The 54,993-nt window shown below is 72.4% G+C and carries 53 protein-coding genes, 1 pseudogene and 2 riboswitches (2 of these 56 cut by a window edge); of the genes and pseudogenes, 20 read left to right on the top strand and 34 right to left on the bottom strand.

Annotated elements, in window-relative coordinates; translation table 11 throughout:
* Positions 1–53: the 5' portion of a CDGSH iron-sulfur domain-containing protein gene (locus ACZ6J5_RS09425; RefSeq protein ID WP_469389409.1), read on the bottom strand. Its footprint begins 682 nt before the window's first position; only the first 53 of its 735 coding nucleotides appear in the window; the start codon lies at positions 51–53; its stop codon lies off the left edge, out of view.
* Between the two features lie 573 nt (positions 54–626).
* Here ACZ6J5_RS09425 and ACZ6J5_RS09420 point away from each other — a divergent pair.
* Positions 627–971, top strand: coding sequence for an SCO0607 family lipoprotein (locus ACZ6J5_RS09420; protein ID WP_469389407.1), 345 nt, complete (start codon positions 627–629; stop codon positions 969–971).
* Between the two features lie 17 nt (positions 972–988).
* On the opposite strand, the pseudogene ACZ6J5_RS09415 reads toward ACZ6J5_RS09420, so the two are convergent.
* The 10 genes and pseudogenes from ACZ6J5_RS09415 to ACZ6J5_RS09370 all read right to left on the bottom strand — a co-directional run.
* A pseudogene (locus ACZ6J5_RS09415) lies at positions 989–1,078 on the bottom strand (GNAT family N-acetyltransferase); the annotation flags it as partial.
* 78 nt (positions 1,079–1,156) lie between these two features.
* The gene (locus ACZ6J5_RS09410; RefSeq protein WP_469389405.1) at positions 1,157–1,669 is read right to left on the bottom strand and encodes a methylated-DNA--[protein]-cysteine S-methyltransferase; all 513 of its coding nucleotides are present in this window, start codon (positions 1,667–1,669) and stop codon (positions 1,157–1,159) included.
* A gap of 37 nt (positions 1,670–1,706) precedes the next feature.
* Positions 1,707–2,321 carry a DNA-3-methyladenine glycosylase I gene (locus ACZ6J5_RS09405; protein WP_469389403.1) on the bottom strand — a complete coding sequence of 205 codons (615 nt, stop codon included), beginning with the start codon at positions 2,319–2,321 and terminating at the stop codon, positions 1,707–1,709.
* The gene (locus tag ACZ6J5_RS09400; protein WP_469389401.1) at positions 2,318–2,923 is read right to left on the bottom strand and encodes a hypothetical protein; all 606 of its coding nucleotides are present in this window, start codon (positions 2,921–2,923) and stop codon (positions 2,318–2,320) included. The genes ACZ6J5_RS09405 and ACZ6J5_RS09400 overlap by 4 nt, the downstream gene beginning before the upstream one ends.
* A gap of 48 nt (positions 2,924–2,971) precedes the next feature.
* Positions 2,972–3,712: a 2OG-Fe(II) oxygenase gene (locus tag ACZ6J5_RS09395; RefSeq protein WP_469389399.1), complete on the bottom strand. Its 741-nt coding sequence runs from the start codon at positions 3,710–3,712 to the stop codon at positions 2,972–2,974.
* Positions 3,709–4,443 carry a methylated-DNA--[protein]-cysteine S-methyltransferase gene (locus ACZ6J5_RS09390; protein WP_469389397.1) on the bottom strand — a complete coding sequence of 245 codons (735 nt, stop codon included), beginning with the start codon at positions 4,441–4,443 and terminating at the stop codon, positions 3,709–3,711. The genes ACZ6J5_RS09395 and ACZ6J5_RS09390 overlap by 4 nt, the downstream gene beginning before the upstream one ends.
* Positions 4,440–4,931: an RNA polymerase sigma factor gene (locus tag ACZ6J5_RS09385; RefSeq protein WP_469389395.1), complete on the bottom strand. Its 492-nt coding sequence runs from the start codon at positions 4,929–4,931 to the stop codon at positions 4,440–4,442. The genes ACZ6J5_RS09390 and ACZ6J5_RS09385 overlap by 4 nt, the downstream gene beginning before the upstream one ends.
* Positions 4,932–4,999: 68 nt before the next feature.
* Positions 5,000–5,512, bottom strand: a complete 513-nt coding sequence (locus ACZ6J5_RS09380) for a methylated-DNA--[protein]-cysteine S-methyltransferase (protein ID WP_469389393.1) — start codon at positions 5,510–5,512, stop codon at positions 5,000–5,002.
* A gap of 243 nt (positions 5,513–5,755) precedes the next feature.
* Entirely contained in the window at positions 5,756–6,664 is a 909-nt protein-coding gene (locus ACZ6J5_RS09375) for a dihydrodipicolinate synthase family protein (RefSeq protein WP_469389391.1), read from the bottom strand.
* Between the two features lie 3 nt (positions 6,665–6,667).
* Positions 6,668–7,546 (bottom strand): aldolase, encoded by an 879-nt coding sequence (locus tag ACZ6J5_RS09370; protein ID WP_469389388.1) that lies wholly within the window; start codon positions 7,544–7,546, stop codon positions 6,668–6,670.
* A gap of 366 nt (positions 7,547–7,912) precedes the next feature.
* On the opposite strand from ACZ6J5_RS09370, the gene ACZ6J5_RS09365 reads away from it, so the two are divergent.
* Positions 7,913–8,482 carry a helix-turn-helix domain-containing protein gene (locus ACZ6J5_RS09365; RefSeq protein WP_469389386.1) on the top strand — a complete coding sequence of 190 codons (570 nt, stop codon included), beginning with the start codon at positions 7,913–7,915 and terminating at the stop codon, positions 8,480–8,482.
* Positions 8,483–8,671: 189 nt separating this feature from the next.
* Here the strand turns inward: ACZ6J5_RS09365 and ACZ6J5_RS09360 are convergent, their stop codons facing one another.
* The 6 genes from ACZ6J5_RS09360 to ACZ6J5_RS09335 all read right to left on the bottom strand — a co-directional run bounded on the left by ACZ6J5_RS09360 (position 8,672) and on the right by ACZ6J5_RS09335 (position 14,589).
* Positions 8,672–10,063: a M20/M25/M40 family metallo-hydrolase gene (locus ACZ6J5_RS09360; protein WP_469389384.1), complete on the bottom strand. Its 1,392-nt coding sequence runs from the start codon at positions 10,061–10,063 to the stop codon at positions 8,672–8,674.
* Positions 10,064–10,206: 143 nt separating this feature from the next.
* Positions 10,207–11,556, bottom strand: a complete 1,350-nt coding sequence (locus ACZ6J5_RS09355; RefSeq protein ID WP_469389382.1) for an anaerobic C4-dicarboxylate transporter family protein — start codon at positions 11,554–11,556, stop codon at positions 10,207–10,209.
* A gap of 476 nt (positions 11,557–12,032) precedes the next feature.
* Positions 12,033–12,902 carry an alpha/beta fold hydrolase gene (locus tag ACZ6J5_RS09350; protein WP_469389380.1) on the bottom strand — a complete coding sequence of 290 codons (870 nt, stop codon included), beginning with the start codon at positions 12,900–12,902 and terminating at the stop codon, positions 12,033–12,035.
* Positions 12,903–13,014: 112 nt separating this feature from the next.
* Complete coding sequence (locus ACZ6J5_RS09345) at positions 13,015–13,422, bottom strand: hypothetical protein (protein WP_469389378.1); 408 nt, start codon at positions 13,420–13,422, stop codon at positions 13,015–13,017.
* 269 nt (positions 13,423–13,691) lie between these two features.
* Complete coding sequence (locus tag ACZ6J5_RS09340) at positions 13,692–13,949, bottom strand: DUF5958 family protein (RefSeq protein ID WP_469389376.1); 258 nt, start codon at positions 13,947–13,949, stop codon at positions 13,692–13,694.
* A 187-nt stretch (positions 13,950–14,136) separates the two neighbouring features.
* A complete protein-coding gene (locus ACZ6J5_RS09335; RefSeq protein ID WP_469389374.1) occupies positions 14,137–14,589 on the bottom strand; it encodes a MarR family winged helix-turn-helix transcriptional regulator in 453 nt (150 codons plus the stop codon).
* Between the two features lie 124 nt (positions 14,590–14,713).
* Here ACZ6J5_RS09335 and ACZ6J5_RS09330 point away from each other — a divergent pair, with 124 nt between their 5' ends.
* The 4 genes from ACZ6J5_RS09330 (at position 14,714) to ACZ6J5_RS09315 (ending at position 19,152) form a co-directional block, all read left to right on the top strand.
* On the top strand, positions 14,714–15,841 hold the full coding sequence (locus tag ACZ6J5_RS09330) for an NADH:flavin oxidoreductase (protein WP_469389373.1): 1,128 nt from the start codon (positions 14,714–14,716) through the stop codon (positions 15,839–15,841).
* 284 nt (positions 15,842–16,125) lie between these two features.
* Entirely contained in the window at positions 16,126–16,734 is a 609-nt protein-coding gene (locus tag ACZ6J5_RS09325; RefSeq protein ID WP_469389371.1) for a hypothetical protein, read from the top strand.
* Positions 16,735–17,028: 294 nt separating this feature from the next.
* Positions 17,029–18,255: a Cmx/CmrA family chloramphenicol efflux MFS transporter gene (locus ACZ6J5_RS09320; RefSeq protein WP_469389369.1), complete on the top strand. Its 1,227-nt coding sequence runs from the start codon at positions 17,029–17,031 to the stop codon at positions 18,253–18,255.
* 501 nt (positions 18,256–18,756) lie between these two features.
* Entirely contained in the window at positions 18,757–19,152 is a 396-nt protein-coding gene (locus ACZ6J5_RS09315) for a hypothetical protein (RefSeq protein WP_469389367.1), read from the top strand.
* A gap of 113 nt (positions 19,153–19,265) precedes the next feature.
* On the opposite strand, the gene ACZ6J5_RS09310 is transcribed toward ACZ6J5_RS09315, so the two are convergent.
* From ACZ6J5_RS09310 to ACZ6J5_RS09300, 3 genes are read right to left on the bottom strand one after another with little or no spacing between them, the layout of a single operon-like run.
* The gene (locus ACZ6J5_RS09310; protein WP_469389365.1) at positions 19,266–20,465 is read right to left on the bottom strand and encodes a hypothetical protein; all 1,200 of its coding nucleotides are present in this window, start codon (positions 20,463–20,465) and stop codon (positions 19,266–19,268) included.
* Positions 20,466–20,497: 32 nt separating this feature from the next.
* Complete coding sequence (locus ACZ6J5_RS09305; RefSeq protein ID WP_469389363.1) at positions 20,498–21,100, bottom strand: anaerobic ribonucleoside-triphosphate reductase activating protein; 603 nt, start codon at positions 21,098–21,100, stop codon at positions 20,498–20,500.
* Complete coding sequence (locus ACZ6J5_RS09300) at positions 21,097–22,887, bottom strand: ribonucleoside triphosphate reductase (protein ID WP_469389361.1); 1,791 nt, start codon at positions 22,885–22,887, stop codon at positions 21,097–21,099. The genes ACZ6J5_RS09305 and ACZ6J5_RS09300 overlap by 4 nt, the downstream gene beginning before the upstream one ends.
* A 45-nt stretch (positions 22,888–22,932) precedes the next feature.
* Positions 22,933–23,062, bottom strand: a riboswitch (cobalamin riboswitch).
* Between the two features lie 517 nt (positions 23,063–23,579).
* On the opposite strand from ACZ6J5_RS09300, the gene ACZ6J5_RS09295 reads away from it, so the two are divergent.
* Positions 23,580–23,834: a hypothetical protein gene (locus tag ACZ6J5_RS09295; protein WP_469389359.1), complete on the top strand. Its 255-nt coding sequence runs from the start codon at positions 23,580–23,582 to the stop codon at positions 23,832–23,834.
* Here the strand turns inward: ACZ6J5_RS09295 and ACZ6J5_RS09290 are convergent.
* Entirely contained in the window at positions 23,806–24,864 is a 1,059-nt protein-coding gene (locus ACZ6J5_RS09290) for a metallophosphoesterase family protein (RefSeq protein WP_469389357.1), read from the bottom strand. The genes ACZ6J5_RS09295 and ACZ6J5_RS09290 overlap by 29 nt on opposite strands.
* 377 nt (positions 24,865–25,241) lie before the next feature.
* The gene (locus tag ACZ6J5_RS09285) at positions 25,242–26,144 is read right to left on the bottom strand and encodes an arginase family protein (protein ID WP_469389355.1); all 903 of its coding nucleotides are present in this window, start codon (positions 26,142–26,144) and stop codon (positions 25,242–25,244) included.
* 161 nt (positions 26,145–26,305) lie between these two features.
* Here ACZ6J5_RS09285 and ACZ6J5_RS09280 point away from each other — a divergent pair, with 161 nt between their 5' ends.
* The 3 genes from ACZ6J5_RS09280 to ACZ6J5_RS09270 all read left to right on the top strand — a co-directional run bounded on the left by ACZ6J5_RS09280 (position 26,306) and on the right by ACZ6J5_RS09270 (position 28,624).
* Positions 26,306–27,202 (top strand): ATP-grasp domain-containing protein, encoded by an 897-nt coding sequence (locus ACZ6J5_RS09280; RefSeq protein ID WP_469389353.1) that lies wholly within the window; start codon positions 26,306–26,308, stop codon positions 27,200–27,202.
* Positions 27,203–27,342: 140 nt separating this feature from the next.
* On the top strand, positions 27,343–28,050 hold the full coding sequence (locus ACZ6J5_RS09275) for an AAA family ATPase (protein WP_469389351.1): 708 nt from the start codon (positions 27,343–27,345) through the stop codon (positions 28,048–28,050).
* A 43-nt stretch (positions 28,051–28,093) separates the two neighbouring features.
* Positions 28,094–28,624, top strand: coding sequence for a P-loop nucleotide/nucleoside kinase family protein (locus tag ACZ6J5_RS09270; protein ID WP_469389349.1), 531 nt, complete (start codon positions 28,094–28,096; stop codon positions 28,622–28,624).
* 187 nt (positions 28,625–28,811) lie between these two features.
* Here ACZ6J5_RS09270 and ACZ6J5_RS09265 read toward each other — a convergent pair whose 3' ends face one another.
* From ACZ6J5_RS09265 to ACZ6J5_RS09245, 5 genes are all read right to left on the bottom strand, one after another.
* A complete protein-coding gene (locus ACZ6J5_RS09265; protein WP_469389347.1) occupies positions 28,812–30,737 on the bottom strand; it encodes a S53 family peptidase in 1,926 nt (641 codons plus the stop codon).
* Positions 30,738–31,001: 264 nt separating this feature from the next.
* Entirely contained in the window at positions 31,002–32,243 is a 1,242-nt protein-coding gene (locus tag ACZ6J5_RS09260) for an ABC transporter permease (RefSeq protein WP_469389345.1), read from the bottom strand.
* Positions 32,240–32,947, bottom strand: coding sequence for an ABC transporter ATP-binding protein (locus ACZ6J5_RS09255; protein WP_469389343.1), 708 nt, complete (start codon positions 32,945–32,947; stop codon positions 32,240–32,242). Before ACZ6J5_RS09255 ends, ACZ6J5_RS09260 begins: the two co-directional genes overlap by 4 nt.
* Positions 32,948–33,063: 116 nt before the next feature.
* Positions 33,064–34,311 (bottom strand): peptidoglycan-binding protein, encoded by a 1,248-nt coding sequence (locus tag ACZ6J5_RS09250; protein ID WP_469389341.1) that lies wholly within the window; start codon positions 34,309–34,311, stop codon positions 33,064–33,066.
* On the bottom strand, positions 34,308–34,799 hold the full coding sequence (locus tag ACZ6J5_RS09245; protein ID WP_469389339.1) for a hypothetical protein: 492 nt from the start codon (positions 34,797–34,799) through the stop codon (positions 34,308–34,310). The genes ACZ6J5_RS09250 and ACZ6J5_RS09245 overlap by 4 nt, the downstream gene beginning before the upstream one ends.
* A gap of 158 nt (positions 34,800–34,957) precedes the next feature.
* Between ACZ6J5_RS09245 and ACZ6J5_RS09240 the strand changes: the two genes are divergently transcribed.
* From ACZ6J5_RS09240 to ACZ6J5_RS09220, 5 genes are all read left to right on the top strand, one after another.
* On the top strand, positions 34,958–35,617 hold the full coding sequence (locus tag ACZ6J5_RS09240; protein ID WP_469389337.1) for a response regulator transcription factor: 660 nt from the start codon (positions 34,958–34,960) through the stop codon (positions 35,615–35,617).
* Complete coding sequence (locus ACZ6J5_RS09235; protein ID WP_469389336.1) at positions 35,614–36,852, top strand: ATP-binding protein; 1,239 nt, start codon at positions 35,614–35,616, stop codon at positions 36,850–36,852. Before ACZ6J5_RS09240 ends, ACZ6J5_RS09235 begins: the two co-directional genes overlap by 4 nt.
* Before the next feature lie 108 nt (positions 36,853–36,960).
* Positions 36,961–37,497 (top strand): hypothetical protein, encoded by a 537-nt coding sequence (locus ACZ6J5_RS09230; protein WP_469389334.1) that lies wholly within the window; start codon positions 36,961–36,963, stop codon positions 37,495–37,497.
* A gap of 20 nt (positions 37,498–37,517) precedes the next feature.
* Positions 37,518–38,693: a sensor histidine kinase gene (locus ACZ6J5_RS09225; RefSeq protein ID WP_469389332.1), complete on the top strand. Its 1,176-nt coding sequence runs from the start codon at positions 37,518–37,520 to the stop codon at positions 38,691–38,693.
* On the top strand, positions 38,690–39,442 hold the full coding sequence (locus ACZ6J5_RS09220; RefSeq protein ID WP_469389330.1) for a response regulator: 753 nt from the start codon (positions 38,690–38,692) through the stop codon (positions 39,440–39,442). The genes ACZ6J5_RS09225 and ACZ6J5_RS09220 overlap by 4 nt, the downstream gene beginning before the upstream one ends.
* Positions 39,443–39,498: 56 nt before the next feature.
* On the opposite strand, the gene ACZ6J5_RS09215 is transcribed toward ACZ6J5_RS09220, so the two are convergent.
* Positions 39,499–40,026 (bottom strand): GNAT family N-acetyltransferase, encoded by a 528-nt coding sequence (locus tag ACZ6J5_RS09215; protein WP_469389328.1) that lies wholly within the window; start codon positions 40,024–40,026, stop codon positions 39,499–39,501.
* A gap of 128 nt (positions 40,027–40,154) precedes the next feature.
* Positions 40,155–40,335: riboswitch (cobalamin riboswitch) on the top strand.
* Between the two features lie 68 nt (positions 40,336–40,403).
* Here ACZ6J5_RS09215 and ACZ6J5_RS09210 point away from each other — a divergent pair.
* From ACZ6J5_RS09210 to ACZ6J5_RS09200, 3 genes are read left to right on the top strand one after another with little or no spacing between them, the layout of a single operon-like run.
* Positions 40,404–41,483, top strand: coding sequence for an ABC transporter substrate-binding protein (locus ACZ6J5_RS09210; RefSeq protein WP_469389326.1), 1,080 nt, complete (start codon positions 40,404–40,406; stop codon positions 41,481–41,483).
* A complete protein-coding gene (locus tag ACZ6J5_RS09205) occupies positions 41,480–42,511 on the top strand; it encodes a FecCD family ABC transporter permease (RefSeq protein ID WP_469389324.1) in 1,032 nt (343 codons plus the stop codon). The genes ACZ6J5_RS09210 and ACZ6J5_RS09205 overlap by 4 nt, the downstream gene beginning before the upstream one ends.
* Positions 42,508–43,311 carry an ABC transporter ATP-binding protein gene (locus ACZ6J5_RS09200; protein WP_469389322.1) on the top strand — a complete coding sequence of 268 codons (804 nt, stop codon included), beginning with the start codon at positions 42,508–42,510 and terminating at the stop codon, positions 43,309–43,311. The genes ACZ6J5_RS09205 and ACZ6J5_RS09200 overlap by 4 nt, the downstream gene beginning before the upstream one ends.
* 148 nt (positions 43,312–43,459) lie before the next feature.
* Here the strand turns inward: ACZ6J5_RS09200 and ACZ6J5_RS09195 are convergent, their stop codons facing one another.
* The 5 genes from ACZ6J5_RS09195 to ACZ6J5_RS09175 all read right to left on the bottom strand — a co-directional run bounded on the left by ACZ6J5_RS09195 (position 43,460) and on the right by ACZ6J5_RS09175 (position 51,143).
* Positions 43,460–46,504 carry an alpha-mannosidase gene (locus ACZ6J5_RS09195; protein WP_469389320.1) on the bottom strand — a complete coding sequence of 1,015 codons (3,045 nt, stop codon included), beginning with the start codon at positions 46,502–46,504 and terminating at the stop codon, positions 43,460–43,462.
* A 103-nt stretch (positions 46,505–46,607) separates the two neighbouring features.
* On the bottom strand, positions 46,608–47,861 hold the full coding sequence (locus tag ACZ6J5_RS09190; protein ID WP_469389318.1) for a glycoside hydrolase 5 family protein: 1,254 nt from the start codon (positions 47,859–47,861) through the stop codon (positions 46,608–46,610).
* A 51-nt stretch (positions 47,862–47,912) separates the two neighbouring features.
* Positions 47,913–48,854, bottom strand: a complete 942-nt coding sequence (locus ACZ6J5_RS09185) for a carbohydrate ABC transporter permease (protein WP_469389316.1) — start codon at positions 48,852–48,854, stop codon at positions 47,913–47,915.
* Positions 48,854–49,825 (bottom strand): carbohydrate ABC transporter permease, encoded by a 972-nt coding sequence (locus ACZ6J5_RS09180; protein WP_469389314.1) that lies wholly within the window; start codon positions 49,823–49,825, stop codon positions 48,854–48,856. Before ACZ6J5_RS09180 ends, ACZ6J5_RS09185 begins: the two co-directional genes overlap by 1 nt.
* A gap of 16 nt (positions 49,826–49,841) precedes the next feature.
* Entirely contained in the window at positions 49,842–51,143 is a 1,302-nt protein-coding gene (locus tag ACZ6J5_RS09175; RefSeq protein WP_469389312.1) for an ABC transporter substrate-binding protein, read from the bottom strand.
* Between the two features lie 305 nt (positions 51,144–51,448).
* Here ACZ6J5_RS09175 and ACZ6J5_RS09170 point away from each other — a divergent pair, with 305 nt between their 5' ends.
* Together ACZ6J5_RS09170 and ACZ6J5_RS09165 are read left to right on the top strand one after the other, a co-directional pair.
* On the top strand, positions 51,449–52,606 hold the full coding sequence (locus tag ACZ6J5_RS09170) for a LacI family DNA-binding transcriptional regulator (RefSeq protein ID WP_469389310.1): 1,158 nt from the start codon (positions 51,449–51,451) through the stop codon (positions 52,604–52,606).
* Positions 52,607–52,764: 158 nt separating this feature from the next.
* Positions 52,765–53,754 carry an ROK family protein gene (locus tag ACZ6J5_RS09165; protein ID WP_469389308.1) on the top strand — a complete coding sequence of 330 codons (990 nt, stop codon included), beginning with the start codon at positions 52,765–52,767 and terminating at the stop codon, positions 53,752–53,754.
* Positions 53,755–53,926: 172 nt separating this feature from the next.
* Here ACZ6J5_RS09165 and ACZ6J5_RS09160 read toward each other — a convergent pair whose 3' ends face one another.
* Positions 53,927–54,993: the 3' portion of an ABC transporter ATP-binding protein gene (locus ACZ6J5_RS09160; RefSeq protein WP_469389306.1), read on the bottom strand. Its footprint extends 25 nt past the window's final position; only the last 1,067 of its 1,092 coding nucleotides appear in the window; its start codon lies beyond the right edge, outside the window — the gene reads right to left on this strand; the stop codon is at positions 53,927–53,929.

Below are 54,993 nucleotides of genomic sequence, written 5' to 3'. Positions count from 1 at the left end.
GGGCCGTCCTTCATCACCGTGATGGTGACCTGCGGCTCCGTCTCTCCCGCCATGCCTCAGCTCCTCTCTCCGGGGCCGCCTCACGGCCGTGCCCAGCGCGAGGCTAGGCGGGGCCGAGCCGCGACGGCCGTGAGGCGGTGGCGGAGTGCCGCGTACGGCATTCGGATGGGCTAAGACGTCGTCTCAATTGGCGAGGTGTCGCTCTCGCCCTCGCCTTCGCCCTCCGCACGGCAGCTGGCGCGGCACGTCCGGGCGGTGGGAGAGGCTGTGCCACAAGGCCGGCCACAAGTGGGGAGTGCCGTCAGGCGCCGCATTCGCGCGCACCCAAGCCGGGTCCAACCGCCGGCTCAGGCCGAGGTCACACGCCCGCTCCTCCAGACCGAGCGACGAGGCCGAATCGACGGCTTTCAGCTCGCGAGGCAGCGGTTGATCGAAGTCCCTCGCCCCATGCTGCCGGACGGCGCCCCACGACGAGAAGCCGACCCCAAAGTGTCATTCCATGAGGAGTTCTCAGCGCGGTGCACCGCTGTTGAGCATCCTGTCGCGCGCTTCTGAGTACGGGCACTCACGCCCCGGCGGGCGTCCCGCAGCGAGTGTGGGGGCACACCGAACGACAGGAGATCCTCATGCGCACGTCCTCCGGCACGAGCCGCCGGTCCGCCCGCCTCACCGCCCGCGTGGGGCGCGCCTTCGGCGTCGCCCTCGCCGGCACCGCCGCGACCGTCGTACTCGCGGGGTGCGCCGGGTTCTCGTACACCGAGAGGATCTGCAACGACGGCGAGTATCCCGTGCTGTCCGTCGGGGGTACGGGCTCCGCATGCGTCCGGGACGGCGACCAGCCTCCGGCCGGGTTCGCGCGGTATCCGGAGGGCAAGATGCCGCAGGAGGTCGACGACACCTGGGACGTGTACTGGCGCACGCACACCGTCGACAAGGACGGCAAGGTCATCGACGCGCCCGACGCGGGGTGAGGCGGGGCGGCGGCGACGAGGCGGAAGGCGATGCCCTGTCCGCGGTGCGCCGGGTCCGTCCACAACCGCTCGACCTCGGACCGCCCTTCGGCGGGGGCGGTCAGCACCAGGCAGCGGTCACCTCACGCTGATCGGTCATGGCGGGAGCATCACACGGGACGCCCCCGGCCGCCGGGGCGATGGCCCTAGAAGAGGCGGCCTTCCCGCACCTCGGCCGGCTCCTCCAGGTCCAGGAGGAGCTGCTTGCGTACGAGGCCGCCGCCGAATCCGGTGAGCTTGCCGCCCGCGCCCACCACCCGGTGGCAGGGGATGACGATGCTCACCGGGTTGCGCCCGACGGCCTGGCCCACGGACTGCGCCAGGCCCTTGCCGCCCAGGCCGGCCGCGATGTCGCCGTACGTGATCCGCTCCCCGTACGGGATCTCCCTCAGCCGAGCCCAGACCTGCTCCTGGAACACGTCGCCGTGCGTCACGGCCGGGACGTCGAAGGTCTGCCGCCGCCCGGCGAAGTACTCGCCGAGCTCGTCCCGCGTCCTCGCGAGGAGCGCGTCCGCCGACGGGTCGGCGCGGCGGCCCCAGGCCGAGGGTGGGGGTGTGTGGCGGTAGCCCTGGAAGTACAGGCCCACCAGCGCGTCGTCACCCGCGACGACAAGAAGGGGACCCACCGGGCTGTCGACGTGAGCGTGTCGGATGTCCATAGGGTCCCATCGTCCAGCACCGCACCGCCGTCGCGGGTCACGACGGCCAGATGCCCGAGCTGCCGCGTCGGTGCGAGTCGAGCAGGTGGGTGTCGACGATGCCGATCGCCTCCATCAGCGCGTACATCGTGGTCGGGCCGACGAAGGCGAAGCCCCGGCGGCGCAACTCCTGCGCCAGCGCCTCGGATTCGGCGGACCGTGTCGGAATCTCCGCGAAGGCCCTGGGACGAGGAGTCGTCTCGGGCCGGAAAGACCATACGAGCCGCGCCAGCCCCATGCCCTGGCGCAGCCGCACGGTCGCGCGGGCGTTGGTGACGGCGGCCTCGATCTTGCGCCGGTTCCGGACGATGCCGTCGTTCCCCATCAGGCGTTCGACGTCGCTCTCGGTGTACGCGGCGACCACGTCCGGATCGAAGCCGTCGAACGCCGCCCGGAACGCGGGCCGTTTACGCAGGATCGTCGCCCAGGAGAGGCCCGCCTGGAACGCCTCCAGGCTGACGCGCTCGTAGACGCCCTGCTCGTCGGTGACCGGCATGCCCCATTCCTCGTCGTAGTACGCCCGAAGCAGGGGGTCGACGGCTGCCCACGCGGGACGGGCGAGTCCGTCCTCTCCGACGACCACACCCGGGGCGGGGGCCTGTGTCGGCGTCATCGAGCCGTCCCCGTGGCGGCGGCATGCCGGAGGGTGTCGTTCTCGACGTGCCAGGAGGCGCCGTCCGGGGTCGCGCCGGTCAGGCCGTTCAGGTTGGCCAGGCCGACCAGCGCGAGGGTGCCCGGCTCTCCGATCTCGGCCGTCGCCAGGGTGCGTTCGGAGCTCCACGGGGTGGACCACAGCAGCCTTCGGGTCATCTGCGCCCAGCCGAGCGCCGGACCCGTCATCACCCAGAGGTCGGGAGCGGCATCGGCGAACCGTGTCGCGAAGCGCAGCCAGGAGGCCCCTGTCTCGGGCCAGTCAAGGGTTGTCAGGGTCGTGCCTCCCGCCTGGTCCCAGGCCGCTTCCAGCCGGCGTGCGGTCTCCAGGGCGTGTGGAGCGCGGCCGGAGCCGATCGCGAGGGTACGGGCGCGGCGCTCACGGGCCAGGCGGACGAGGGCCGCGACCTCGGCGGCCGTGGCAACCGCCGCGGCAACCTCCGTGTCGACGGTCGCGGTCGCGGTCGCGGTCGCGGATTCCGAACGACTCGGATTCGGATTCGGATTCGGATTCGGATTCGGATTCGGATTCGGATTCAGCAAAGGGCTGTTCAGGGGTTCCACGGTTACTCGTTCTCTCGGATGCTCTTCCAGCGCCGGTAGCGCGGGCGCTCACGCGGCGTCGTGGAAGACGAGGGCCAGGGTGTGCCGTTCACCGGAGCGGATGGCGGACACGCCGTGGCGGACCGGGGCCGCCGACCAGCCGCGGGTGGACCTGACGGGCCGGTCGCGGGTGGTGAACACGTAGCCGTGTCCCCGCGGCAGCAGCGTGGACGTGCCCCGGGACTGGGCGCGCGGGCGCTGTTCCAGGAGCAGGAACTCGCCGCCCGTGTGATCGACCCCGGGGGCGTTGAGGTTGATCACGACCTGGAGCGGGAAGACCAGGTCGCCGTACAGGTCGCGGTGGAGGGCGTTCCAGTCCTTCTCCCGGTAGCGGAGCAGGATCGCCGTCGAGCGGGTCTGCCCGGCGTCGTGGCACATGCGCAGCCACTCGTCGAACGAATCCGGCCACGGGGCGGGCCTGCGGAGCCTGGCCCACCAGTCGCGGGCGATGGGCAGGAGCCTCGGGTAGAGGGCTCGCTTGAGGCGTTCGACCGGTTCCGGGTACGGGGTGTCGAAGTACCGGTACTGGCCTTCGCCGAAGCGGTGGCGGCCCATGTCGACGGTGCTGCGGAACAGGTCGTCCCGCGCGTACAGCTCCCTGAGCTCCACCGTCTCCTCGTCGCTCAGGAGCCTCGGCAGCAGCGCGCCGCCGTACTCGTCGAGCTCCGCGCCGATCGCGTCCCAGTCGCCGGACTCGACGCGGCGGTGCCAGGGGTCGGTCCTGCTCCCGGTCGCTGTCGTGGTGTTCACTCCCCGGCCTCCAGGTCCAGCAGCGCGGTCTTGGCCGCGAGCCCGCCGACGTATCCGCCGAGGGTGCCGTCCGTGCGCACCACGCGGTGGCAGGGGACGACGATCGGCAGCGGGTTGGTCGCGCAGGCGGTGCCCACCGCCCGTACGGCCTTGGGGTTGCCGACGAGCTCGGCCATGTCACGGTAGCTGCGGGTCTCGCCGTATCCGATCTCGGGCAGGTGCGTCTGTACCAGGCGCCGGAACCCGTGCGACAGGGACAGGTCCAGCGTCACGTCGAAGGCCCTGCGGCGCCCGGAGAAGTACTCCTCGATCTCGCGGGCGGTCTCCTCCAGCCGCTTGGGGGCGCGCAGGATCCGGGGGCTGAGCCTGTGGCCGAGGGTGTCCAGGACCCCGTCGTGGCCCTCGTCGGCGTACGCGACGCGGACCAGGCCCCGGGGGGTGGCGGCGAGCAGCAGTTCGCCGACGGGCGAGTCTACGGTGGTGTACGCGACGTCGATCAGGTCTGCGCCTTCCGCGGCCCGCTCCAGGCGGCGGTGCAGGCGGCTCAGCGTGTCGGCGTCCACGCCCGCCGAGGCCGAGGCGGACAGGAGGGCGGCCACGCCATCGTTGTCGGTCATCTCTTCACCGCTCGTCGTGTCGTCGCCGTTCGTCGACTCGGCGCCGTTCGTCGTGTCGTCGGCGCTGGGCAGGTCGACGGCGTCGGGCCGGTCCCTGTCGGGCAGGTCTCTCACGTCGATGCTCCTTTCGTGGTCGCGCCCGGATAGTGCTTTCTGAGGTTCTTGAGCCCGTCCGCGGCGGCTCTGCGGGCCGCCTCGACGGTCCCGCCGAGGATCTGGGCGATCTCGGCGTACGCCAGCCCGGCCACGTACCGATAGGCGATCGCCTGGCGCTGCTTGGCGGGCAGTTCCCTCACCACGGCCCAGAGCCCGACGGCCTCGATGTCCACGACGTCCTGGCCCGCGGGCGCCTCCGGTACCTCGTCGACCGGCAGAGGATTCCGCTTGGCGGCGCGCAGCACGTCGATCGCCTTGCGGTGCGCGATCGTCACCAGCCATGCCTCCACGTTCGCCGTCTCCGGCAGCTCGGGGTAGGCGCGCAGGGCGGAGAGGAAGGTCTCCGACCATGCGTCGTCCGCGTCGTGCGGGCCGAGGACGACCCGGCACACGCGGAGCACGGTCGCGCCGTGCCGCGCGACCACGCTCTCGAAGGGTTGTTTCATGTTCATCCCATGGAAGACGTACGTGCGGTGGCAAACGTGAGATACCCGATCGGCGGAACCCGCCGGGCTCAGAAGAGCCTTCCCGTGTCGGCCGCCGGCGGCTCCTCCAGCTCCAGCAGGGCCTGCTTCCGTTTCAGCCCGCCGGCGTACCCGGTCAGAGCCCCGGTGGAGCCGACGACGCGGTGGCAGGGGACGAAGACGCACAGCGGGTTCGCGCCGACGGCCTGTCCGACCTTCTGGGCGAGCGCGCGGTCTCCGAGCTGCTCGGCGATGCGGCCGTACGTCGTCGTCTCCCCGCACTGGATCCGTTTCACGAGGTCCCACACGGTGTGCTGGAACGCGTCCCCCTCGGCCGCGAGCGGCAGCTCGAACCGGCGGCGGCGTCCCGCCAGGTAGTCGCACAGCTGGCGGACCGCCTCATCCAGCAACGGGTCCGCCCGGGCGCCGGCCTCGGGGCCGAAGCTCTCCTGCGGCGGACGGCGGACGTGGTGCCTGAAGTAGAGGCCGGTGATCGCCTCGCCCTTGGCGACGATCGTGACCGGGCCCAGGTGGGTGTCGACAACGGCGTGCCGGGTGTTCATCCCCGTCTCCCCTCTCATGTCTTCGCGTCTCTCGTTGCTCTCATCCGGTAGACGGTGGCCGGGCGCGGAACGTGAGATCGCGGAGGCGGACGAGATACGAGTACCCAACGGCCTGCCCCTCGCCGGGCCCTCCTCCGGACGGCCGCGTCCGGCCATGTCCCCGGACGTCGGACGGCCCGCCGGGAGGGGAGACCCGGCGGGCTGTGCGACGACGTGCGGCGCCTTGTTCGTTCGTCGCCGTGATCAGGCGTAGGGCGCGAGCTCCTTGAGGAGCGTCGCGAGGTGGTCGGCGTCCTCGCGGGTGAGGGGCGCGAGCGGGGGCCTGGGGGCGCCCGCCGGGAGTCCGCGCAGTTCGAGACCGGTCTTGACGGCGCGCGGCAGGCCACGGTCCACGATGAACCGCAGCAGGGGCAGCAGCTCGGCGAGGACCGCGTCGGCCCGCGCGGTGGCGCCCGCGATGTGGGCCTCGTAGAGGGCGCGCGGTCCGCCGGGGACGATGCCGGGGGCGGCTGTGCACCAGCCCGCGGCCCCGGCGCGGAGGGCGTCGAGGGCGATGGGGTTGCTGCCGTTGTAGACGGACAGCTCGCCGTCGGAGAGGTCGAGGATCTCGCGGAAGCGTTCGACGCGGCCGGAACTCTCCTTGACCATGGTCAGGTTCTCGATCCGGGCGCCGAGCGCGACGATCTCGGCGGGAGTGAGGTCCGTACCGGACGTCCCCGGGTTGTTGTAGAGCATGACGGGTACGCCGGCGGCGTCGGCGACGGTCGCGAAGTGGCGCTCGGTCTCCTGGCGGGTCAGCTTCCAGTAGGCGGCCGGCAGCACCATGACGGCCGTGGCGCCGTGCCGGGCCGCGACGCGGGCGCGGCGGGCGGTCTCGGCGGTGGTGACGTGGCCGACGCCGACGAGGGTGGGGACCCGGCCGTCGACCGCGTCCAGCGCGGTCTCGCAGACGGAGTCCCATTCGGCGTCGGTGAGGTAGGCGGCCTCACCGGTGCTGCCGAGAGGGGCGACGGCCTGCGCCCCGGAGTCGACGAGACCGTCGACGACGCGCCGCAGGGCCGGCAGGTCGGGGGCGCCGGTCTGGGGGCCGGAGGGGTCGTGGAAGGGGGTGACGGGGTAGGCGATGATCCCGTGCAGCGGGGTCTCGGTCATGGTTCAGGCTCCCTGCTGTGTTGCTTCGACGGTGGTGGCGGTTCCGGCGGCGGTGGTCGCGGTGGCCGTGCCGGTGGCGCTCGTCGTCGGGGACGGGTGCGCGGTCAGGCAGTCGGGGTGCCGGACCAGTGCGCGGCGGGCGTGGTACGCGAAGTTGGCGCGGTTGCGGGCGTCGGAGGAGGTCCAGTCGTGGGCCTCGGCGGCGAGGGCCGGCGGCAGCGGCTTGATGGTGCCCGCCGACATGGCGAGGAGCTGGAGGCGGGCGGCCCGTTCGATGAGGACCGCGAGGTGACACGCCTCCTCGACGGTGCCGCCCGCGACGAGCTGGCCGTGGTGGGCGAGGAGGATGGCCCGCTTGTCGCCGAGCGCGGCGGAGATGATCTCGCCCTCCTCGTTGCCGACGGGGACGCCCGGCCATTCGGCGAGGAAGGCGCAGTCGTCGTAGAGCGGGGTCAGGTCCATCTGGCTGACTTCCAGGGGGACTTCCAGCATCGAGAGCGCGGCGACGTGCAAGGGGTGCGTGTGCACGATGCAGTTGACGTCGGGGCGGGCCCGGTAGATCCAGGAGTGGAAGCGGTTGGCGGGGTTGGGCATGCCGGAGCCGCTGAGGACGTTCAGGTCCTCGTCGACAAGGAGCAGGTTGTCCTCGGTGATCTCGTCGAAGCCCAGACCCAGGCGCTGGGTCCAGTAGGTGCCGGGCTCCTCGCCACGGGCCGTGATCTGACCGGCGAGGCCGGAGTCGTGACCCGCGTCGGAGAGAATCCGGCAGGTCAGGGCGGTCTTCTGACGAACGGTCAGGGTCGAGGCCGTGAACTCGCCGGCCATGCGGCGGTGGGCCCGGTCTATCAGGACGTCTTTGGCGTCGTTCAGCGTGGTGGCCATAGGACACATCTCCTTGGCTTGAGCGGGGCCGGGACAGGGGCGGGGTGGGGTGGGACGGGCGGGGCAGGCGCGCGGGCAGGGACCGGACACGCCGGGTCGGGCCGGCCAGGGCCGGGCAGGCTGGAACCACGGCGGTGGCATGCCCCCATCCGACTGGATACGATGTTCACCATAGGACACCTTGTGTCATGACGGAAGACCCGCAAGCTCGGGCGCGGCGCGCGGGGTACGCGGGGTACGCGGGGTACGCGGGGTACGCGGGGCGAACGACGAAGCCGGAAACCGCGAGGGCTACCCTGGTCGCCGACCCGGCGGAACGATCCATCGCCGCACGCCGAACCGGCACGGGAGCAGGAGGAACGACCAGTGATCAACCGGGTACGACAGCTGCGCAAGGAGCGCCTGATGAGCCTGGAGACGCTCGCGGCGCGCGCGGGCGTCACCAAGAGCTACCTCTCCAAGGTGGAGCGCGGCCAGAGCACTCCCTCGATCGCGGTCACGGCCGCGCTCGCCCGCGCGCTGGGCGTACCCCTCGACACCGTGTTCGTCGACGCCGAAGGGCTGGGAACGGGCGTCACCGTGACCCGGGCCGCCGAGCGGCGCGCGCTCACGCCGGGCGACGAGGCGGGCAGCCGGTACGAGGGGATCGCGCTGGAGGCGGCCGGCAAACGGATGACGCCGTTCATGCTGCACCCCGCACATGACGCGGACCGCAGCCCCTTCCGTGATCATCCCGGCGAGGAGTTCCTCTTCGTCCACGAGGGCAGGGCCGAGCTGCTCCTGCCGTCCGGGGCGGTGGAGCTGGGGCCAGGCGACTCGGTCTACTTCGACGCGACGACACCGCACAAGATGCGCACCTTGTCGCCGGGCCCCCGGGCCTCGGTCCTCCTCCTCATCAGCGCCCCCGGCCCGCACCCCCATCCGCACCTTCCCTGAACGGAAGGAAAGGGGAGGGGAAGGAGGGGAAGGAGGGGAAGGGGGAATCAAGAAGAACGCGATGTGGTCCCCGCCCCCCTTCTAGGAGAGGCGGGGACCACATCATGATGCTGACACTGGGCTGAGAACCGGCCGAGAACAAGGCCGAGAACCAGACCTAGAACTGGGACTCTGCCCGTGCACGGGACATCAGTCCGACGAAGCCCCCTCGCCCGTCTCCCCCAGCAGTCCCAGGAACAGAGTCTGCGCCTTCACGATCCGGGCCAGCTCGGCCAGGTCCACGCTCTCGTCGCCCGCGTGGATGCGTGCGCCCGCCATGTCCTCCGCGCCCCAGAGCACGACGCCCGCCTCCGGGGCGATCGACTGGAGCGTGGCGACGAGACCGATCGCGCCACCGCCGCCGATCGTCCCGGCGGGTCGTCCGAAAGCGGCCGTCATCGCCTCGCGCGCGGCGGCGAACGCGGGGTGCGCGGTGTCGGCCTGGAACGGATGGCCGACCTTCACCGGCTCGACCTCCACCCGGACACCCCAGGGGGCCTGGGCCCGCAGGTGGTCCATCAGGAGTTCGAGCTCGCGCGCCGGGTCGGCGCCCGGCGGGACCCGCATCGAGACGCGGGCGGCGGCGGAGGCGTGCAGCACGTTGGGGGCGCCGTCACGGGGCGGTACGTCGACGCCGAGGACGCTCACGGACGGCCGCGCCCACAGGTGCGAGGCCACCGACCCCGAGCCGATCACCTCGACTCCCTCGGCCAGTCCGGCCGCGGCCCGCAGCTCGTCGGTCGCCATCTCCGCGCCGGGCCACTCCGCCTGGGTGAGCCCCGGTACGACGACGTCACCGGCATCGTTGTGGAGGGAGGCGACGATGCGGCTCAGCGCCAGGAACGCGTCGGGGACGGGGCCGCCGAACACCCCCGAGTGCACGGGCGCGGCGAGCGTGGTCACGGTCAGGTCGCAGACCGCGGTGCCGCGCAGCGCGGTGGTGAGGGCGGGCTCCCCGGTGCGTACGTTGCCGAGGTCGGCGATGACGAAGGCGTCGCACGCGAACCGCTCCGGGTTCGCGGTGACGTACGGCCCCAGGTGGCTCACCGTCTCCTCCTCGCCCTCGACGAGGATCTTGAGGTTGACGGGCGGCCGGCCCTCGAAGGCGCGCAGGGTGGCCGCGTGGGCGACGACGCCGCTCTTGTCGTCCGCCGCGCCGCGCCCGTACAGCCGTCCGTCGGCTCCGGTCGTCGCCGTCCAGGGATCGGTGCTCCACTTCTGGTCGTCCGGGGCCGGCTGCACGTCGTAGTGGGCGTAGAGCAGCACCGTCGGCGCCCCCGGAGGGCCCGGCACCTCGGCGTACACGGCGGGGTAGCCGCCCGGGATGTCCAGCAGCCGGGCGTCCGCCGCGCCGCTGCGCTGGAGCAGGTCGACGGTGGCAGTCGCGGCGCGGAGCACCGGCTCCTGGGGGAAACCGGGGAAGGCGACCGAGGGGAGGGCCACCAGCGCGGCGAGGTCCTCGGCGAGCTCCGGGAGCATCGGCTCCAGGCGCTCGACGGCCGCGCGGGTCGCGGCGGAGAGGGGGAGGTCGACGTAGTTCACGAGACGCACCTTTGCGGGATCGGGAGCGAAGGGGGAACGAAGGGGAAGGAGGGACAAGGGGGGCGCCGCCCACAGGCACGAACTCAGGCACGCGCACGCTGATGCGCACAGGCAGCGGTACGGGGACGCCCCACACCCGCCGGTCAGGACACGAGCGTCGCGATCAGCAGACCGACTCCGACCGAGACCACCCACGACACGAGCATCGGCAAGGTGAAGGAGTGGTACAGCGGGAACTTGGAGAGCCGGGTGGTGCCGGTCTTGTCGAGCTCGACGGCGGCGATCTGGGAGCCGTTCGCGGGGAACAGCCACACGCCGGTCAGCGAGGTCCACATCGCGGTGACGACGGCGGGGCTGAGCGCGCTGAGGCCGATCGGGGCGATGGTGCGGGTGGCGGTCGACTGGCTGGTGGTGAGACCCACGACGAGGAAGAAGCCGACGGCCACCATGTACGGGTGATCCTTGATCATCTCGGTCAGCGGGTCGATGATCGTCGTCTGGTTGCCGGAGATGAAGGTGTCGGCCATCCACGCGATGCCGAACAGCGCGATCGCCGCGACGAGACCCGCCGTCATCAGGGGCTGCTTGATGACGTCGGCCGGGTCGAGCTTGTTGAGCACGATGATGAGCAGCGCGACGGTGAACATCACGAGCTGGATGACCGTGGACATGTCCAGCGGCCCGGTCTTCTCGCCGACGGTGACGACCGGCCGCAGCGCGTCGAAGAGGCCCAGGAGTACGACGACGGCGACACCGGCGAGGAAGAGCCACGCGCTGCGCGCGGCACCGGCCGGGAGCGGCTGGCCCTGGCCGTCACGCTGCTGGGCGTCGGCGTCCGCGCGGACGGGGATCGGCTCGACGATGCCCGCCTCGACGCGGCGGAGGAACTCGGGGTCGTCCTTGAGGTCCTTGCCGACGCGCGACTGGATGAGCGAGACGGCGAGGATGGAGACGATCGCGGCCGGCACGGTGATCGCGAGGATCTTGGCGAGGGTGAAGTCGGCCGGGAGCAGCGTGAGGTAGGCCGCCATGGCGGCGGAGACGGGAGACGCCGTGATGCCGAGGCCGGAGGCGACGGTGGAGGCGGTCAGCGGACGCTCGGGGCGTACACCGCTGCGGTGGGACGTCTCGTAGATGACGGGCATCAGCGCGAAGAAGATGTTCGAGGTGCCCGAGCCCATCGTGAACACGAAGGTGACGAAGGGGGCGACATAGGTGATGCGTTCGGGATTCCGCCGGATGATTCTCGACGCGATGCCGACCAGATAGTCGATGCCGCGCGCCGATTGCATGGCCGCCGACGCGGAGATCACCGCGATGATGATGAAGAAGGCCGACACCGGCGGTGACCCGGGAGCGAGACCGAATCCGAATACCAGCAGCCCGGTGCCGAATACGCCCCAGAGCCCGAGGCCCATGCCCCCTGTTCGGACGCCCAGACCGATCGCCACAAGGACGATCGCGGCTTCGAGGATGATCTTCCACAACTCCATGCGGGAATCCGTTCACAGTCGTACGCCCTCATCCGCACCGGACAAGCCGGGCCGGACGCACAAGAAATGTTGAACAGATTTTACGATTCGGCCGGAAAGGGAGGGATCCGACAAAGGTCTGGTGGCCCTGTGACTAAAGCCCCGAAAGCTGTCGGCGGACCGGGTGCGGGGGGCGAAACGAACCGGGCGGCGAACGGAAACGGGCCGCCGCCCCGTCCCGCTCGAAGGCGGGACGAGACGACGACCGAGAGAAGGGGCGGGCACGAGGCGAGCGGCGAGGGGACCCGAGGGCCGGACCACCGGACGGCCGGACAGTCCGACGGCCGGACGGGCGACTGGACGGACGGGCGGACGGACGGGCGGACGGACGGGCGGACGGACGGGCGGACGGACGGACGACCACTCGACCGGCCCGCCCGAACTCCCCCTCCGTCGCGCCGAGATGCCCATCCGCCCCTCCGCCCCTTCCCTCCGGCTCACTCCGCCCCGTCGAGGACCTCCCGCAGCCGCGCCGCGAACTCGTCCGGCTTCCCCGGATACCCGGTCTCCACCCCGCAGAAGCCGCCGTGATGGCTGGGGAACACCGTCACCGGCAGCCCGAGGAGTTCGGCGACCGCGACGGACGTGCGCCCGGTCAGCACACCGTCGGACTCCTCCCCCACGCCGATCACGACCCGGGTCGGCGCGGCGACGATCGCCTCGGCATCGGGCGCGTAACCGCTCACCGCCCACGACCGGTCCGAGAGCAGCGGGTCCTCACGCGATCCGTCGTCCCCCACGGGGAACCCGAACATCGCCGGGTCGGCGGCCGGCTGGGCGAAGTACGCGTCGGTGAAGTCACCCTGCCACGACGTCATGGCCACGAACGCCGCCATCCCGGCGCCCCACCCGCGCGCCTCGTACGCCTCCCGGACACCCGCCCGGGCCCGTACCGCCGCCTCGCCGTCCGGCGTCAGCGTCACCAGCGGCGGCTCGTGCGCCACCAGGGTCGTCACGTCTTCCGGGTACGCCGTCACGAGCGCCAGCGCGACGACCGCGCCCCCGCTGCTCGCGAACACCTCCACCGGCCCGGCCCCCAGGGCCGCGACCACCGCGTGCACGTCGTCGGCCAGGACCTCCGGGGCGTACTCCACGCGCCCGTCCGTACGCTTGCTGCGGCCCAGCCCGCGCGGGTCGTACGTGACGACCGTACGCTCGGGGAACCGCTCCGCCAGCGCGGCGAAGCCGGAGGCGTCCATCGGCATCCCGATCATGAACAGCGCCGGCCGCCCGTCGGCCGACGGCAGGGGCCCGCGCACGTCGTAGACGATTTCAGCGCCGGCAACTTCAAGAGTGAGAGTCTTCATACCCCTATAGACCGGCGCCGTTGCGAAAACTCATCGGCACCGCCGACATCTCGTGACTCCGTCATCGAAGCCGCGGCAACAGCCTCTGCCACGACGCCGTCGACAGCTCGACTCAGCTCGTCCCGCCTACGACGGCGAGGTCTCCGATGACGGCGCCCCTCACACGTCCCGCCGAGGACGGCCCCCACGGGCCCGGGCCGCCTCCGCGCGGAACTCGCCCGGCGTCATGCCGTACGTGGCGCGGAACGACCGGCTGAACCCCGCGGGCAGCAGCAGCCCCCACCGCGCCGCCAGCGCGGCGATCGGCAGGGTCTCCGAGGTGGAGGCCGATGAAGGCGACGATCCGGGCGCGCGGTTCGGCCGTACGCGACTCGGGCGGCGCGAGCCCGCTCCTGTCGAGGACGTCGGCGGCGAAGCAGGTGACGAGGTCGGCCGTGACGTTGCCCAGCCGGTGGGCCTCGGCGGGGCCGAGCCGGGACGCCAGCGCCACCACGGTGTCCAGATGCCGCCGGAGCAGCACCCCGCTCACCCGGTCGTGCGGCAGCCGCCTGGCGAGGAGCCGGTCGGTCCGCGCGGGCGGGGAGGGCGAGGGATCTCCTCGGGATGCGGAGCACCGTGACCTCCGCCGCGGCGGCCGTCTGCCCCCGGATGTCGGCCTCCAGGGGGTGGGAGGTGTCGAAGAGGACCATGTCGCCCGTGGAGAGGAACCCTTCGTCGCGGACCTGGGTGCAGCCCAGGGCTCCGCGCCGGACCCGGCCCAGTTGGTACGTCTCCGGGTCGGGCGCCACCTCACCCGGCTCCAGCCGACAGGTTGTGCCACGCGTGCCCGCAGGCGCCGTTGCAGTCCCTCTCGCGGCGCCTGGTGTCAGCGGCGGCGAAGGTGGAGACGAGGACGCGAAACGCCGTCACGTGCTCCGCCGCGGCGAGACCCGAGAACCAGACCGCACCATCCTCCACAGTCCGAAGCCCCTGCGCGACCTCGTTGACCACCCGCTCGGCCTCCCCCTGAACGTCTCGGCCGTCGTCTCCACAGTTCTGTTCGATCACCGCCCGATGATTCCACGGTCCCACGACGGCGTCTCTGGGGCACGTGATGACCTGATCTCCGATCTCTCCCCCTCACCTCCCCTCCACTCTCCTCCCCTCCCCCACCGATGGAATCCTCGGAGTGAAGAGAGTGTCCGCGCCTTCTCCGTTGGCGCGGGCGGGTCGGGTCGTCGCCGGGGCCGTCCGGTCAGGGGGTGGTGCGGCAGCCGAAGACGCGCTCCAGGAGGAGGGAGAGCGCGGCGCGGTCCTCGGCGCTCAGGCCGTCCAGGCCGCTCTGGGTGGTGTGCATCCTGGCGCGGATGGCGTCCGCGACGCGCTCGCCCTCGGCGGTGAGGATGACGTTCTTGACCCGCCGGTCGGACGGGTCGGCCTCGCGGCGCACCAGTTCGCGCTTCTCCAGCCGGTCGATGATGCCGGTGATGTTGGAGGCGTCGCAGGTCATGGTCTCGGCGAGGGCGCGCATCGCGGCGGGGCCGCGGCGGAGCGCGTTGAGCGCCTTGGCCTGACTCGCGGTGAGGTTCTCGCTCGCCGCCGCGAGGGTGAAGTCGCCGAGGTAGACGCCCCACGACATCGAGAGCTGCTCCATGAGCCGGTCCGCGTCGACGTCGACCGGCGGTGTCGTACGAGGAGCTTCTGTCATGGGAGCCACCCTATCTCCTCCCCCGAGAAACTTGACTATCTCAAGTATGCCGCTCTACCGTCATCCCATTACATGAAGTCCTCAAGCTTCAAGGTTGTCAAGTAAAGCCCCAAGGAGCGCCCCTGTGACCGCCACCGCGTCCCCCGCCTCCCGCGCGGCCGAGATCCTCTCCCGGCCCGTGGCCCTGAACGGCCTTACCGTCCCGAACCGCATCGCCATGGCGCCGATGACCCGCATGTTCTCCCCGGGCGGCGTGCCCGGCGAGGACGTCCGCTCGTACTACGCCCGCCGTGCCGCCGCCGGCGTCGGCCTGATCGTCACCGAGGGCACGTACGTCGGCCACGACTCGGCCGGGCAGAGCGACCGCGTACCGCGCTTCCACGGCGAGGAGCAGCTCGCGGGGTGGGCGAAGGTCGCCGAGGACGTGCACGCGGCCGGCGGCACGATCGTGCCGCAGCTGTGGCACATCGGCATGGTGCGCCAGCAGGGGCAGGAGCCGTACCCCGAGGCCCCGGCGATGGGCCCCTCCGGCATCCGCACGGACGGCACCGAGGGCACGGGCAAGGCGATGAGCCAGAGCGACCTCGACGACGTCATCGGCGCCTTCGCCGAGGCTGCCGCCGCCGCCGAGCGCATCGGCTTCGACGGGGTCGAGCTGCACGGCGCCCACGGATACCTGATCGACCAGTTCCTGTGGGCCGGCACGAACCGGCGCACCGACGCGTACGGCGGCGACGCCGTGGCTCGTACGAAGTTCGCGGCCGAGATCGTGGCGGCGGTCCGCGCCGCCGTATCGCCCGGGTTCCCCGTGATCTTCCGCTACTCCCAGTGGAAGCAGGACGCGTACGACGCGCGGCTCGCCGAGACCCCGGAGGAGCTGGAGGCGATCCTCACGCCGCTGGCCGTCGCCGGTGTCGACGCGTTCCACGCCTCCACGCGCCGCCACTGGGTGCCCGAGTTCGAGGGCTCGGACCTCAACCTCGCGGGCTGGACCAAGAAGCTCACCGGCCGCCCCGCCATCACCGTCGGCTCGGTCGGGCTGGACGGCGACTTCATCAACGCGTTCGCGGGCGAGGGCTCGCCCGTCCAGGGCATCGACGAGCTGCTCGACCGCCTGGAGCGCGACGAGTTCGACATGGTCGCCGTCGGCCGCGCGCTGCTCCAGGACCCGGAGTGGGCCGCCAAGGTCCTCGCCGGACGCACCTCCGAGCTCCGGCCGTACGACGCGGCGGCCGTCCGCACCCTCAGCTGACGCGGACGCGGAGCGCGCCGTCGCGGTGAGCGGGAGTCGATGTTCCCGGACACCGCGACGGCGCGTTCCGCGCTTTCTCCTGCCCAGGTCCCACTGGCCGGGCACGGGGCCTCCGACCCACCAGCACCAGCACCACCGCTCCAGCGATTACGCTCACTCTGCCGGGCGACGGCGAAACGGCGGCCTGCGCCGACCGACGCCAGGCGGCAGACGTCAAGGCGACAGGGCGACAGGGCGACAGGGCGACAGGGCGACAGGCGCCACCCAGGGGGAGACCGGACACCGTGGACCGACCGCTGCTGTTCCTCGACGTGGACGGGCCGCTCAATCCGTACGCCGCCCAGCCCGAGCGGCGCCCCGTCGGCTACACCACGCTCAGGGTGCCCCGGAGCGACACCCACCCCGACGGCACCGGCTTCTCCCCTCGGCGCCGCCCGCTGCGGGTCTGGCTCAATCCGGCGCACGGTCCCGCCCTGCTGCGGCTCGGCTTCGAGCTGTGCTGGGCCACGACGTGGATGGACGAGGCCAACCGCTGGATCGGTCCCGTACTCTGCCTGCCCGAACTCCCCTACGTCGACTTCGGTGACGCCCTTCTCAAGGAGCGGCCAGACGGTCTCCACTGGAAGACCGAGCCCCTCATGGCCTACGCCCAGGGCCGACCGTTCGCCTGGGTGGACGACGAGCCGGGCGAGCTGGACCGGGCACACGTGACGGCGCACCATCGAGCTCCCGGGCTCGTGCACCACGTCAACCCGCGCCTGGGGATGCGGGAGGACGACTTCCGCGCCCTCGCGGGCTTCGCCGGGTCCCTGACGGCACCGCCAGCCCCGCCGGTCCCACCAGCCCCGCCGGTTCCTGAAAATCGCGTGCCGGCCCGACCGCCGGTCGGATAGCGTGCGGGCCATGCCGAGTCCTGAGTCAGACAGGGTGGGGGCTTCCGGTCACGCCGTCAGCCCCCTTCTCCCCTGATTTCCCCTCCCCCGCAGCGCCTGAGCTTCCCTCAGCGCTGACCTCCTCCCGGTCCCCTCTCTTCCCCCTCTCCTCCCCTCCTTTGCTCACACGGGGCTGGTGGGAAGGACATAGGGAGCGTACGGGCGTGCCCGAGGGTGCTTGAGGGAGCATGAGCTCGCTGACCGCGGTGACGAGACGACCTCCTCTCGTGCTTCTCCTCACCTCGGAGCCACTCCATGCCATTTCCGCTGTACGTGCTCGCCTTGGCCGTCTTCGCCATGGGCACCTCGGAGTTCATGCTCGCCGGACTCCTCCCCGACATCGCCTCCGACCTCGGCGTCGGCGTCGGCCTCGCGGGGACGCTCACGTCCGCCTACGCGATCGGGATGGTCGCCGGCGCCCCGCTGATGGCCGCGCTCGCCCGGCGTTGGCCCGCGCGTTCGAGCCTGCTCGGCTGTGTCCTCGTCTTCTCGGCTGCCCACGCGGTGGGCGCCGTCACCGAGAGCTTCCCGGTCCTGTGCGCGACCCGGGTGGTCGCGGCCTTCGCGAACGCCGGGTTCCTCGCGGTCGCCCTCGCCACGGCCACCACACTGGTCCCCGCCGACAGGAAGGGCCGCGCGCTCGCCGTCCTGCTGTCGGGCACCACGGTGGCCACGATCGCCGGAGTCCCCGGGGGATCGGCGCTGGGCGCGCTGCTCGGGTGGCGGGCGACGTTCTGGGCGGTCGCCGTGCTGTGCCTGCCCGCCGCCCTCGGCATCCTCACCGGAATCCCGGCGCGGCGCCCGATCCGGAACCCGCACCCGCACCCGCACCCCGTCACCGGACACCCCACCAACGGACACACCGTCACCAGGCGACCGATCATCGGGCACCCTCCCCTGCGCGCCGAGCTCGCGCCGCTCAAGCGGCCACGGCTGCTGCTGGTCATGCTGCTCGGCGCGCTGGTGAACGCCGCCACCTTCGCGAGCCTCACCTTCCTCGCCCCCGTCGTCACCGGTACGGCGGGGCTCGACGCGCTGTGGGTGCCCGTCGCCCTCGTGCTCTTCGGGGTCGGCTCCTTCGCGGGCGTCACCGTCGCGGGGCGCCTCGCCGACCGGCGGCCGGGCCTCGTCGTCGCGGTCGGCGGCCCGTTGCTGCTCGCGGGCTGGCCGGCGCTGGCGCTGCTCGCCGACCGGCCGGTCGTACTCCTCACCCTTGTATGCGTCCAGGCCACGCTGTCGTTCGCGCTGGGCGGCACCCTGATCACCCGCGTCCTGTACGAGGCGGCCGACGCACCCGCCATGTCCGGCTCGTACGCGACCGCCGCCCTGAACCTCGGCGCCGCAGCGGGCCCCCTCCTGGCCGCGACCGCCCTCGACACCCCGGCCGCGGAACTCGGCCCCCTGTGGGCGAGCGCCCTCCTCGTGGCCTCCGCGCTCCTGATCGCGCTCCCCGCTCGGGGCGTGCTGGCGGGGCGCGCCTGAGGAACCGGGGCCACCGCTGCGAACGATCCGCATTGTCACGTCACCCAATCCTCGCGGGACCTGATAATTGTTCAGCGACGAATCAATGGAAATCTGCATCGGCATCGGCATCGGCATCGGCATCGTGACTGTTCCGTTGTCCTGATGGCGCTTCGGCCGAGCCGGGAGAAATTCCGGCTCGGCTACACTGGACATCGAGTTGAGGTCGGTCGCGCGGTATGGGCATGAACCTCCGGAGAGCACGCACGAATTCACCGCTTTCCGGCACGTCGCGCTTCGCCCGTCGCCGCTCAAACGGCGCCGAATGCGTTTTCTCACCGGGTTTCACATCCGCTGCGACCTCGGTGTCTCATGCGCGGCCCCCTCCCCCAACCCCCCAAGGAACAGCTCACTATGGACAACCTTCCCCGCCAGGACGCCCCCGCTTCCGGCCTTTTCCCCTCGCACCCGAACCAGTACCCTCACCCTCACCCGCTCCTCGAAATGCCGATGCCAGGCATCGTGAAAGCAGCTCGGGTGCTGCTGTTCGTCATCGCTGGCCTGCAAATAGTCGCCGCCCTGGCCCTGTTCGCCGCCGGACTCGCCGTGCAGTCAGGAAGCGTCGACGCCGCCGAGATCGAAGACCTGTCCGCTTCCGTGCTGTTCCTCGTCGCCGTCTCCGGTCTCGTCCTCGCGGCGGCGGCGATCGTCATCGCGGCACGGTTCCGCAGCGGCCGTGGCGGCGTCCGCGCGGGTGCCATCGCGATCGGCGCGCTCGTCGCCGTCAACGGCCTGGTCAACCTCTTCACCGGGGGCGGCTTCGCGGGCCCCACCATCGCTCTCGGCGGCATCGTCTTCATCAACTGCCTCCGCAAGCCCGCCGACACCTACTTCAACCGCCCCCGCACGACCCCCTGACCACCGTCCGGCCGGACCGACGAAGACCTCGGCGGCCCGGCCGGGACCCCGGTCCCGTCGTCCGGCGTCCCGGGCCCTCAAGCACGCCGAGTGCCCCGAGCCGCCCCGAGCGCTCAGAGCGCCCCGACCAGTCGCTCCAGTTCGGGAAGCTTCCCGGCGAAGAGCAGCGTCCGCGCCCCCGCCCGGCACTCCGCGATGTGGTACTGGCGGAAAGACCGACCGGCACTGAGGGCGGGACCGGGGTCCGTACGGAGCTGTCGGCGCACCCGGACCAGACGGAGGCCGTCCGGAAGGGGCCGCTGGGCGACCCGCCCCGTCGGGTCGGGGCTCAGCGCGAGGCGCCCGGGGCGGACCACCAGGTAGGTGAAACCCGCGTACTCCGGCTCGTAGGGGAGGCACACCGAGAGCACGTCCCCCTCCGCGACGGATAGCGGCGTGAAGGGGATCTCGACGCCCTGGCGACGTTCCCGGCGGGCCAGGAACGGCCAGCAGAGCAGCGCGGTCACGGCGGCCATCGCGTACCCCACGCCGGCGACCCGCAGGGCCTCCCCGACCGACCCCGTGCCCGTCGAGGCCCATACGCCGAGGAAGGGAGCGGGGAGCAGGCCGGCCATCCCGATCAGACTGGTCTGCCAGGGGGCGACCGCCGGGTGCGCGGCGCCACGGGCCAGCCACCAGACGCCGCCGCACAGCACCGCGAGGCCGATGGGGAAGGTGCCGACGGCCCAGCCGAGCGCGGTGCCCCAACTCCCCACCACCGTAGCCGTGGTGACGTAGGAGTGGCCGCGGACGACCACCGTGCGGGCCTCGCCCCGCCAGGAGTACACGGCGATCGCGTCGCCCTCGCGCGCCCTGTGCCCGAAGCCGTACTCCTGCTTGAGCTCGATCCAGTCGGTCGCCCCGCCAGGGCCCTTGACGCCGACGACGTAGTCCCGGCTCCTCCCGCCCTCGGCTCTGATCCCGTCGATCACGCTGTCACGGCGGCCGACGCACTCCGGACCGGGCTCGCCAGGACCGGCCTCGCAGACGGGTGCCCGCCTGAACGCCGCTTCCTCGCGCACGCCGGCCGACACCGGGGCCGCCACGAGCCACCCGGCGACCAGCATGGCCACGGCCCCCGCCAGGCAGGCCGCTAGCGCGCCGACGCGCTCGCGCTTCGGCAGTCCCCGGCGGCCCGCGATCGCTGCCGGGGCGGCCGTCGCAAGAACCTGCGACTCAGCTGAATCATTCAACTCGTCCGACTCAGCCGACTCGTCCGACTCGTCCGACTCAGCCGACTCGTCCGACTCAGCCGACTCGTCCGACTCACTCATCCTTTCCCCGCTCTCCCCTCTTCCCTCTCGCCTCAGCTGTCACCGCTCCGCGCCTCCTGCCATACATGCCCCCGCAGTCCCCGCGCTGTCAGCCACTCCTTCAGCTCGTCGACGTCGGAATCGCCCATCAGGGCCGGGTCGACGGTGGTGCGGAGCTGGCGCGGGATGCCCGAGGCGAGGAGGAGGTCGAGGCTGCGGGTGGCGGGGGTGGCGCTGTTGCGGATGCCCGTGATCCGCTCGTACGCGTCCGGTGCGGCCTTGATGTCGAAGCCCACCCAGTCGAGCAGGCCCGCCGAGAGCAGTTCCGCGAGGCGGCGCGGGTAGGCGCCGCCCGTGTGGAGGCCGACGGCGAAGCCGAGGGCGCGGGCCTCGCGGGCGGCGGCGGCGAGGCCGGGCTGGAGGAGCGGTTCGCCGCCGGAGAAGACGATGCCGTCGAGCAGACCCCGGCGGCGGGCGAGGTGTCCGACGACATCCGGCCAGGTCGTGGGCGTCGGCGGGGTGGCGCGCGGATCGAGGAGGGAAGGGTTGTGGCAGTAGCCGCAGCGCCAGGGGCAGCCCTGGCAGAAGACGGTGGTGACGAGGCGGCCCGGCCAGTCGCAGGTGGACAGCCGGGACCAGCCTCCGATACGGATCACGCGGTGGTGCCCGCGGCCCGCTCGGTGAAGTGCGTGCGCTCCGCGTGTTCGCCCTTCTTGCCGATGTTGAACGAGCTCACGGGCCGGTGGTAGCCCATGACCCGGGTCCACACCTCGCAGACGCTCGCGCAGGTCGGGCAGGTGGCCCGCTCCCCGGCGAGGTAGCCGTGCTGCGGGCAGATGGAGAAGGTCGGCGTGACCGTCAGGTAGGGCAGGGAGAAGCGTTCGAGGGAGCGGCGGACGAGGTTGCGGCAGGCGTCGGCGGAGGAGACGCGTTCGGACATGTACAGGTGGAGAACCGTTCCGCCGGTGTACTTCGTCTGGAGCTCGTCCTGCCGCTCCAGCGCCTCGAAGGGGTCGTCGGTCCAGCCTGCCGGCAGTTGGCTGGAATTCGTGTAGTACGGGTTGGTCTCCGTGCCTGCCTGGAGGATGTCCGGGAAGCGCCGCAGGTCCTCCTTCGCGAAGCGGTACGTGGCGCCTTCGGCCGGGGTCGCCTCCAGGTTGTAGAGGTGACCGGTCCGCTCCTGGAACTCGACCATCCGCGTCCGTACGTGGTCGAGCAGGCGCACGGCGAGGGCGTGACCCGCCGGGGTGGTGATGTCGTCGGCGTCGTGGGTGAAGTTGCGGATCATCTCGTTGATCCCGTTCACGCCGATGGTGGAGAAGTGGTTGCGCAGGGTGCCGAGGTAGCGCCTGGTGTACGGGTAGAGGCCGTTGTCGATGAGGTCCTGGACGGTGACGCGCTTGATCTCCAGGCTCTCCTTCGCCAGGTCGAGCAGCCGGTCCAGTGCCTCGAACAAGCCCGCCTCGTCCCGCGCGTGGAGGTGCCCGAGCCGGGCGCAGTTGAGCGTCACGACACCGAGCGAGCCCGTCTGCTCCGCGCTGCCGAACAGTCCGTTGCCACGCTTGAGGAGCTCGGTCAGGTCGAGCTGGAGACGGCAGCACATCGAGCGGATCATGCCGGGGTTCATCGTGGAGTTGATGAAGTTCTGGAAGTACGGCAGCCCGTAGGTCGCCGTCATGGCGAAGAGCGCCGTGGCGTTCTCGCTCTCCCAGGGGAAGTCCTCGGTGATGTTGTAGGTGGGGATCGGGAAGGTGAACACCCGGCCCGTCGAGTCCCCGGCCGCCATGACGTCGATGTACGCGCGGTTGATCAGGTCCATCTCGGGCTGGAGCTCGCCGTACGTGAACGGCATCTCCTCGCCGCCGATCACGGGCACCTGCTCGCGCAGGTCGTCGGGGCAGGTCCAGTCGAAGGTGAGGTTGGTGAACGGCGTCTGCGTGCCCCACCGGGACGGCACGTTGAGGTTGTGCACCATCTCCTGCACGCACTGGTGCACCTCGGCGTACGTCATCGCGTCCTTGCGGACGAACGGCGCCAGGTACGTGTCGAAGGAGCTGAACGCCTGCGCGCCGGCCCACTCGTTCTGGAGCGTGCCCAGGAAGTTGACGATCTGGCCGACCGCCGAGGACAGGTGCCGGGGCGGCGCCGAGTCGATCTGGCCCGGCACCCCGTTGAAGCCCTCCGTGAGCAGCGTGCGCAGGGACCAGCCCGCGCAGTAGCCGGAAAGCATGTCGAGGTCGTGGATGTGCAGGTCGCCGTCGCGGTGGGCGCGCCCGATCGCCTCGGGGTAGACCTGGTCGAGCCAGTAGTTGGCGACCACCTTGCCGGCGGTGTTGAGGATGAGGCCGCCGAGCGAGTAGCCCTGGTTCGCGTTGGCGTTGACCCGCCAGTCGCTTCGGTCCAGGTATTCGGTCACGGAATCCACGGCGTTGATGTGCGTCACGTCAGCCCTCCCACGAGGCATCCTGAGGTGTTGCCCGGCCACGCGGACGCGCGGGCGGGGCCGGCAGGTATCGGACTGGGGCCCCGAGGGGCCCATACCGTTGCGGGGCAGCTCCGGACTCTCACCGGATTCCCTGTTCTCTCGGCGTGCGCGCTCCGTCTCCGCCTCCGCGTACGGCTCAGGTATGCGGGGGCACGGACGTCCGCTCCCTCCCGTATCCACGGAGCGAAGCGAGGCACTCAGACGCCGAACCGACAGCCAGAACACTACATCCGGGATTCACTCGACACGCCCACACTAGATGTAGGGGTGCCGAAGGTCCCGGCGAGAGGGACCTCCGGCCTTCGGAGCCCCCCGGCGCGATGCTCCTACGCGCCGCCGCGCCTCTCAGGACCTTCGGCTCCCCCGCTCGGGCCCTTCGCCGGGGAACCGGCGGCGCGCTCGGGCACAGGATGGGTCCGCGCATTCTCGAACTTCCGGTCGCGCGGCATCGCCCTGGCGTGGCTGAGCCGCTGGGGGCAAGGGAAGAGGATCACCGGCGACGGTGCTGGCGAGCCTCTGGTTCGTCACGCCGCTCCTGGCCGACCCGCCGGAGGAGCGCGCCGGCGCCGCTGACCGTCTGGGGAGAATCGGACTTCGACCGCGTTCTCCATCCCCCTCAACCCCTCCAACCCCTCCAAGGGCGTGAGGAGGTGAGCTGGACAGAGTTCCCGGAGGCGCTCGACGCGATGGTGAACTGGGCGGCGATACGGGGCCCGTCCGGCTGGCCCGACCCGGCGCGCGCCCGTCAGGGGCTGCGGGCGCAGGCGGACGCGTCGAGCATCGTGGCGGCACCGGCCCGCGCCCTCGTGGGGTCGTCGCCGGTGCCGGGTGGTCGCGGCTACGGACACGAGGGCGGGCGGGCAGCCCGGGCGGTGATCAGGCGTTCGTCGACAGCGGCACCGTGATCTGCTTCAGCCAGCTTCCGGCCGCGAAGTCGCGGGCCTTGATGACGACCCGGTCGCGGAAGACCTCGACCTGGAGCCCCTGGTTGAAGGTGCCGGGTACGGACACCTCACCCCCCTGGCCGTCGTCCGTGTAGCCCGTCTGCACGGCGCCCGTGTTGATGACGGAGAAGCCGTCCAGGTTGGCCGTGCCCGGGACGACTCGGCGGACGTACCAGTCGGAGAGGCCGAGGTCCCAGTGCGTGTGCCCGCAGAACAGGAACACGTCGCGGTGGCGGCCCAGGATCCCGAGGAGCCGGTCCGCCTGGAGGTAGTCGCGGGAGTAGAGGCGGTTGTGGCTGCCGGAGACGGTGTTGGGCAGCGGGTGGTGGGTGACGACCATGACGGGCCTGCGGCGGCGGGCCCAGTACGCGAGGCGCTCTTCAAGCCACGTGAACTGGGCCTCGCTGAGCCAGACTTCGTCCCAGAGCTTCGGGTCGTGGAAGTGCATGTACTTCTCGGTGCCGAGGCTCAGGACGGGGATGCCGCCGAACGAGTGCTCCGCGTACACCGTGTTCCGGCCCGCGAAGCGGAAGAAGCTGCGGAACAGCGAGTCCTCGGTCGTGCCGTTGGGCCAGGTGTCCTGCGCGATGGTCGCCGGGTCGCGCCACTTGGGGACGTAGAACTCGTGGTTGCCGATGGCCCACGCGGTCGTCCTCGTGCGGGTGTGGCGGGCGAGTTCGGCGGTGACGGCCGCGTACTCGGCGTCGTATCCGCGCGGCGTGATGTCCCCGGCGACGGCGAGGCCCGAGCTGTTCGGGTTGGTGCGGCGCATGTCCTCCAAGGCCACGCCGAGGTCGCGGAGGTCGCCCTGGATGTCGCTGATGACGTTGAACGTGGTGAAGGGCCGACGACCGGAGCCGATGTGCGCGCCGGCGAGCGCGTCGGGTCCCTGGCCGGGCTGCTGGAGGGGCGCGGCGCCCGCCGATATCTGGGAGGCGGCGACGGCGCCGACCGCTCCGGTGGCGACGGTGAGCAGAGATCTGCGGTCCATGGGGGGATTCCTTTCGGGGCCGCGGTGACCGGGAGGGCGAGCTCGCCCTCCCGGTCACCGCGCTTCGAACCAGACCCGTTATGAGTACGTGATCATGGCGGCTCGCTCCCGAGGAGTAGGTGTATGCGACATGAATGGCTCTCGACGGGAAGGAGGTCGGCGGGCGAGGGGGCCAGCGCCCGGGCGGGTGCGCGGGCGGGTGGTGGCCCGGCTGTCAGTGCGGCGGTGCCGTCCGTTCCGCCGCTTCTGTCCAGGCAGGCGACCAGCGGGGGGCTCGCTCCGCTCTTCACGTCCACGTCGACGTCCACGTACACGTACACGCCCTCCGGCCTTTCGAGCGGCCCCGATCCGGCCCCGCCCGTCCGCCCTTCCGTCCGTCAGCGCGCGAACGCCCCCACCACCAGGTCCGTCAGCAGCGCGCCCGCCGTGCCGTCCGGGTCCAGGTCGGGGTCGTAGATCGTGACGTTCAGTCCGACGCAGCGCGGTGAGCGGACGAGGGGGCGGAGGAGGGCGGTGAGTTCGGCCGGGAGGAGGCCGTCCGGGTCCGGGCTGTCGACGGCCGGCATCACGGTGGGGTCGAGCACGTCGGCGTCCAAGTGGACCCAGAAGCCGTCCAGGGCGTCGTTCTCCAGACTGACGGCGGTCGCGGCGCCGAGCTCGGCCGGGCCCCAGGCGCGGAGCTCGGAGACGGTCACGACGGGGATCTTCAGGTCGCGGAGCTGGACGATCTCGGGGTCGTCCGCGTACGCGTCCCTGGTGCCGAGGGCGCGTACGTCCTCGTCGCGGAGGTACGGCCGCAACCCCTCCAGGTCGGTCAGGTCGCGCTGGCCGCGCCCGGTCGCGAGCGCCAGTTCCTCGCCGCCCGCCGCGCCGATCCGGTCCGAGTTGCCGGTGTTGCGGAAGTCGGGCGAGGCGTCGACGGCGGCGAGCCCGTAGCGGCCGAGCCGGCGCAGGGCGAGCGCGGCGCCCAGCTGGATGGAGCAGTCGCCGCCGAGGACGAGCGCGAAGTCTCCCCCGGACACGTGGCGTTCGATCCGGTCGGCGAGGCGGACGGTGTACGTGGCGAGGGCGGCCGCGTTGAAGACCCCGTCGCCCTCCTGCCAGTCTCCCCGGTCGTACCGGGGCGGCACGACGACCCCGCCTTCGAGGGCGCCGAGCCGTCGCATGATGCCGTTCTCGCGCAGCGCTCCGGCCAGCTTGGAGCAGCCGGGGACGGTGCCGGGGGCCGGCGGGCGAAGGCCGAGGTTCGAGGGGGCGTCGATGATCACGGTGTTCCGCATAGGAGCCATCCTCATCGCGTCACCGCGCCGCCGCAATGGAGTTCTGGCGGCGACAGGGTCGCTGCGCCCGTCCAGGACGATCATGTCTACGCTGCGGAGGTTGACCGCCTACCGATCTGCCGATGAACGGATGAACCGATGAGAAGACAGGGAGAAGCGACGTGAGCGCTGCCAGGATCGCGATCGTGACCAGCGGGGCCGGCTTGGAGTGGGACACCGATCTCCCCTTGATCCTGGAGTCCCTGCGCGCGGAAGGCGTGACGGCTACCGCTGTGGCCTGGGACGCGCGGGACGTGGACTGGGGCGGCTTCGACCTGGCGGTCATCCGCTCGACCTGGGACTACGCCGACCGCGTCGGCGAGTTCGTGGCCTGGGCGGAGCGGGTGGGCGGGCTCACCCGCCTGTGGAATCCGGCCCCGGTGGTGCGGTGGAGCAGCGACAAGCGGTATCTGCGGGATCTCGCCGGGCGCGGAGTGCCCGTCGTGCCGACCCGGTTCGTCGAGCCGGGTGCGGCGTACGACGAGGAGGGGATGGCCGCCCTCCTCGGCACCGGCGCCGTCGTGGTCAAGCCCGCCGTCTCCGCCGGTGCGTTCGACACGGCCCGTTACGAGCCCGCGCAGCACGCCGACGCCGCCCGCCACGTCCGCTCGCTGCTGGACCGGGGCCGCGTGGTGATGATCCAGCCGTACCTGCGGCTGGTGGAGGAGGGTGAGCGGGCTCTGGTGTTCGTGGCGGGCGCGTACAGTCACGCGATCCGGAAGGGGCCCGTCCTGACGGAGTCGGGCGTGATCGACAACGCCCGGGTGCCGCACCCCGGCGTCGCCCCCTACCAGCCGTCCGAGGAGGAGCTGGCGGCGGCGCTGGCCGCGCTGGCGGCCATACCGGCGGCGGAGGCCCCGCTGTTCGCCCGCGTGGACCTCGTCATGGACGAGTCGAGGCGGCCCACGGTCATGGAGCTGGAGCTGATCGAGCCGAACCTCTTCCTCGGCGACCGTCCGGAGGGCCTGAAGCGGCTCGTCGACGCGATCCTCGCCAAGACCGACGCGACCGGGCACTGACGCCCGCCCCGAAAGGGGTCACAGGTCGAGGAGGGGGTTGGCGGCGTGGGGCGGGGGGAGTGGGGTGGCGCGGCGGGAGTGGGGGGAGTGGGGTGGCGCGGCGCAGGGGCGCCAGATCCCCCTATGAGAGACTTGTCGACATGATTATCGAACGTGCGTACGCACACGTAGGTACGCACGACCCTGACGAGTGGCCGTGGTCCGTCCCCGGCGTCCGGGACCTCATGGCCCACGGGGTGCGCTTCACGGCCCCCGTGACCTTCCTCGTCGGGGAGAACGGTTCGGGCAAGTCGACCCTGGTCGAGGCCCTGGCCGAGGGCTTCGGCCTGGATTCCTGGGGCGGCTCGCACGACTGGCGGTACGCGAGCCACCGCTCCAAGTCGGTGCTCGGCGAGCGGGTCCGCTTCGACGCCGCGCCGCGCGGCCGGGCCATGCTGGGCAGCTGGGCCGCCCGGAAGGGGTTCTTCCTGCGGGCCGAGACGGCCCTGGACGCGCTGGACAGGGAGGGCTTCACACCGGACGCGGTCAGCCACGGCGAAGGATTCCTCGCGGCCTTCCGCGGCAAGTTCCTCCAGGCCGGGCTGTACGTGATGGACGAGCCGGAAGCGGCCCTGTCGTTCACCTCCTGCCTGGAGCTGCTCGGGCACATCGACCAGCTCGTGAAGAACGGCGGCCAGGTCATCTGCGCCACCCACTCCCCCCTGCTGACCGCGCTCCCCGGCGCGGACATCATCGAGGTCGGCGAGCACGGGCTCCGCCGGACCACCTGGGCGGAGCTCGAACTGGTCGACCACTGGCGCCGCTACCTGGCCGACCCCCGGGCCTATCTCCGGCACATCCTGGACTGAGCTCACCCCACCGGAGCCCGGGCCGGGCGACTAGCGTGAGCCCATGATCGTATGGCTGAACGGCACCCACGGCGCCGGCAAGACCACGACGAGCGCACTCGTGCAGCGGCTCATCCCCGACTCCCGGGTGCTCGACGCCGAGAAGGTCGGCGAGACGCTCATGGACATCAGGCCGGGGCTGCCGACGACGAACAACTTCCAGCACTGGGCGCCCTGGCGGCCCCTCGTCGTCGAGACCGCCCGTCGCGTCCTCGACTACACCGGCGGCACGCTCGTGATGCCCATGACCGTCCTGGTCGAGGAGTACTGGCGGGAGATCAGCTCCGGTCTCGCCGAACACGGCATCCCTGTACGGCACTTCGTCCTCCACGCCGACCAGGCGACACTCCGCGCCCGCATCGCGGGCGACACCGCCACCGGCCCCGACTCGCCCTTCCGCCTCCGGCACCTGGAGCCGTACGCCGAGGCGGCCCGCACCTGGCTGCACGCGGAGGCGGAGGTCGTCGACACGACCCGCCTCACCCCTCCCCAGACCGCCGCGCGGATCGCGGAGGCGGTCCGGCCGACGGGCTGACCCTCGTACCACCGCCAAGAAGCCGCCGACGAAGGGCCCACGAAAGGGCCCCAAAGGACCCCAAAGGACCCAAGGACAGTGCGACGATCGGGCGGCGGACGCGCTTCACCGGCGCCCGCCGCCCGTCTTCCCCCTCCGTCCCCCGTCCTCCCCCGTCCCCCGTCCCCTCTGTCTCCCCGGCCTCCCGTCAGCGCCGGAACGGCAGTCGGTACGAGTCCACGTAGCCGGGGGCCGGGGTGCCGACGCCCGTGACGGGGTCGTAGCCGGGCACCGCGGCCAGGGAGCTGTCCTTGCCGAGGCTGCGGACCGAGGTGACCAGGCCCTCGGACGCGTCCGTGCCGTTCGCGAAGTCGTTGCGGGCGACGGCCAGGTCGCGGCCCGCGCCCAGCGGGTGGTCCGTCACGTCGTGCAGCAGCGGGGAGCCGTAACGGGCGTAGATGCTCGGGTTCGCGAAGCCGATCGGGAGGTGGCGGGCCTGCTGGGCCAGGGCCTGGAGGCCCGCGACGACCGGGGCGGCCAGCGAGGTGCCGCCGATGCGGTACTCGTCGTACCCGACCGACCCGTCCGGCCAGGTCTGCGTCTGCCCGACGAGGAAGCCGGTGTTCGGGTCGCCGACGGCCGCGATGTCCGGGACCGTGCGCATGGGGGCCGGGCCGGTCGCCTTGGCGAGCGCGTCGGGCACGACGCCACGCTGGTACGCGGGCTGCCGGACGGTGGCGCTGGTGCCGCCGCCCGCTCCGCTGGTGTACGCGCCGGGGAAGCCCGTCCAGCCGGTGCCGTCCGCCGCGAGCGGCGCCTTGAGGGTGCCCCAGCCGGTCTCGAAGCCGTAGCGGTCGCCCTTGCCGACGGCGAGCGAGGTGCCGCCGACGGCGGTCACCCAGGCCGAGTTGGCGGGGGTGTCGACCTGCTTCGTGCCGGTGTTGGCGACCTCGTCGCCGTTGTCGCCGGAGGAGAAGTAGAAGCCGATGCCCTCGACCGCACCGAGCTTGAACGTGTGGTCGTACGCGGCGGCGATCTCCGGGGTCTCGTTGGCCTCGATGTCGCCCCAGGAGTTGGAGACGATGTCGGCCAGCCGCTTGTCGACGATCTTGTTGAGGGCGTCGAGGAGATCGGGGTCGTTGCAGGAGGCGCCCGCGACGTAGACGACGTTCGCGTCCGGGGCGACCGCGTGCACCGCCTCGACGTCGAGGGTCTCCTCCCCGTACCAGCCGGAGGCGTCGCAGTCCTCGGTGTGGGTGTACTCGGCCGGGGTGACCTGCCGGAGCTGGCCAGGGCGGTAGCCCTTGTCGCCGTTGCGGCCGGCGTACGTCCGGGCGTCGGCGGCGATGGTGGGGCTCGCGTACGCGTCGGTGATGGCGACGGTGACACCGCGGCCGGTGTAGCCGCCGGCGCCGTACGCGGCACGCAGCTGGCGGCCGGTGTAACCCTTGATCGCGTACGGGACCTTCCCGCCGTACGCGTCCGGGAGGGCGCTCGCGGTGTTCGAGCCGTAGTACGTGGAGAAGGGGCCCGCGTTGCGGAAGCCGGCGCCCGGGCCGGGCAGGGTGTCCTGGTGGGTGGCCCGGTGCGGGGCGGTGTCCAGGCCGGTCACGGTCAGCACCGCGTCCGCGAGGGCGCCCGGCGCGGAGGGGGCGGTGGCGGGGGCACGGTACGTCGCGGCGCCCTTGCGGTAGTCGTGCAGCTGGGTCGCGAACGCCCGCTGGGCGGCGGCCACATCGCCCGAGACCGCGAGGTAGTGGTCGTCGGCGTGGGTGACGGTGAGCCCGGCGTCCGTGAGCCAGCGGGTGACGGCCCGGACCTGCGCCGGGGTGGCACCGAAGCGCTCGCGCACCTGAGCGGGCGTCAGATAAGCCCCGTAGCGAGGCGACTTCGGGTCGGAGACCGCGGCGGCGTACGCGGTGAGGCCCTGCGGATCGCGGCCGGCCAGGTAGACGCGGGCGTCGACCCGGGCGGTCTGGGCGGTGCCGCCCTTGTCGGCGGAGGGCGTGGCCCAGGCGGGCTTGGCGCCCGCCAGGGCGACCCGGCCGCCGGGTACCGGAGCCGCGGCGTCCGCGGCCGGTATCCCGAGGGCGAGCGCCCCGGCGAGCAGCGGCAGGACCGCGGCGATGCCCATCGATGTGCGCCGTACCGTACGGCTGCTTCCCATGTCGTCCCCTGTGGTGAGGCGTTCGCGGGCCGCGGGCGGAGCGCGCGGCGGGTACGGCGCCACTCTTGTCAGGATCAGTTCACGTGGGGGGAAGGGAGTGATCAAAAGAGACCAAAGAGCTTTCAATGAAACGGAATTGCTCGGCCACTCACCCGTCTGCCCACTCTTCTGCCCACCCGGCTGCCCACCCTTCTGCCCACCCGGCCGCTCTCGCCTACCCCCGCCCGCCCCCTACCCCGCCGCCAGCGCCAGCGTCGGGGACAGGCGGGACGCCCGGACCGCCGGGTAGAGGCCCGCGACCGTGCCGATCGCGAGCGTCGCCGCGAAACCGCCCGCGGCGGACCAGGGCGGGACGACCCAGGGCAGTCCGCCCGCGGTGGCGTACGCGGCGACGGCGGCGGCGCCGAGGGCGACCCCGGCCAGTCCGCCGAGGCCCGAGAGCATCAGGGACTCGGTGACGAACTGGATCCGGATCTGGCCCCGGGTCGCGCCCAAGGAGCGTCGCAGCCCGATCTCGTGGCGGCGTTCGAGCACCGAGATGATCATGGTGTTGGCGACGCCGACGCCGCCCACGAGCAGCGCGATGCCGCCCAGACCGAGCAGCAGCGTGGAGAAGGCGCCCTCCGTGGCGGCCTTCGCCTTGAGCGCCGAGGACGGATCGCTCACCGACACGTTCTGCGGGTTGCCCGGGTCGATCGTCGGCGCGAGCAGCCGCTGGACCTCCCGCACCGAGGCGTCCGTGGACCGCTCGTACACCGTCGTCGGATGCCCGTCGAAGCCGAGCAGCCGCTGGGCGGCGTCCCAGCCGACCAGGGCCGAGCGCTCGATCTCCGGGGCGAGCGGCAGCGGGTCGAGGATGCCGACGACGGTGAAGTACCGGTCGTCGATCCAGACCTGCCGGCCGGGCCGGTCGATGCCGAGGCGCTCGGCGGCGACATGGCCGAGGACGACGGCCGGGTAGCGCCCGTTCGCGGCGTTGAGCCAGGTCCCGGAGCCCGTCGTGCCCCGCAGCACGTCGAGCAGGCCTTCGGTGGCGGCCTTGACCGCGATGCCGCCGGTCTCCGCCGCCGGGATCTTCTCGGAGCGGCGCACCGAGCGCGTGAGGTCGCCGGTCGCGCCCGCCTTCTCCACGCCCTCGATGCGGGACACGGTGCCGACCGCGTCCTTGGGCAGTTTGACCTCCTGTCCGCTGAACATCCCCTCGCCCGCCTTGGCGACCAGCATGTTCGTGCCCAGCGCGTCGAGCTGACGCAGGAGCTGCGCCTGGCTGGAGGCCGAGATGCCCACGACGGCGATCATGGTCGCGATGCCGATGGCGATGCCGAGCGCGGACAGCACCACGCGTACGGGGCGGCTGCGCAGCCCGGCCGAGCCGACGTGCAGGACGTCGCGCGGGCCGAGCCGGGCCGCCTTCAGAGCGGTGCGGCGGGCCGAACGGGGGCCGGCCGGGGGCGGGGGCGGCGTGCGGCTCATCGGGCCATGACCTTTCCGCGCGCGGTGTCCGCGACGACACGGCCGTCGCGGATCCGTACCTGACGCGGCAGCCGGGCCGCGATCTCTGTGTCGTGCGTGATGACGGCGATGGTGGCGCCCTCCGCGTTCAGGGTGTGCAGCAGGTCCATCACCGCTTCGCCGGAGGCGGAGTCGAGCGCCCCGGTCGGCTCGTCGGCCAGCAGCAGGGCCGGTTCGCCTACGACGGCGCGGGCGATGGCCACGCGCTGCTTCTGCCCGCCGGACAGCTCGTGCGGGCGGTGCCTGAGCCGGTCGGCGAGGCCCACGCGGGCCAACGCGTCCGCGGCCATCCGGCGGCGGCGGGCGCGGGGCAGCCCGGAGTAGAGCAGCCCTTCGGCCACGTTCTCCAGCGCGGCGACGCCGGGTACCAGGTGGAACGCCTGGAAGACGAAGCCTATGTGCCGGGCCCGGAGCGCCGACAGCCTCCGGTCGGTCAGCGCGGCGACCTCGTGCCCGGCGATCGCCACGGTCCCGGCGGTCGGCCGGTCGAGGGTCCCGACGATGTGCAGGAGCGTCGACTTGCCGGAGCCCGAGGGGCCGACGATGCCGAGGAGTTCCCCCTCGTCCACCCCGAGGTCGATCCCGTCGAGGGCCCGCACCCCGCCCGCGTACTCCTTCACCACGTCCTTGAGCTCGACGACGCGACGGGGGCGGGGACCACTCATGCCTTCCGGGTCCATGCCATCCGGATCTATGCCTTGCGGGCTCATGCCTTGCGGGCTCATGCCTTGCGGACTCATGCCCTCTGGGCTCATGCCTTGCGGGCTCATGCCTTCCTCGCTCATCCCTTGGGCACCCCGACCTTCATCCCTTCCCGCAGCCCCTCGCCCGTGACCTCCACCCGGCCCTGGCCGAACATGCCGAGCTCGACCCGGACGTCGCGGCTGCGGTCGCCTTCCACGACCTGGACGCCGAAGCCGCCGTCGGGCAGGGCGAGCAGCGCGTTGACGGGGACGGAGAGGACGTTCTGGCGGGTGCGGCCGGTGAGCTCGACCGTGACGGGCGACTGGTCGACGCCCTTGACCGCGGCCGGTTCGTCGAAGGAGACGGTGATCTCGATCTTCGGGGTCTTGTCCTGCGGGTCCTGCCCGGGGGACGCGGTCCTGCCCACCGCCGAGACCTTGCCCGGCTGTTCGGTGCCGTCCGGGAGGCGCACCGTGACGCGGGTGCCGGTCTTGGCCGAGTCGGCCTCGGCGACGGGGATCTCGAAGCGGACGACCCGCTCCGAGCCGGTGACCGTGAGCACCGGGGCGCCAGGGGTGATCCGGTCCCCGGGAGCGAGCCCGCCGTCCCCGGAGCCGCCGCCTCCGCCGCTGCCACCGGAACCGCCCGAGCCGCCGCCCGCGCCCTTGACCCGTACCGCGCTGCCCGCGAAGGCGATCCGGTCCGGTCCGACGGTGCCGGTCTCCTTCAGGCCGTGGGACTTCTGCCAGCGTTTGACGGCGGCGGCGGTCTTGGCGGTGAACTCCTCGTCGACGTCGAAGCCGGTGTAGCCGAGCGCGGCCAGGTTCTCCTCCAGCTGCCGTACGTCCTTGCCCTTGTCGCCGGTCTTGAGGGTCCGGTACATGGGCTCGGCCCCGTACATCAGGCGGACCGCCTCGCCGTCCACCTCGTAGAGGCGCCCGTCGCGCTCGACGACGGAACCGGTCGGCGCGAGCCAGGTGAGGGTGCCGCCCGCGCCGCCCGCGCCACCCGCACCGCCCGCGTTGATCCGCCGCTCGCCGAGGTGGCCGAGGGTGCCGTCCTTCTGGGAGCTGTCGCTGAGGTCGCCCCGGGTGACGGGGGCGGTGCCGGGCGGCAGGCCCCTGGAGTCGGCGGCGCCGGCCCGTGGATCGGCGTCGCCGCGGTCCGCGGTCAGCGCGGTGGCGGCGGCTCCCGCTCCGGCGACGGCCACGATCGTCGCGAGGGCGACGAGCAGCCGGCGCCGGCCGAGCGGGCGCTCGCCCTCGCGGCTCGGGGTCCGGTCCCCGCCCTGCTCGCCGGGATCGCCGTGCCCGCCTTGCCCAGTGCGCTCGCCGTGCTCGCTCATCGGGCCGCGCCCTCGCAGGCCTTGGCGGCCTTCTCGAACTTCTGCTTCTCCGCGCCCTGCGGCACCGGCATGGCCGCCTGGGCGCCGCCGTCGAACTTCGGGTCCGGCATGTTGAAGCCGTTCTCCCGCATACAGCGCGCGTAGGCGAGGGCCTTGTCCTTGTCGGCCTGGGTCGGCTCCTTGCCGAATCCGGCGCCGCCCGCCTTGTCCTTGCAGGCCTTGAATGCCTTCTCCATCTTCTCCTTCGACATGCCGTCGCCGCCGATGGTGAGGCCGACCCCGTTCTCGCCAGGCTTGGGCTCGGGCACGTCGAGGCCCTGTTCACGGAGGCACTTGCGGTGCTCGAAGGCCTGGTCCGCCTTCTTGCCCTCGTCGCTGACCGCGCCGCCGCCGGTGTCGTTCTTTCCGCTCGGAGCGGAACCCGAGCAAGCCGCCGTGAGCAGGGCGAAGGCGGCGGCCAGGGAACCGGCCGCGGCCACTCGGGTCATCCGTCGCGTCGTGCTCGTCGCACGCTTCGTGCTCGCCGAACGCGTCGTGATCTTCGTCATCGTCGTCATGCCGGTGAGACTGCCGCGTGGGGGTGTTTCGCTTCTCTCAGCGGTTTCGTTTACACCGGCGAAAGGTCGCCTTCGGATACACAGGGGACATGCGTGTACTGCTGGTGGAGGACGAGGCCTTCCTCGCCGAGATGATCGCCGAGGGGCTGCGCCGCGACGCGCTCGCCGTGGACGTCGCGGCCGACGGCCTCGAAGCGCTGCGGAAGCTCCAGCTCGGGGAGTACGACGTCCTGGTCCTGGACCGGGACCTGCCGGGGCTGCACGGGGACGACGTGTGCCGCCGCGTGGTCGAGCAGCGCCTGATGACCCGGGTGCTGATGCTCACCGCGTCCGGCACGGTACGGGACCGGGTCGAGGGCCTGGGGCTCGGCGCCGACGACTACCTGACCAAGCCGTTCGCGTACGACGAGCTGCTGGCCCGGGTGCTGGCCCTGGGCCGGCGCGCCCGGCCCGCGCTGCCGCCGGTCCTCGAACGGAGCGGGATCGTCCTCGACACCGCCCGCCGGCAGGCCAGCCGGGACGGCCGGCACCTGCACCTGTCGCGCAAGGAGTTCGGCGTCCTGGAGTCGCTGCTGCGGGCGGAGGGCGCGGTGGTGAGCGGCGAGGACCTGATCGAGCAGGTCTGGGAGGAGCACACCAGCTACCGGACCAACGCCGTACGGGTGACCCTGAGCAAGCTGCGGGCCAAGCTCGGCGAGCCGCCGGTGGTGGAGACGGTGCCCGGCGCCGGCTACCGGATCGCCTCATGAGGCGCCCGCTGTCGAGGCGTATTCCGCTCGGAGGGGAACGAACCCGGCTCACCGCCCTGTACGCGGGGCTGCTCGTCCTCGCGGGCGCGGTGCTGACCGGAGTCGTGTACGTGCTCGTGCAGGAGGGCCTGTACTCCTCGATCAGCATGGCCGTCACCACCGCCGTACCGGCCCAGCGGCTGGAGCACCTGCCGGACTCCTGGCAGAGCGCGCTGCCCGTCACCCCGCTGCCGAGCGCGGCCCTGGCGAGCCCGCTGCCGAGCTCGGGCCCGGTCCCGGGGCAGAGCCTGGCGATCACCCGGACGGTGAGCGACGCGGCCGAGTCCGCGGCCCTGGACCGGCTGCTCACGGTCTCGGTGTCGGTCCTCGCCTGCTACGCGGTCCTGTCGGTCGCGGTGGCCTGGTGGGCGGCCGGACGGGTGCTGCGGCCGATCGCCGTCATCACCGACACGGCCCGCCGCCTGTCGGGCGCCAACCTCCACGAGCGGATCGCGCTCGACGCGCCGCCCGGGGAGCTGAAGCGGCTGGCCGACACCTTCGACGGGATGCTGGGGCGGATGGAGCAGCTCGTGTCGGCGCAGCAGCGGTTCGCCGCGAACGCGGCCCACGAGCTGCGCACCCCGCTCGCCGTGCAGCGTGCGGCGGCGGAGATCGGTCTGGCCGGGGATCCCTCGCCGGAGCGGGTGGCGCGGATCCGCGGCAAGCTCGTCGAGGTCGCCGACGACAGCGAGCGGATCATCGAGGGGCTGCTGCTGCTCGCCGCCTCGGAGGAGGGGCTGCGCGAGCGGCGGCGGGTCGCGGTGGACGAGGTCGCGCGGGAGACGGCCGCGGCCCTCGCGGGCGAGGCGGCCGAGCGGGGCGTGGAGCTCGTCGTACGGCCCGGTCCGCTGGCCGTGGAGGGCGATCCGGTGCTGCTGGAGCGCCTGGTGCACAACCTGGTCGCGAACGGCGTCCGGCACAACGTCCCCGAGGACGGCCGGGTGGAGGTCCGTACCGGTCCGGACGGTGTCACGGTCACGAACACGGGCCCCGTCGTACCTCCCGAGACCGTCCCCCTCCTGTTCGAGCCCTTCCGCCGCTCGACGGCCCGCACCCACGCCCCGGGCGAGGGCGCCGGCCTGGGCCTGTCGATCGTCGACGCGATCGCCCGCGCCCACGGGGCGAGGACGACGGCGACGGCGAACCCCCGAGGCGGCGGCCTGACGGTCCGCGTACGGTTCCCCGGCCGAGGGTGACGGGTCCGGGCCGCGGAGGGGGTGGAGGACCCCCCGCGCCCCCTTCTCCACCCGGACCTCCACCCGTGGGTGCAGGTGTCCTGAGGGCGTTTTCCCGATGCTGAAGCCATGACTCTCACCGACTGGCTCGTGGACATCGCACTCATCCTCGTCGTCTTCCGGCAGCTGCGGGAAGGACGGCTGGGGCCCAAGTCCTATCTGATCCCGCTCGGGATCGTGTCGTTCTTCGCCCTCCAGTACCTGGACGGCATCCCCACCAGCGGGAACGACCTGGTGCTCATCGGCACCACCGTCGCCATCGGCACCACCCTCGGTGTCGCCGGTGGCGTGTACACGCGGATCCGGGTGCTCGACGGCGAGCTGCTGATCAAGGCCGGGGCCGTCTCGGCGGTGCTGTGGGTGCTCGGCATGGGCGCGCGGCTGGCGTTCCAGCTGTGGGTCGACCACGGCGGCGCGGCGGATGTCGGCCGGTTCAGCGTCGAGCACCAGATCACCGGCGCCCAGGTGTGGGTGACCGCGCTGCTGCTGATGGCCGTCGCCGAGGTCGTCTCGCGGCTCGGCACGATCTACCTGCGGAGCCGTACGGTGACCCGGGCGACGCGGCCCGTGGCGGCGAGCCCGTCCCTCACCGGCCGGCTGCGCTGATCATGACGTATCGTCGCCGCATGCCACCGAGCGACGCGAGCTCTCCCGGCCTCGGCCCGGAGCCCGGAACCGGGCTCCTGGACCGGGGCCGGTTCTCCGCGTGGGGCTGGGCGGCGGTGCTGTTCGCCGCCCAGGCCCTCACCCTGCGGCCGATGGGCCTCAGCGGGCGCGGGCTGGCGGTCACGCTGCTCTTCGGCGTCAACTTCGGCTTCTTCGCCCTGCGGCTCGTACCCGGCCGGCCGCTCCCCGAGCGCGTGCTGCTGCCCGCGATGACGGCGGCGGTCCTCGCGGCGGCGGCGCTGGCGGCCGTCGCGGACACCGGGACTTCGGTGATCTTCGCGTACTTCCTCGCCGCCTATCTGGGCCACCGGCTGAGCACCCGGCCCGCCACGGTCCTCGCCGTGCTGCTGAGTCTGCTGTGCGGCGCGGCGCTGGCGTTCCGGGCCGACCCCGGCGACCGGGTGCTGCTGATGATGACGGGGCTGTCGACCGGCGCGCTGGTCCTGGCCGGGATGTCGGCGCGGAGCCGGGCGCGGGCCGTGGAGGCCGCGATCGAGGCGTCCGCCTCGGCCGAGCGGGCGGCCCGCGCGGAGGCCAGGACCCTGGTGCTGACCGAGCGCGCCAAGGTCGCCCGGGACGTCCACGACGTCCTGGCGCACTCGCTGGCCGGGATCAACATGCAGCTGGAGCTCGCGGACGCGCTGCTGGAGGTCGGCGAGGCGGAGAAGGCCCGGGAGGCGACCGGTCGGGCGCAGAGCCTGGTCCGGGAGAGTCTGAAGCAGGCCCAGTGGACGGTTCGCGCGCTGCGCGAGGAGGCTCTTCCGCTTCTGGAGAGCCTCGCCGCCATGCTCGAATCGTCCGGTCACCACGACGCCCTCACGGTGACCGGTACCGTGCGCGAGCTGCCGACGCGGACCGCGCAGGACCTCCTGCGGATCGCGCAGGAGGCGTTGACCAACGCCACGCGTCACGCGCCCGGGGGCGCGGTGCGGGTGACCATGGGGTACGAGGAGAAGGCGGCCGTCTTGAGCATCGTGAACGGGCCGGGGACCCTGCCCGTCTCCCCGGGGACGGGGAGCGGGATGGGGCTGATCGGGATCCGCGAGCGCGTGGCCCTGCTGAACGGGACGGTCACCGCCGGTCCCGTGACGGACGGGCGTGGCGGCTGGAAGGTCGACGTGGTGATTCCGGCATGAGCGAGCCCACGAACGACGCCCCGGCCTCCCCGCCCTCGCCATCCGGCCCGTCCGCCCCTGCCTCCCCGGCCTCCCCTTCCGGTCACATCAGGGTCGTCATCGCCGACGACCAGGCCGCCGTGCGCGAGCCGCTCGCGATGGTGCTCGCGCTCGCCGGGGACATCGGCGTGGTCGCGACCGCCGCCAACGGTCGCGAGGTCCTGGACGTCGTCGCCGCCGAGCCCGTCGACGTGGTGCTGATGGACCTGCGGATGCCCGTGATGGACGGCACGGAGGCGACCCGCCTGCTGAGCGAGGCCCATCCAGAGGTGGCCGTGGTGGTGCTGACGACCTTCGCCGACGACGACTCGATCATGGCGGCGCTGTCGGCGGGCGCCCGCGGCTATCTGACGAAGAACGCGGGCCGCGAGGACATCGCCCGCGCGATCCGCGCCGCCGCGGCCGGGCAGTCCGTCATGGACCAGGAGGTACGGGACCGGCTGCTGGCCGCCGTGATGGGGGCGCCCCGCGCGGAGGCACGGCCGGCGGCGGGCTCCGCCCCCGGTGAGGAGCTGCCCGAGGACCTGACGCCTCGGGAGCGCGAGGTGCTGGGGCTGATCGGGCAGGGGCTTCCGAACCGGGCGATCGCCGAACGGCTGTTCATCAGCGAGGCCACGGTCAAGACGCACATCAACAACCTCTTCGCCAAGGCCCGGATCCGGGACCGGGCCGATGCCGTACGGCGGGCCATCGCCGCAGGTCTGGCCTGAGCTGGGGGCCTGAACGGAGGCCAGAGCGGGGCCTGAGCGGGGGCCTGAGCCGCGCCTCAGCTCGTCCGGGCGGCGCGGCGCAGCAGGGCGCGCGCCGGGTCCTGGGCGGGGCGGTGCGGCGGGGCCGGCTGGTCCTGCGGGGCGCGGCGGACGAAGAGGGTGACGGAGACGCCCTCGGTGAAGCCCTTGCGGCGCATCATCGCGGCGGAGGCCTGGTTGCCGCTTTCCACGTCGGTGATGATCCGCGAGGCACCCGCCGCGAAGAGCGCGTCGCAGCAGTGGTCGACGAGCGCGCCGGCGACGCCGCGGCCCCGGGCCCGCTCCTCCAGGGCGATCCATTCGAGGTAGCCCCAGTCCTCGCGTTCGTCGTACGAGAGGGAGCCGAGGACGAAGCCGACCAGGCCCTCCTCGTCCAGGGCGACCCAGCAGGCGTCGGGCTGGGCGTCCCAGTGCGCGGCCACGGAGGACAGCGACCAGGAGGTGTACGGCATCGACTTGACGTCGAAGGCCCGGTGGCCGAGGTCGAGCACGGCGTGCAGGTGGACGAGCTCCAGCGGGACGATCTCGACTGTGCTTTCGTTCATGCGGGCGATCATGCCAGTGATCGTACCGATGGTCGTGACATAGCGTTATTCCGCCCCTTCCAGGCGAATTGTCCGGCCCTCTTCCTCAAGATCGCCCTGTGGTAATTTGCCCGAGCCAGTCGCACCTCTGTACGCATCCAGCAGCCAGCCGATCCGTACGGGGTCAGGGAATCCGGTGGGAGTCCGGAACTGACGCGCAGCGGTGAGGGTGGCGGGCGGAGCATCGGCCACTGGGTCCCGAGGGGCCCGGGAAGGCGTTCCGTCCGGGTGACCCCGAGTCCGAAGACCTGCTGGCGGCCCCGGCGGCGTACGGCCGTGTCCGGGGAGCTCCGTACGACAGGCTCCGCGTTCGAGCCGTGACGCCAGAGGACCCCCACGTGCCCCTCCCCCGCATTCTCCGCGCTTCCCGATCCGTCGCGCTGCTCGCCGCCGGCGCCCTCACCGGCGCCGCGCTCCTCACCGGCTGCGGTCCCGGCGGTGCGAGTGGTCCCGGCGGTCCCGGCGCCGCGTCCGGGGCGAAGGCCGCCGACGCCGGGCGTGCCGTCGTGCCCGACAACTGCGGCCTGCGCGTCGAGGTCGAGCGCCCGCCCCGCCGTGCCGTCGCCCTCGACCAGGGCTCGGCAGAGATCCTGCTCTCGCTCGGTCTCGCCGACCGCATGGTAGGCACCGCCACCTGGACGGACCCGGTCCTGAAGGGCCTGGAGCGGGAGAACGCGAAGGTGCCCCGACTGGCGGACCGCTACCCGTCGTTCGAGAAGGTCCTGGCCGCCGAGCCCGACTTCGTCAGCGCCTCCTTCCTCTACACCCTCGGCAAGGGCGGGGTGGCGCCCCGGGAGCGCTTCGCCGCGCTCGGCGTGCCGACGTACCTCTCCCCCACCGACTGCGTGGACAAGGACAACAGCGGCGACGGCGACGGGATACGGACCCGGCCGCTGACCATGGACACGGTCTACGGCGAGATCCGCGACCTGGCCCGGGTGTTCGGGGTCCCGGAGCGCGGCGAGAAGCTGGTGGGCGAGCTCCGCGCCCGGGTCGCGAAGGCCACCGCGGGGCCGGGCTTCGGCGACGCCTCGGTGCTCTACTGGTTCTCCGACGCGCAGGGGCCGTACATGGCCGGGTGCTGCGGCGCGCCGGGCATCGTCAGCGGGACCCTCGGCGTCCGGAACGTCTTCGACGACACCAAGGAGGAGTGGCCGCAGATCAACTGGGAGACCGTCGCCGAACGCGACCCCGACGTCCTGGTGATCGCCGATCTGACCCGCCGGGCGCAGTCGGCCGAGAGCGCCGCGAAGAAGATCGAGTTCCTGGAGTCCCATCCGGTCACGCGGAACATGACGGCGGTGCGGAAGAAGCGGTACGTGGTCCTCAGCGGGCAGGCGATGAACCCGACGATCCGCACCGTCGAGGGCATCGAGAAGCTCGCCGCCGCCTTGCGCGCGTACGGGCTCGCCCAGTGAACCGGCCCGGCCGGCCGGCCCTCACGGTGCCCGCGGTCACGGCCGCCGGCGGCGTGCTGCTGCTCGTGTCCCTCGCGCTCGCCGTGACGATCGGTCCGGCCGACATACGGGTCTCGGACACCTGGTCCGTGCTCGTCTCGCACCTCGGGGGCGGCGCCGGCGGCGTGAGCGCGATCCGGGACGGCATCGTCTGGGACCTGCGGCTGCCCCGTACGCTCCTGGCCGCCGTGTGCGGGGCGGGGCTCGCGGTCTGCGGCGCGGTGCTGCAGTCGCTGCTGCGCAATCCGCTGGCCGACCCGTTCGTGCTCGGCGTCTCCTCCGGCGCGTCGGCGGGCGCGGTCGCGGTCGTCGTCCTCGGGGTGGGCAGCGGGCTGCTGTCCGTGGCCGGGGGCGCGTTCCTGGGCGCGCTCTGCTCGTTCGCTCTGGTCCTGGTGCTGAGCCACACGCTGGGCGGCTCGACGGACCGGGTGGTCCTGTCGGGGGTCGCGGCGATGCAGCTGTTCTCGGCGCTGACCTCGTTCGTCGTGATGACCGCCGCCGACGCGGAGACGACCCGGGGCGTGCTGTTCTGGCTGCTGGGCTCGCTCTCCGGCGCCGGCTGGGCGGACGTGGGGGTGTGCGCGGCGGTCCTGGCCGTGGTGCTCACGGTGTGCGGCGGGTACGCCCGGACGCTGGACGCCTTCGCGTTCGGCGAGGAGGCGGCGGCGACGCTCGGCGTCTCTGTGGCGCGGACGCGGCTGGTGCTGCTGTCGGCCACGGCGCTGCTGACGGCCGTCCTGGTCTCGTCGGCGGGCGCGATCGGCTTCGTCGGCCTGGTCCTGCCGCACGCCGTGCGGGCCCTCGCCGGCCCCGGGCACGCGCGGCTGCTGCCGCTGAGCGCGCTGGCCGGGGCGGTGTTCCTGGTGTGGGCCGACACCCTGGCGCGCACGGTCCTCGACCCGCAGGAGGTGCCGGTCGGGGTGGTCACCTCGCTCATCGGCGTCCCCGCGTTCGTCCTCGTCCTCTACCGCTCCAGGAGCGCGCGATGAACGGCGTCCCCGCCCGGGGCACGGGCCTGCGGGCCGAGGGGGTGTCGCGCACGGCGGGCGGCGCCCTGGTGCTCGACGGCGTGACGCTCGCGCCGCGTCCGGGCGTCCTCACGGGGCTGATCGGGCCGAACGGCTCGGGGAAGTCGACCCTGCTGCGGGTCCTGGCCGGGGTGCTGGGTCCGGAGGCCGGGGTGGTGACCCTGGATGGCGAGCCGCTGGGCGCGGTGCCGCGCCGGGCGCTGGCCCGCCGGGTCGCCGTGGTCGAGCAGCACGCCGCCACGCAGGTGGACCTGACGGTGGCCGACGCCGTGCGCCTGGGGCGCCTCCCGCACCGCCGGGCCTGGGCCCCGTCGACGGCCGAGGACGAGGCGGCCGTCCGCTCCGCGCTCGCCCGCACCGGGCTGGCCGACCGCGCCCACCGGACCTGGCGGACGCTGTCCGGCGGTGAGCGGCAGCGCGTCCAGATCGCCCGCGCGCTGGCGCAGGAGCCGCGCGAACTGCTGCTGGACGAGCCGACGAACCACCTCGACATCCAGCACCAGCTCGACCTCCTGGCGCTCGTCGCGGACCTGCGGCTCACCTGTGTGATGGCCCTGCACGACCTGAACCTCGCGGCGATGTACTGCGACCACCTGGTGGTGCTGCGCGAGGGGCGGGTGGTGGTCGCGGGACCGGCGGCGGAGGTCCTGACCGAGGGCCTGATCGCGGAGGTCTACGGCGTCCGCGCCGCCGTCACCCGCCCGAGCCCGGAGGGCCGCCCGTACATCCGCTTCCTCGGCAGGAGGGGCGGACACGGCTGACGGCTGACGTCAGAGGGCCGACGTCCGACGGCGCATCCGGCACCTGCGGCGCGTGTGGCACATGCGGCGTGTGCCGGCGCCGCCGAAAGGGGGCCGCCCCGACGCGTACGGCGTCGGGGCGGCCCCTCGTTCCTGTCCCGCTCCCCCGTCAGGGGCGCCGGAACCGCAGCGTGCGCAGCTCGAAGGGGCGCAGCGTCACGGGCAGTTCGCCGGCCGCCGGGCGCGGGACCGCGCCCTCCAGCGGGCGTTCGAGGAGGTCGGTCTCGACGACGTCCGCCGCCTCGAAGCCGGCCGTCAGCGTCGTGGCCGCCCGGCCGCCGCGGGCCTCGTGGAAGCGCACCACGACGTCGCCGCTGCCGTCGTCGGCCAGCTTGACCGCCGTCACGACGACCGCGTCGTCGGCCACGGTCACCAGCGGGGCCACCTCGCCGGCGCCGGTGAGGCCGCGCGCCGGGAGGTTGATGCGGTAGCCCTCGCGCACCGCGTCCTCGATCGTCGCGCCCGGCACCAGCGCGTGCCGGAAGCGGTGGACGCCCTGGTCGGTCTCCGGGTCGGGGAAGCGGGGCGCCCGCAGCAGCGAGGCGCGCAGGGTGGTCGTCGTGCCGCCGTCGCCGCCGTCCGCCGCCGCGCGGACCTGGCGGGTCACGTCGTGGCCGTACGTGGAGTCGGTGACGAGGGCGACGCCCCAGCCGGGCTCCTCCATGTGCACGAAGCGGTGGTTGCAGGCCTCGAACTTGGCGGCCTCCCACGAGGTGTTGGTGTGGGTGGCGCGGTAGAAGTGCCCGAACTGGGTCTCCGAGGCGTACCGCTCGGCGTGCACGTCCAGCGGGAAGGCCAGCTTGAGGAACTTCTCCGTCTCGTGCCAGTCCACCTCGGTGAAGATGTCGAGCCGCTGGGCGCCGGGGCGCAGCGAGAGCACCTGCACGACGGTCGAGTCGCCGAAGGAGCGGGAGATCCGCAGCGCGGCCGTGCCGTCCTTGCCGGCCTCGGCGTCCGGGCCGACCTCGTCGGCGTCGGTCAGGTCGGTGACGGTGTTGCGGTAGAAGGCGTCGACGTCCCAGGCGTCCCACATGTTGGGGAAGTCGGGGTGGATCTGGAGGAGGTTGGCGGCGGCGCCGGACGGCACGGTCTCCCGGCCGGCCGTGAGGTCGTACGCCGAGACGACGAGGCCCCGGGCGTCGACGGTGATCCGCAGCAGCCCGTTGTCGAGGACGTACGTGCCGTCGCCGGACTCGGTGAGGCGGGCTTCGTCGGCGGGGGCGGCGGGGACCGCCGCGCCGCCGGCGGGGACGCCGTCCCAGGCGTGCGGGTTCGCGTTGAAGAGCAGCGGTGTGCCGCCTTCCCCGGCGAGGGCTCGCTGGGCCGTCTCGATGAGGGCGGTGAGCTCGCCGGCGATCCGCCGGTAGGTGGCCTCGGCCTCGCGGTGCACCCAGGCGATGGAGGAGCCGGGCAGGATGTCGTGGAACTGGTGCAGCAGCACCGTCTTCCAGATCCGGTCCAGCTCCTCGTACGGGTACGGGGCCCCGGCCCGGACCGAGGCCGTGGCGGCCCACAGCTCGGCCTCCCGCAGCAGGTGCTCGCTGCGCCGGTTGCCCTGCTTGGTGCCGGCCTGGCTGGTGAGGGTCGCGCGGTGCAGCTCCAGGTAGAGCTCGCCGACCCACACCGGCGGGTCCGGGTACTCGGCCTCGGCCTTCTCGAAGAACTCGGTGGGGGTCTCCCAGGCGACCCGGGGCGAGCCCTCCAGGTCGCGCAGGCGGGCGGCCTTGGCGACCATCTCGCGGGTGGTGCCGCCACCGCCGTCGCCCCAGCCGGTCGGGGCGAGGGAGTGCCGGGCGACGCCCTTGTCCTTGAAGTTCTTGGCCGCGTGCGCGATCTCGCTGCCCTTCATCGCGCAGTTGTACGTGTCGACGGGCGGGAAGTGGGTGAAGATCCGGGTGCCGTCGATGCCCTCCCACTGGAAGGTGTGGTGCGGGAACTTGTTCACCTGCGACCACGAGATCTTCTGCGTCAGCAGCCACTTGGCGCCGGCGGCCTTGATGATCTGCGGGAGGCCGGCGGCGAAGCCGAAGGTGTCCGGCAGCCAGGCCTCGTCGTTCTCCACGCCGAACTCGTCCATGAAGAAGCGCTTGCCGTGGACGAACTGCCGGGCCATCGCCTCGGAGCCGGGCATGTTGGTGTCGGCCTCGACCCACATGCCGCCGGTGGGCACGAAGCGGCCCTCCTCGACCGCGGCGACGACCTTGGCCCAGACCTCGGGCCGGTGCTCCTTGATCCACGCCCACTGCTGCGCCTGCGACATGGCGAAGACGAAGTCCGGCTGCTCCTCCAGGAGCGCCGTCATGTTGGAGGTGGTGCGGGCGACCTTGCGGACGGTCTCGCGCAACGGCCACAGCCACGCCGAGTCGATGTGCGCGTGGCCGACGGCCGAGACGCGGTGGGCGGACGGCTCCGCCGGGGAGGCCAGCACCTCTTCGAGGCGCTCGCGGGCCGCGCCCGCCGTGCCGCCGACGTCCTGGAGGTCGACGGCGTCCAGGGCCCGGTCGACCGCCCGGACGATCTCGTAGCGGCGGGTGGAGTCCACGGGGAGCTCGGCCATGAGCTCGCCGAGCACCTCCAGGTCCATGACGAGCTGCCAGACGGTCTCGTCGAAGACGGCGAGGTCCATGCGGGCGATCCGGTACAGGGGATCGGTGTGGGAGGTCTCGATGTCGCCGAGCTGCGTGGGCAGGAAGGGGTGGTAGTCGAGCAGGACGGGGTTGGAGGCGGCCTCGACGCGGTACTCGACGCGCTCGCCGCCGGCGGCGGGGGCGGCGACGCGGACCCACTGGTTGCGGGGGTTGAGGCCCTTCACGGGGGTGCCGTCGGGGTTGTAGACGAGGCCCTCGCACTGGAAGCCGGTCATGTTCTCGTCGAAGCCGATGTCCATGATCGCCTCGACGGTCCGGCCGGCCCACTCGGCCGGGACGGTGCCGGTGACGGTGAACCAGCTGGTCCCCCACGGCTTGCCCCACGGGTCGCCCGCCGCGATGGGCCGAGGCTCGGCGGCCAGGCCCTCGGCGACGGGGACGGGCTCGCCGGGGGCCTCCCAGACGCCTATCTCCATGGGCACCGATACGGGGTGGACGGCGGGCCGGATGCGCTCGTCCAGGACGCGCTTGAGGCGGGCCTCGACGAGTCCGCGGTCGTCGTGCATGAGGGTCTCCTTCAAAACGGGTGGTGCGGGAGGGGCGGTGGGTGCGAGGGAGGTACGGGTGCGGGGCCGGTGGGCCGCCGGGCGGTGCCCGGGGGCCCGCCCGTCATTGGACCTGCTCGACGCCGACCACCTCCGTGATGCCCCGGGCGGCCAGGTGGGCGGCGTCGTCCGCGAGCGGGGCGAGGACGGCCGTGGGGCGGACTCCGTCGGCGACGAGCCGGAAGTACGCCTCGTAGAAGGCGCCGCCGGGGGCGCACACGGAACGGGCCGGCATGCTGGGCCCCTCCCCCGCGTCCACGACGAGGGCGGTGGTGCGCGGCGCGGGGGCGGGCAGGCCCTCGCCCGCCGCGTACCGGCGTGCCCAGCGTTCCAGGACGCGCGCGGTGTCCTTGGGCTCCCGGTCGTTGGTGAGCAGCCCCAGCCCGTACTCCAGCTCGGGGAAGTCGGCGAGCTCGCGGGAGACGTCGTGGGAGCACCACCAGGTGACGCCCCACAGGTCGGGGCAGTCGAGGGCGTTGCGCAGGGTGGCCTCGGTGAAGGCGGCGGCGTGCTCGGCGGGCACGAGGGGGGCGGGGGCGCCCACCTCCTGGAGCCAGACCGGGCGGCGCGGGTCGCGGGCCCATGCCTTGGAGAGTTCGACCAGGTAGGCGGCGTGGTGCTCGGTGGGGGCCGAGACACGGCCGTGGAGCTGGGCGGTGCCGTTGAAGACCCAGGAGTGGACGGCGGTCATGGCCCCGTGCCGGGCGGCGTGCTCGGGGGTGAACGGCATGTCGTCCTGGTACCAGGTGGCGTCGTACTCGGCGTGCAGGTGGGTGCGGCCGGGGGCGCCCTCCTCGCAGGCGGCGAGCATCCGGGTGAGCCAGCCGTCGATCTGCTCGGGGGTGGCGCGGTCCGGGTCGGGGTGGGGGTCGGCGGAGAACTGGTTGATCTCGTTGCCGACGGTCATCCCGAGGAAGTTCGGCCGGCCGGCCAGCTCCCTGGCGAGGGTGCGCAGGTAGGCGGCCTGGCCGTCGACGACGTCCGGGTCGGTGAAGAGGTTGCGGCGGTGCCAGGTCCGGGTCCAGGCGGGGAGGAAGTCGAAGCTGGACAGGTGGCCCTGGAGGCCGTCCACGTTGACGTCGAGGCCGAGTGCGCCGGCCGTGTCGACCAGGTCGAGGAGCTGGTCGACGGCGCGGGGGCGGATCAGGGAGCGGTTCGGCTGGAAGTACGGCCAGAGGGGGAAGACCCGGATGTGGTCGAGGCCGAGGGCGGCGATGGACTCGAGGTCGGCGCGGACGGCGCCGGGGTCGTAGTCGAGCCAGTGGTGGAACCAGCCCTGGCTGGGGGTGTAGTTGACGCCGAAGCGGGGGGTGGTCATGGGAGGGTCTCCAGGTGGGGGGATGCGGAGGCCTGCGGGCGCGGTGGCGGGTCAGCCCTTGACGGCGCCTTCGCCGACGCCCTTGAAGAAGAAGCGCTGGAGGCAGGCGAACATCACGATCAGCGGGGCCACGGCGATGATGGTGCCGGCGGCGATCACCCTCTGGTTGTTGGCGAAGGTGCCGTGGAGGAAGTTGAGTCCGACGGTGAGCGTGAAGTTGTCGGAGTCGGAGAGCACGATCAGCGGCCAGAGGAAGTCGTCCCAGGCGCCCATGAAGGCGAAGATCGCGACGACGGCGAGGGTGCCCTTGACGGCGGGGAGGGCGACCTTGACGAAGCGCTGCCAGACGTTGGCGCCGTCGACGATCGCGGCTTCCTCGACCTCGAAGGGGATGTTGCTGAAGGCGTTGCGCATCAGGAGCACGTTCATGGCGCCGATGCAGCCGGGCAGCACCACGGCGACGAGGGTGTCGTTGATGTCGAGGCTGCGCATGGTCGCGAACTGGGCGATCATGATCGCTTCCATCGGGACCAGCAGCGCGAGGACGAAGACGAGCCCGGCGGCGGCGCGGCCCTTGAAGCGGAGCCGGGCGAGCGCGTAGCCGGCCATGGCGGCGCCGATCACGTTGGTGAGGACGTTGGTGACGGCGACCTTGAGGGAGTTGAAGATGTAGTCCCACACCGGGATGATGTCGGCGACGCCCTTGTAGTTGTCCCAGGTCGGGTGCTCGGGCAGCAGCCGGGGCGGCGAGGTGAAGATGTCCTCGGTGGCGCCCTTGAGCGAGGTGGAGAGCTGCCACAGGAACGGGCCGATCATGATCACCAGTACGAGGAGGAGCACGGCGTACCGGACCACGAGGAGCCAGCGGGGGGCGCGGCGCCCGTTGCGGCGGCGCCGGGGCTTGCCCGCCGGGGCGGAGCCGGCGGCCCGGGCGGGCCCGGGGGCGGCGGCCGGGGACGGGGCCGGTGCCGGGATGTCGCTGGTGGTGGTCATCAGTCCTTGTCCTTCCGGTCGGCCCGCAGCACGACGAGCATGAGGATCAGCGTCAGGACGAACAGGGTGATCGAGATCGCCGACGCGTAGCCGGTGCGGCCCTGGAGTCCGGTGCCGACGCGCTGGATCAGCATGACGAGCGTGGTGTCCTGGCCGCCGGGGCCGCCGGTCGGTCCGGCGATCATGAAGACCTCGGAGAAGACCTTGAAGGCCGAGACGGCGGAGAGGGCGCCCACGAGGACCATGGTCGAGCGGACGGCGGGCACGGTGATCGACCAGAAGCGGCGGATCGCGCCGGCGCCGTCGACCTCGGCGGCCTCGTGGAGTTCCCGGGGCACGTTGGCCAGCGCCGCCAGGTAGATGATCATGTAGTAGCCGAGGCCCTTCCAGACCGTCAGCAGCATCGAGCAGAGCAGCAGGAGCCACTGGTTGGAGAGGAACGGCACGGGGTCGATGCCGAGCATCTGGAGGACCCCGTTGATGAGGCCCCGGTCGTCCAGCATCCACACCCACATGAGGGCGACGACCACCACGGAGGCCACGACGGGCGTGTAGTAGGCGGAGCGGAAGAACGCGATGCCGGGGACCTGCTTCTGCACCAGGAGCGCCAGCAGCAGCGGCAGCAGCACCAGCAGCGGGACCACGACGACGACGTACAGGGCGCTGTTGCGGAGCGCGATCCAGAACTGCTCGTCGCTGAAGAGGGCGGTGAAGTTGTCGAAGCCGACGAACTCGCCCTCGGTGAGGGTGCGGGCGTCGGTGAGGGACTTCCACACCGTCGCGAAGAAGGGGTAGAGGTTGAACGCCAGGGTGATCAGCAGCCCGGGCGCCAGGAACAGCCAGGGGCTGAGGGGCTTGTGGGTGCGGCGCCCCCGCCCGCCGCCGCGCCCGGTGGCGCGGCGGCGGGCGGCGGAGCCCGTGGCGGTCGGCGCGGGACCGGGGGTCCTGGCCGGTGCGGAGGTGGTGCTCACGGGACTCACCGTTCGGTCAGTTCTGCTCGAGGAGCTTGTTCATCTGCTCGGCGGCGCTGTCCAGGGCCGCCTTCGGGCTGAGCTTGCCCGTGAAGCACTTGGCGATCTCGTTGCGCAGGATCGTCTTCATCTCGTCGCTGAAGAGGACGGGCGTGTAGTTCACCGCGGTCGGCAGCATCTTGGCCGAGGCGACCCGGATCTTGCCCTCCTCGGTGCCGTCCGGCTTCGTCCAGTACTCCTTGTCCAGCGAGCCCTTCGTGGACGGGAAGACGGCGACCTTGTGAGCGAAGTCCTCCTGGTTCTTCGCGTTGGTGAGGAAGTGCGCGAAGGCCACGGCGGTGGCGGTGTTCTTGCTCTGGGCGTTCACCGACAGGCCCTGGAGGTACATGTTCTGCTTGCCGGTGTTCGTCGGCACTTCGGTGATGCCGATGTTCTCGTACAGCGACGGCGCGTTCTTCTTGAAGTTGTCGAGGTCGTGCGCGCTGCCGGGATTCATGGCGATTTCCTGCTGCAGGAACTTCTGCCCCGTGGAATCGTCCTTGAGGGTCAGCGTCTGCTTATGCAGTCCGCCGTTGTCGTACAGTTCCTTGAACTTGGTGAGGAGTTCCACGCCCTTGTCGCTGTTGAGCGTGATCTTCTTCCCCGCCTTGTCGATCGCCTCGACGCCGTAGCGGCCGAAGTCCTCGACGGTCGGGGGCTGTCCGAGGGTCGCCTCGCCCTTCTTCGCGAGTTGCGCGGCCACGGCGAACAGCTCGTCGAAGGTCTTGGGCGGCTTGTTGGCGTCGACGCCCGCCTTCTCGAACATGGTCTTGTTGTAGAAGAGCGGCCCGCTGTTGAGGTACCAGGGGAAGGAGTACGTGCCGTCCATGCCCGGCATCTCGTAGCCCTTCCAGGCGCCTTCGAGGTACTCGGGCTTGAACTTCTTGGCGACCTCGTCCTTGTCCAGGTTGAGCAGCAGACCCGCCTTGGCCAGCGGGTACGCGAGGTCGGGCGAGACGTTGACCACGTCGGGGAGCGAGCCGGCGGAGGCGTCGGCGCTCAGCTTGTCCGGGTAGCCGTCGGCGGGCTGGTCCACCCACTTGACCTTCGCCCCGGGGTGCTCCTTCTCGAAGTCCGCGATGGCGCCTTCGAAATAGTCCTTGAAGTTCGCCCGCAGGTTCCAGGTCTGGAACTTGATGGTCCCTTCGACCTTTCCGTCGGTGGACGATCCGGCCTTCGCGGATCCGCCGCCACCGCCACAAGCGGTAATGGTGGCGAGACAGAGGACCGTACCGATTCCTACGGTTGTCCTGATCGCGACGCTGCGAGAAATGGACATCTGGGCTGACTCCTTGCTGCAGATCAATGCGGGTGGGTCGAGCTGCCCTCACCTTGGATCCGAATAAGCTTTAGGTCAAAGCCCGTTGGACGGCCTCTGGAGGCAAACTCCCAGGTCAGCGTCACTAAAGAGGACTAAAGTTTCTAAACCTGTGGTCATTGGTCGCTACACCCGCTCCGCACGGGGAGTTTTACTGAGCACAGCAGCCACGACCAGGAGGTATTCCCGCGGACATGTGTGCGCAGAAGAACGGGAACGAAGGCCCGTACCGCCCCGGAAGGCCGCTGACGCCGCCCCGTGGCCCCGTGGCCCGCCGGTACCCCGCCCCCGCGCGCCGCCCGTCCTGGGAGGCCCCCCCGGCGCCGCCCGGCCCCCGCGCCCCCACGCTCAAGGAGATCGCCGACGAGGCCGGGGTGTCGCCGACGGCGGTCTCCTTCGCCCTGAACAACCGGGCCGGTGTCTCGGACGAGACCCGCCGCCGGATCCTCTCCCTCGCCTCCCAGATGGGCCGGCGCGTCCCCGCCGCCGGAACGGCGCCGGCCGGGGACCGCTCCCGCGCCATCGGTCTCGTCCTCGCCCGCCCGGCCGGCAGCCTCGGCGTCGAGGCCTTCTTCCTCCAGGTGGTCTCGGGCATCCAGGCGGCGCTCGCCCCGCACGACCACGCCCTGGTCTTCCAGATGGTCGACGACATCGACGCCGAGTGCGAGCTGTACCGGCGCTGGTGGACCGAGCGCCGCGTCGACGGCGTCATCGTGGTCGACCCCCGGGTCAGCGACCCGCGCCCGGAGACCCTCGCCGTGCTCGGCCTGCCCGCCGTCGTCATCGGCGCCCTGAACAGCGCCGGCCCCGACGGCCCGGACTCCGGTCCGCAGCGGCGCCGCGCCGCCCTCTCCACCCTCTGGGCGGACGACGCGGGCGCCATGGACCTGATCGTGCACCACCTCCACGAGCTCGGGCACCGGCGCATCGCCCACATGGCGGGGCCGCCCGGGCTCGCGCACACCGCCCGCCGGATCGCCGCCCTGCGCTCCGCCGCCCGCCGGCTGGGCCTCGACCACATCGTCTCGGTCACCACCGACTTCTCCGACCGGCAGGGCGTCAAGGCGGCCCGGCGCCTCCTCGGCGCCCCGCTGCGCCCCACGGCCCTCATCTGCCACAACGAGGTGATGGCGGTGACGGCGGCGGGCGTCGCCGCGGAGCGCGGGCTGCGGATCCCGGAGGACGTGTCGATCGTGTCGTGGGAGGACTCGGCGATCTGCCGCAGCTTCCACCCCCCGCTCAGCGCCCTCACCCGCGAACCGGGCTCCTTCGGCCGCCGGGCCGCGGCCGAGGTCCTCCACCTCCTCGCCGGCGCGGAGGCCCGCCGCCTCCAGGACCCGCTGCCGAGCCTGGAGGTCCGCGAGAGCTGCGGCCCCGCACCGCTCGACGGCCGGGCCCCGGAGGCCGACCACCAGAGCGAGTGAGGGGCCGCCGCCGACGGCGTCAGGTGCCTCGCGACTCCTGCCGCTCCCTTCCCCCCTCCCACCGCACCTTCCGTCCCCTCTCCTTCCGTCCCCTCTCTCTTCCGTCCTCTTTCCTTCCGTCCTCTTCCAGCCCACGACAGCGAGCGAGTGCCAGCCCCATGTCCGAGACCTCCCAGCCCCGAACCCCCCAGACGTCCTCCCGGCCCGCGGACTCGGTGGTCGCCGCCATCGACATCGGCGGAACCAAGATCGCCGGTGCGCTGGTCGATGGCGACGGCGCGCTGCTGACGCGCGTCCAGCTCCCGACGCCCGCCACCCAGGGCGCCGACACGCTCATGCACCAGGTCGAGCTCGTGCTCGCCGAACTGCGGGCCCACGCGGACTGGTCGCGCGTGCGGGCGCTGGGCGTGGGCTGCGCAGGGCCGGTCGACACGGTCGCGGGGACCGTCAGCCCCGTCAACATCCCCGGCTGGCGCGAGTTCCCGCTGGTGGACCGGCTCCGCGCCGCCGTCGCGGACTGCGCCGACGGTGCGGAGCTGCCGGTGCGGATGATCGCGGACGGGCCGGCGATGGCCGCCGCCGAGTTCTGGAACGGCGCCGCCCGGGGAACGGTCAACGCCCTCTGCATGGTGGTCTCCACCGGGGTCGGCGGCGGGCTGATCCTCGACGGCAAGCCGTACATGGGCCTCAGCGGCAACGCGGGCCACATCGGGCACATCAGCGTCGACCTCGACGGGGAGGAGTGCCCCTGCGGCGGCCGTGGCTGCGTGGAGCGGCTCGCCAGCGGCCCCAGCATCGTGCGCTACGCGCTGGCGGAGGGCTGGACCCCGCCGGCCGGCGAGGAGGCCACGGCCCGTACGGTCGCCGAGGCCGCGCGGCGCGGCGAGGCGGTGCCGCTCGCCGCGTTCGCCCGCGCGGCCCGCGCGGTGGCCGCCTCGGTGGCGGCGACGGCGGCTCTGGTGGAGCTGGAGGTCGTGGTGATCGGCGGCGGGGTCGCGGCCTCGGGGGATCTGCTCTTCGACGGCGTGCGCGCCGAGTTGAAGCGGTACGCGACCCTGAGCTTCACCCGTGACCTGCGGGTCCTCCCGGCGAAGGCGGGCACCGACGCGGGCCTGGTCGGCGCGGCGGCGGTGGCGTTCGGCTTCTGACACCTCGGACCGAAGGGGCCGGGGCGCGCGAGGAGCGCGCCCCGGCCCCTTCGCGCCTTGGGCCCCTTCGTGCCTCCTGCCCCTCGCGCGGGCGGCCTTCGCACGGGCGGCGGAACGCACGAAGGCCCGGGAAGCGGCGCGCGCCGCTTCCCGGGCCTTCCCAGGGCGAGGTCTACGAGGGAAGGCGGTCCCCGGTGACGGCGGAGAACAGGTGGATCTCGTCCTCCCGGGGCAGCACCCTCACGGTCTGGCCCCGCAGGCCCTCCTCGCGCCCGAAGGTGCGTACGGTCATGGGGGCGTCCTCCCCGTTGCCGAGGTCGAGGCGGCCGTAGGCGAAGCCCTCCGAGCCGAGCTCTTCCACGGTGAAGAAGGTGACCGGCAGGCCCTTGTCGCTGTGCCGGGCATGGAAGTCGAGGTGTTCGGGCCGGATGCCCAGGGTGATCTTGTCGCTGTCCGTGGCCTTGCGGGCCGCGTCGCTGATCTTGATGAGGCTGCCGCCGAAGTGGATGCCCTCGTCGGTGAGCGGGAGGGTGAAGATGTTCATGGCGGGCGAGCCGATGAACCCGGCGACGAAGACGTTGGCCGGCTCGTCGTACATCTTGCGCGGCGGGTCGCACTGCTGGAGCACGCCGTCCTTGAGTACGGCGACCCGGTCGCCCATGGTCATGGCTTCGACCTGGTCGTGGGTGACGTACACGGTGGTCGTGCCGAGGCGGCGCTGGAGGGACGCGATCTCGGCACGGGTCTGGACGCGGAGCTTGGCGTCGAGGTTGGACAGCGGCTCGTCCATGAGGAAGACCTGGGGCTCGCGCACGATGGCCCGGCCCATGGCGACGCGCTGACGCTGGCCGCCGGAGAGCGCCTTGGGCTTGCGCTGGAGGTACTCGGTCAGGTCGAGGATGCGGGCCGCCTCCTCGACGCGCCGCTGGATCTCCGCCTTGTCCACCTTGGCGATCTTCAGGGCGAAGCCCATGTTCTGGGCGACCGTCATGTGCGGGTAGAGGGCGTAGTTCTGGAACACCATGGAGATGTCCCGGTCCTTGGGCGGGAGGTAGGTGACGTCGCGGTCACCGATGCTGATCGAGCCGTCCGAGACGTCCTCCAGGCCCGCCAGCATGCGCAGGGTGGTGGACTTGCCGCAGCCGGACGGGCCGACGAGGACGAGGAACTCGCCGTCACGGATGTCGAGGTCGAGGTTCTTGACGGTGGGCCCGTCGGCCCCCGGGTAGGTCAGCGACA

This window comes from Streptomyces sp. NPDC042100 (assembly GCF_055582325.1).
The sequence above is the reverse complement of the archived record's forward strand: the minus strand, read 5'-3'. Positions and strand labels throughout refer to the sequence as shown.

Excerpts from the sequence above, each read along its gene's own strand:
- ACZ6J5_RS09420 (WP_469389407.1), top strand. The coding sequence starts at position 627 with ATGCGCACGTCCTCCGGCACGAGCCGCCGGTCCGCCCGCCTCACCGCC.
- ACZ6J5_RS09410 (WP_469389405.1), bottom strand. The coding sequence starts at position 1,669 with ATGGACATCCGACACGCTCACGTCGACAGCCCGGTGGGTCCCCTTCTT.
- ACZ6J5_RS09405 (WP_469389403.1), bottom strand. The coding sequence starts at position 2,321 with ATGACGCCGACACAGGCCCCCGCCCCGGGTGTGGTCGTCGGAGAGGAC.
- ACZ6J5_RS09385 (WP_469389395.1), bottom strand. The coding sequence starts at position 4,931 with ATGAAACAACCCTTCGAGAGCGTGGTCGCGCGGCACGGCGCGACCGTG.
- ACZ6J5_RS09380 (WP_469389393.1), bottom strand. The coding sequence starts at position 5,512 with ATGAACACCCGGCACGCCGTTGTCGACACCCACCTGGGCCCGGTCACG.
- ACZ6J5_RS09375 (WP_469389391.1), bottom strand. The coding sequence starts at position 6,664 with ATGACCGAGACCCCGCTGCACGGGATCATCGCCTACCCCGTCACCCCC.
- ACZ6J5_RS09370 (WP_469389388.1), bottom strand. The coding sequence starts at position 7,546 with ATGGCCACCACGCTGAACGACGCCAAAGACGTCCTGATAGACCGGGCC.
- ACZ6J5_RS09355 (WP_469389382.1), bottom strand. The coding sequence starts at position 11,556 with ATGGAGTTGTGGAAGATCATCCTCGAAGCCGCGATCGTCCTTGTGGCG.
- ACZ6J5_RS09350 (WP_469389380.1), bottom strand. The coding sequence starts at position 12,902 with ATGAAGACTCTCACTCTTGAAGTTGCCGGCGCTGAAATCGTCTACGAC.
- ACZ6J5_RS09335 (WP_469389374.1), bottom strand. The coding sequence starts at position 14,589 with ATGACAGAAGCTCCTCGTACGACACCGCCGGTCGACGTCGACGCGGAC.
- ACZ6J5_RS09320 (WP_469389369.1), top strand. The coding sequence starts at position 17,029 with ATGCCATTTCCGCTGTACGTGCTCGCCTTGGCCGTCTTCGCCATGGGC.
- ACZ6J5_RS09310 (WP_469389365.1), bottom strand. The coding sequence starts at position 20,465 with ATGAGTGAGTCGGACGAGTCGGCTGAGTCGGACGAGTCGGCTGAGTCG.
- ACZ6J5_RS09290 (WP_469389357.1), bottom strand. The coding sequence starts at position 24,864 with ATGGACCGCAGATCTCTGCTCACCGTCGCCACCGGAGCGGTCGGCGCC.
- ACZ6J5_RS09285 (WP_469389355.1), bottom strand. The coding sequence starts at position 26,144 with ATGCGGAACACCGTGATCATCGACGCCCCCTCGAACCTCGGCCTTCGC.
- ACZ6J5_RS09275 (WP_469389351.1), top strand. The coding sequence starts at position 27,343 with ATGATTATCGAACGTGCGTACGCACACGTAGGTACGCACGACCCTGAC.
- ACZ6J5_RS09270 (WP_469389349.1), top strand. The coding sequence starts at position 28,094 with ATGATCGTATGGCTGAACGGCACCCACGGCGCCGGCAAGACCACGACG.
- ACZ6J5_RS09265 (WP_469389347.1), bottom strand. The coding sequence starts at position 30,737 with ATGGGCATCGCCGCGGTCCTGCCGCTGCTCGCCGGGGCGCTCGCCCTC.
- ACZ6J5_RS09260 (WP_469389345.1), bottom strand. The coding sequence starts at position 32,243 with ATGAGCCGCACGCCGCCCCCGCCCCCGGCCGGCCCCCGTTCGGCCCGC.
- ACZ6J5_RS09255 (WP_469389343.1), bottom strand. The coding sequence starts at position 32,947 with ATGAGTGGTCCCCGCCCCCGTCGCGTCGTCGAGCTCAAGGACGTGGTG.
- ACZ6J5_RS09250 (WP_469389341.1), bottom strand. The coding sequence starts at position 34,311 with ATGAGCGAGCACGGCGAGCGCACTGGGCAAGGCGGGCACGGCGATCCC.
- ACZ6J5_RS09245 (WP_469389339.1), bottom strand. The coding sequence starts at position 34,799 with ATGACCCGAGTGGCCGCGGCCGGTTCCCTGGCCGCCGCCTTCGCCCTG.
- ACZ6J5_RS09240 (WP_469389337.1), top strand. The coding sequence starts at position 34,958 with ATGCGTGTACTGCTGGTGGAGGACGAGGCCTTCCTCGCCGAGATGATC.
- ACZ6J5_RS09235 (WP_469389336.1), top strand. The coding sequence starts at position 35,614 with ATGAGGCGCCCGCTGTCGAGGCGTATTCCGCTCGGAGGGGAACGAACC.
- ACZ6J5_RS09230 (WP_469389334.1), top strand. The coding sequence starts at position 36,961 with ATGACTCTCACCGACTGGCTCGTGGACATCGCACTCATCCTCGTCGTC.
- ACZ6J5_RS09225 (WP_469389332.1), top strand. The coding sequence starts at position 37,518 with ATGCCACCGAGCGACGCGAGCTCTCCCGGCCTCGGCCCGGAGCCCGGA.
- ACZ6J5_RS09220 (WP_469389330.1), top strand. The coding sequence starts at position 38,690 with ATGAGCGAGCCCACGAACGACGCCCCGGCCTCCCCGCCCTCGCCATCC.
- ACZ6J5_RS09215 (WP_469389328.1), bottom strand. The coding sequence starts at position 40,026 with ATGAACGAAAGCACAGTCGAGATCGTCCCGCTGGAGCTCGTCCACCTG.
- ACZ6J5_RS09200 (WP_469389322.1), top strand. The coding sequence starts at position 42,508 with ATGAACGGCGTCCCCGCCCGGGGCACGGGCCTGCGGGCCGAGGGGGTG.
- ACZ6J5_RS09195 (WP_469389320.1), bottom strand. The coding sequence starts at position 46,504 with ATGCACGACGACCGCGGACTCGTCGAGGCCCGCCTCAAGCGCGTCCTG.
- ACZ6J5_RS09190 (WP_469389318.1), bottom strand. The coding sequence starts at position 47,861 with ATGACCACCCCCCGCTTCGGCGTCAACTACACCCCCAGCCAGGGCTGG.
- ACZ6J5_RS09185 (WP_469389316.1), bottom strand. The coding sequence starts at position 48,854 with ATGACCACCACCAGCGACATCCCGGCACCGGCCCCGTCCCCGGCCGCC.
- ACZ6J5_RS09175 (WP_469389312.1), bottom strand. The coding sequence starts at position 51,143 with ATGTCCATTTCTCGCAGCGTCGCGATCAGGACAACCGTAGGAATCGGT.
- ACZ6J5_RS09165 (WP_469389308.1), top strand. The coding sequence starts at position 52,765 with ATGTCCGAGACCTCCCAGCCCCGAACCCCCCAGACGTCCTCCCGGCCC.